Consider the following 57,671-nt stretch of genomic DNA (forward strand, 5'->3'; position numbering starts at 1 on the left):
GCCGTAGTGGTCGGGGTGCAGGACGCCGCGCGCGGTGCGGGTCTTCTCCCAGGCGGGGAGCGGACCGCTGCGCTCGGCGAGGTCGGCGGACGCCTCGTACGCGGCGAGCATGATGCGCTCGGCGATACGGGTGGAGAGGGCACGCGCCTCGGGGGAGTCGAACGGCAGCTTCAGCTGGAAGAAGACGTCCTGGAGGCCCATCGCGCCGAGGCCCACCGGACGCCACTTGGCGTTGGAGCGCCCGGCCTGCTCGGTCGGGTAGAAGTTGATGTCGACGACGCGGTCGAGGAAGGTGACGGCGGTACGGACGGTCTCGTCGAGCCGCTCCCAGTCGATGTCGCCGTTGTCGACGAACGCGCCGAGGTTCACCGAGCCGAGGTTGCAGACGGCCGTCTCCCCGTCGTCCGTCACCTCCAGGATCTCCGTGCACAGGTTGGAGGAGTGGACGGTGTGGCCGGGCTCGGCCGTCTGGTTGGCGGTGCGGTTGGCGGCGTCCTTGAAGGTCATCCAGCCGTTGCCGGTCTGCGCGAGGGTGCGCATCATGCGGCCGTACAGGTCCCGGGCCGACATGCTCTTCTTCGCGAGCCCGGCGGCCTCCGCCTTGCGGTAGGCGGCGTCGAACGCGTCGCCCCACAGGTCGACGAGCTCGGGCACGTCGGACGGCGAGAACAGCGACCACTGCTGGTCGGCGGCGACCCGGCGCATGAACTCGTCGGGGATCCAGTGCGCCAGGTTGAGGTTGTGCGTGCGGCGCGCGTCCTCACCGGTGTTGTCGCGCAGCTCCAGGAACTCCTCGATGTCGGAGTGCCAGGTCTCCAGGTAGACCGCGGCCGCGCCCTTGCGCCGCCCGCCCTGGTTCACGGCGGCGACCGAGGCGTCGAGCGTCTTGAGGAACGGCACGATGCCGTTGGAGTGGCCGTTCGTGCCGCGGATCAGCGAACCGCGGGAGCGGATGCGGGAGTACGAGAGGCCGATGCCGCCCGCGTGCTTGGAGAGCCGCGCGACCTGGTGGTAGCGGTCGTAGATGGAGTCGAGCTCGTCCTGCGGGGAGTCGAGGAGGTAGCAGGACGACATCTGCGGGTGACGCGTGCCGGAGTTGAAGAGCGTCGGCGAGGACGGCAGGTAGTCGAGGCGGCTCATCAGGCCGTACAGCGCGGCGACCTCGTCGACGGCGCGGGCGCTCTCGTCCTCCGCGAGGCCGCTCGCGACGCGCAGCATGAAGTGCTGCGGGGTCTCGATGACCTGGCGGGTGATCGGGTGGCGCAGCAGGTAGCGGCTGTGCAGGGTGCGCAGGCCGAAGTAGCCGAAGCGGAAGTCGGCGCCGTCGCCGAGCGCGGCGTCCACGAGCGCGTCGAGGCGGGCCGCGTGGGCGTCCACGAAGTCGGCGGTGCGGTCGGCGATCAGGCCTTCGCGGTGGCCGACGGCGATCGACTCGGTGAAGGAGCGCACGCCCTGGGATGCGGCCTCGTCGGCGATGGAGAGCGTGAGCAGCCTGGCGGCGAGCTTCGAGTACGCGGGGTCCTCGGAGATGAGCCCCGCGGCCGCCTCGGTGGCGAGGGTCCGCAGCTCCGCCTCGTCCGCCCGCGCCGAGCGGCCGCGCAGCGCGGCGGCGGCGACCCGGCCGGGGTCGGCGTCGGGGAGGTCGGCGGTGAGGTCGGTCAGGGTGCGCAGCAGCGCGGTCCCCGGCGCGTCGGTGCCCTCGGCGATCGGCAGTGATGACGGCGCTGACGCAGGTTCGGCAGGCGCGATGGTCACGTGGAGCTCTCCCTCGCTCGGCTCTGGGCCTGAGGAGGGGATGGCACACACGGGCGCACCCGGGCAGGGCCAGGGCGGCGTACCGCGTCCACCGGCCCATTCCACGAGGCCCGGACGGTCGGCACCCGGGCCGGACGACACGGGTGCACTGCCGGCAGGTCTTCGGACTCCGCGCACGACAAATGCGTACACGTCTACCGTTGCGGGACAGTTCCGGACTTGCACCGGATTCCCCTGCGGCGACAGCGAGCACGAGCATACATCTTGTGCTGGCTCTGGGTGGCAGCCCCACATCTTGTGTCGGAGAGCACGAGAACGGGCCGCCGGATTCCTCCGGCGGCCCGCACGTCGTACGCCGCGTCGTACGCGGGGGAGGGTCAGTGCCCGCCCGGCGCCCCCGCCGTGGCCGGCGGCAGTTCCTCGATGACGCCGGGGTCGCCGGCGTCCGCCGTGTAGTCCCCGGGCGACGTCTCGTCGATGCCCTCGGGGGCGTTCAGCGCCTTCAGGACGAAGGTCATGACCACGGTCACGACGACGTTCAGGACGAACGCGGTGAGACCGATGTAGCCGATCTCGCCGATGCCGGGGATCTCGTCGGACGAGCCGCCGAAGTGCTTCTGCGTCGGCGACGCGACGCCGTACGCGGCGACGGTTCCGTAGACCATGCCGACCGCCCAGCCCGCGAGCAGCGCCCAGCGGTGGAACCACCGCGTGAACAGGCCGCCGACCAGCGCCGGCATCGTCTGCAGGATCCAGATGCCGCCGAGGAGCTGGAAGTTGATCGCGACCGTCTTGTCCATGGTGAGGACGAAGGCGAGCGCGCCGACCTTCACCAGGAGCGAGACCAGCTTGGAGATCTTCGTCTCCTGCTCGGGCGTCGCGTCCGGCTTGATGAAGTCCTTGTAGATGTTCCTCGTGAAGAGGTTCGCGGCCGCGATCGACATGATCGCCGCGGGCACGAGCGCGCCGATGCCGATGGCGGCGAAGGCGACGCCGGTGAACCAGTCGGGGAACATGTCCTCGAACAGCTGCGGGATGGCCAGCTGGCCGTTCTCGACCTTGACCCCGGCCGCGATCGCCATGAAGCCGAGCAGCGCGAGCAGGCCCAGCATCAGTGAGTAGAGCGGCAGGATCGTGGTGTTGCGGCGGATCACGTCACGGCTCTTGGAGGAGAGCGTCGCCGTGATCGAGTGCGGGTACATGAACAGGGCGAGCGCGGAGCCGAGCGCGAGCGTGGCGTAGGTCCACTGCCCGGCCTCGCCGGGGGCGAGACCCGCGACGGGCTTGCCCGCCGCGTCGTTCGCCGCGGAGAACTTCTCGTTCGCCGCGTGGAAGATCTCGTCGAAACCGCCGAGCTTGATCGGGATGTAGATGATCGCGACGGCGATGACGAGGTAGATCAGACCGTCCTTCACGAACGCGATCAGCGCGGGCGCGCGCAGCCCCGACGAGTAGGTGTACGCGGCGAGCACCGCGAACGCGATCAGCAGCGGCAGGTCCTTGATGAACCAGTTGGTGTCGGGTCCGCCGCCGATCCCCATGACGTCGAGGACCGCCTGGATGCCGACCAGTTGGAGCGCGATGTACGGCATCGTGGCGAGGATGCCGGTGACGGCTACCGCCAGCGAGAGCCCCTTGGAGCCGAACCGGCCGCGCACGAAGTCCGAGGTGGTGACGTAGCCGTGCTTGTGCGAGACCGACCACAGGCGCGGCAGGAAGGTGAAGATCAGCGGGTAGACGAGGATCGTGTACGGCACGGCGAAGAAGCCGGCCGCGCCCGCCGCGTAGATCGCCGCCGGGACGGCCACGAACGTGTAGGCGGTGTACAGGTCGCCGCCGAGCAGGAACCAGGTGACCCAGGTGCCGAACGAGCGGCCGCCGAGGCCCCATTCATCGAGGCTCTGCTCGTTCTCCGCCTTGCGCCAGCGGGCCGCCATGAAGCCCATGACGGTGACGGCGAGGAAGAAGAAGATGAAGACGCCGAGCGCGACGCCGTTGACGCCGCCCGATGCGAGTGTGGTCACTTTCCGGCACCCCCGTGGGCCTGCTCGGCCTTGCGGGCGCGCTGGTCACGCTGCCACAGCTGGTACGCGATCATCGTGAGCGCCGTCGAGATGAGCACCCAGAGCATCTGGTACCAGTAGAAGAACGGGATGCCGATGAAGGTCGGGTCGATCTTCGCGTACGACCCCACCCAGAGCATTGCCACGAAGGGCGCGACAAGGCAGGCTGCGATGACCACACGGACCGGCGTCACCACCGGTCTGTTCACTTCAGGCGCATCTGACATATCGCGGCTCCGTTCCCTCACTTATCCCATGCTTAACGTGCGGGAAATCTAAGCCACAGTCTCGCTGTATGGAACCCCTGTCCGGATAACGGACAGGGCAAGTTACCTGCTCAGCAGCAGCGGAAGCCCTGGCGCGGGTCCGACTCCGCCCGCTCCGTCCGCATACGTTCAAATGCGCGGCGGCTGGGGACGGTTGCTGCCGGATGCTCCTTGCGCACGTGCGCCACGTACCGTTCGTACGCCGACTCGTCGGTCAGCTCGCGGACGTACCACCGCATCCAGCGCACGCCGCGCAGCAGCCACGTCACGGCGCCACCTCCCGCCGCTCTTCCCGCTTCTCCCGCCGCTCCTCCTGCTTCTCCTCCCGGGTCGCGATGAGCCCCGCCGGAGCGGTCAACTTCGACTCCACGTACGGCGCTTCGCTCAGCCGCGAGGCCGCGGGGTCGCGGACGTGCTTGACGCAGATCCGGGCCGCGTCCAGGATGACGACGACGATCAGCAGCGCGAGCGCCGCCGAAAGGACGCCGTCCACCGTGGAGTTGGTGACGACGGTGTGCATGTCGTCCATGGTCTTGGCGGGCGGCAGGATCTTGCCCTCGTCGATGGCGTCCTGGTAGTTGGCGCGCTGCTGGAAGAAGCCGACGCGCGGATCGCTGGAGAACACCTTCTGCCAGCTCGCGGTGAGCGTCACCGTGGCGTCCCAGACGAGCGGGATCCCGGTGATCCAGGCCCACTTGAGCCGCCCGGACTTCACGAGCAGCGTGGTGCAGACGGCGAGGGCGACGGCGGCGAGGAGCTGGTTGGCGATGCCGAAGATCGGGAAGAGCTGGTTGATCCCGCCGAGCGGCTCGTGCACGCCGACCCACAGGAAGTAGCCCCAGAGGCCGGTGACGACGGCGCTGGTGAACACGAGCCCCGGCTTCCAGCTCATCCGCCGGAACGGCTTGTAGACGTTCCCGAGCATGTCCTGCAGCATGAAGCGGCCCACGCGCGTGCCCGCGTCGAGCGCCGTCAGGATGAACAGCGCCTCGAACATGATCGCGAAGTGGTACCAGAAGGCGCGCAGCGAGCCGCCGGTGACCTTGGAGAAGATCTCGGAGACGCCGACCGCGAGCGTGGGCGCGCCGCCGGTGCGCGAGAGCAGCGAGGACTCCTCGACGTTCTTCGCGGCCTGCGCCAGGTCGGCCGGTGAGATGGAGTAGCCGAAACCGGCGACGGCCTTCGACGCCTCCTGGACGGTGTCGCCGACGACTCCCGCCGGCGCGTTCATCGCGAAGTACAGACCGGGGTCGATGATCGACGCCGCGACGAGCGCCATCACCGCGACCGACGACTCCATGAGCATGGAGCCGTAGCCGATCATCCGGACCTGCGTCTCCTTCTGGATCATCTTCGGCGTCGTGCCCGAGGAGATCAGCGCGTGGAAGCCGGACAGCGCGCCGCAGGCGATCGTGATGAAGACGAAGGGGAAGAGCGAGCCCGCGAAGACCGGACCGTCGCCGCGCGAGGCGAAGTCGGTCACCGGGTCCATCTTCAGCGTCGGCAGGGCGACGACGACGCCGAGCGCGAGCAGCACGATCGTGCCGATCTTCATGAAGGTGGAGAGGTAGTCGCGGGGCGCGAGCAGCATCCACACCGGCAGGATCGAGGCGATGAACCCGTACGCCACCAGCCAGATCACCAGCGTCGACGGCGCCAGTGTGAACGTGTCCGCGAGGGACGACTCGGCGACCCAGCGCCCGCCGACGAGCGCGAGGAGCAGCAGCGCGACGCCGATCAGCGAGACCTCGCTGACCCGTCCAGGCCGCAGCACCCGCAGGTAGAAGCCCATGAGCAGGGCGATCGGGATGGTCATCGCGATGGAGAAGGTGCCCCACGGCGACTCGGCGAGCGCGTTGACGACGACGAGCGCGAGCACCCCGAGCAGGATGATCATGATGGCGAAGGTGGCGAGCAGCGCGGCGGCCCCGCCGACCGGGCCGATCTCCTCGCGCGCCATCTGGCCGAGCGACTTGCCGTCGCGCCGTGTCGAGAAGAACAGCACGACCATGTCCTGCACGGCGCCCGCGAAGATCACGCCCGCGATGATCCAGATCGTGCCGGGCAGGTACCCCATCTGGGCCGCGAGCACCGGCCCCACCAGCGGTCCCGCGCCCGCGATCGCCGCGAAGTGGTGGCCGAGCAGCACCCGGCGGTCGGTCGGATGGAAGTCGATGCCGTTGTCGAGCCGCTCGGCCGGGGTGGCCCGCTTCTTGTCGACCTTCAGAACCTTGTACGCGATGAACTTGGAGTAGAAGCGGTACGCGACGGCGTACGAGCCGAGTGCCGCCGCCACCATCCAGGCCGCCGACACCTCCTCGTCGCGCGCGAGGGCCAGGACGGTCCAGCCCGCGGCGCCGACCAGCGCGACGAGGGACCAGATGACGATGGATCGGGGGTTCGCTCTGCGCACCGGGTCGTCCTCCCGTTCATCAGGCGATGACGGGAGGAACGTAGAGCAGCACGGGGGACCCGCGCCAGACCTCGGGCGGCTGTCAGTCCGTGGGCCGCTTGAGGCGGGCCACGAACTTGTAGCGGTCGCCGCGGTAGACCGAGCGCACCCACTCCACCGGCTGGCCGTCGCCGTCCAGCGAGTGGCGGGACAGGAGCAGCATCGGCAGGCCCACATCCGTGCCGAGCAGGCCGGCCTCGCGCGGGGTGGCCAGGGAGGTCTCGATGGTCTCCTCGGCCTCCGCGAGGTGCACGTCGTACACCTCGGCGAGCGCCGTGTACAGCGAGGTGTACTTCACCAGGGAGCGGCGCAGCGCGGGGAAGCGCTTGGCCGAGAGGTGCGTGGTCTCGATGGCCATCGCCTCGCCGTTGGCGAGCCGGAGCCGCTCGATGCGGAGCACCCGGCCGCCCGCGGTGATGTCGAGCAGGTCGGCGAGCCGGTCGTCGGCGGTGATGTACCCGATGTCCAGGAGCTGCGAGGTGGGCTCCAGTCCCTGGGCCCGCATGTCCTCCGTGTACGAGGTGAGCTGCAGGGCCTGCGACACCTTCGGCTTCGCGACGAACGTGCCCTTGCCCTGGATGCGCTCAAGACGGCCCTCGACGACGAGCTCCTGGAGGGCCTGGCGCACCGTCGTGCGGGAGGTGTCGAACTCGGCGGCGAGGGTGCGCTCCGGGGGCACCGGAGTGCCCGGCGGCAGCGTCTCGGTGATGTCCAGCAAGTGCCGCTTCAGGCGGTAGTACTTGGGCACGCGCGCCGTACGACCGACGCTCGGGGCCTCCGGGGACACGTCGATCTCGCCCGCCGTACTGCCCGCCTCGCTGCCCATGATCGACCTTCCCGGCTCCTGTGCTGCTGCCGTCACCGGCTCCTCCGTCTGTCGCGGCTCACATCGTGGCACGGTACGGGCAGAGCAGACTGCGCCTGCTCAGGTGTCGGTCCGATAACGGACGCGACAGCCCTTCTTATACACCCTTGACACCCCTAAAGGTCTAGGCCAAGCTCCCCGTACTGGTCTACACCATTAAAGACCAGGTTCCAGTCCCACGGGCAGATCTCGGTCCATTTGGTCGCTGCGGGTGGGGGGTTGACTGGCATCCCTTGAGGAGGGTGAACGTGAAGCGCAAGCTCATTGCGGCCATCGGTGTCGCGGGCATGTTGGTCTCGGTCGCGGCCTGCGGCAGTGACGACGACGACAAGAAGGCCGGGGGAGCCGACAGCTTCAAGGGCGAGACCCTGACGCTCTGGGCGATGGATGGTTCGACGCCGGACCAGTGGCAGAAGGATGTCACCGCGGCCTTCGAGAAGAAGACCGGCGCGAAGCTGAAGTTCGAAGTCCAGCAGTGGAACGGTATCCAGCAGAAGCTGACCACCGCCCTCTCCGAGGAGAACCCGCCGGACGTCTTCGAGATCGGCAACACCCAGACCGCCGCGTACGCCAAGACCGGCGGCCTCGCCGAGCTCGGCGACCTCAAGGAGTCCATCGGCGCGGACTGGACCGAGTCGATGAACAAGGCCTCGGTCATCGACGGCAAGCAGTACGCCGCCCCGTGGTTCGTCCTGAACCGCGTCGTGGTCTACAACAAGAAGGTCTGGGCCGACGCCGGCATCAAGGAGCTCCCCAAGACCCGCGCCGAGTTCCTCAAGGACCTCAAGCAGATCGGTTCCAAGACCGACGCCGAGCCGATCTACCTGCCCGGCCAGAACTGGTACCACTTCGTCGGCCTGACCATCGGTGAGGGCGCCGAGCTGGTCAAGAAGGACGGCGACAAGTACGTCTCCAACCTGGGTGACCCCAAGGTCAGCAAGGCCATGAAGACGTACAAGGAGTTCGCGGACCTCTCCAAGGCCCCCAAGAACAAGGACGAGGCCACCCCGCAGCAGGCCGAGGTCTTCGCCAAGGGCAAGACCGGCGCCTTCATCGGCATGAGCTGGGAGGCCGCGACCGCGATCAAGGCCAACAAGAAGATCGAGAAGGACATCGGCTTCTTCACGATCCCCGGTGAGACGGCCGACAAGCCCGAGGGCGTCTTCCTCGGCGGCTCCAACCTCGCCATCGCCGCGACCAGCAAGAAGCAGGAGCTCGCCAAGGAGTTCCTCAAGATCGCGCTGTCCGACAAGTTCGAGGGCCAGTTCGCCAAGGAAGGCGGCACGATCCCGAACAAGAAGGCCCTGGAGTCCAACCTCAAGGGCAACGCGGCCGCCGAGGCCGCCGCTCCCGCCACCTCCGGCGGCGGCACCACCCCGCTGATCCCGGAGTGGGGCGCGGTCGAGAACCCGCCGAACCCGATCAAGAACTACATGACCGCGGTGCTCAACGGTAAGTCTCCCGAGGCGGCCGCGAAGCAGGTCGAGGGCGAGCTCAACAAGCGCCTGGCGCAGAAGCAGTAAGAACGCCCCTCTTGCCGGGGGCGGCGGGTGAACCGTCCTCGCCGCCCCCGGCATTCCTCTGCGTACCGCGATGCCCACGAAAGAGATGGCGAGCATGACCGTGCAGAAGACCGAACGGCCGCCCTCCGGCCCGACGGAGGTGCAGACACCGGAAGGCGGGCCACGGCCGAGTGACCCGCGCAAGGAGCCCCGGCGGCTCGCCGGCCTGACGCCCTATCTGCTCCTTGCCCCCGCGATCGTCGCCACCCTGCTGCTGCTCGGCTGGCCACTGGTCAACAACGGGATCCTGTCGTTCCAGAACCTCAACATGCGGCAGTTCATTCTGCACTTGACCGAGTGGAACGGATTCGACAACTACAAGGACGTCCTCACCGGCGAGGACTTCTGGCGGGTCACAGGACGCTCGGTCGTCTTCACCGCCGTCAACGTCGTGCTGATCATGGCACTCGGCACGCTGGTCGGACTCCTTCTCGCGCGCCTCGGCCGGAAGATGCGCACGTTCCTCCTGCTCGGCCTCGTGCTCGCCTGGGCCATGCCCGTCGTCGCGGCCAGCACGGTCTACCAGTGGCTGTTCGCGCAGCGCTTCGGCGTCGTCAACTGGATCCTCGCCAAGATCGGCTTCGAGTCGATGGCCGACCACGACTGGCTGGCCACGCAGTACTCGACCTTCTTCGTCGTGCTGCTGCTGATCGTCTGGATGTCCATCCCCTTCGTGGCGATCAACCTGTACGCCGCCACGACCACCATCCCCAAGGAGCTGTACGAGGCCGCGGCGCTGGACGGCGCGGGGGCCATCAAGCAGTTCACCCAGGTGACGCTGCCGTACCTGAAGCCCTTCCTCTACGCCACGACGTTCCTGGAGATCATCTGGGTCTTCAAGGCGTTCGTGCAGGTCTTCACCATCAACGAGGGCGGCCCCGACCGGCTCACCGAGATCCTGCCCGTCTACGCCTACATCGAGGGCATGGGCAACCAGCACTTCGGCATGGGCGCCGCGATCGCGCTGCTCACCATCATCATCCTGCTGGCCATCACCTCGTTCTACCTGCGGATCGTGCTCAAGCAAGAGGAGGACGAGCTGTGAAGCGCTCGCTGATGGGCCGCCTCTGGCCCAACCTGGTCGCGGTCGTCATCTTCGTCTTCTGCGTCTTCCCCGTGTACTGGATGTTCGCCACGGCCTTCAAGCCGACCGGCGACATCATCGCCGAGGACCCGGTCTGGTTCCCGACCAATGCCACGCTCGAACACTTCAAGACGGCGATCGACGCCGACCACTTCTGGACCATGGTCGGCAACTCCGTCATCGTGACGGTCCTCGCCGTCGTCTTCTCGCTCATCATCGGCGTGACCGCGGCGTTCGCCCTCGCCCGCATGCGGTTCAAGGGCCGGCGCGGCTTCATCATCGGCTTCATGCTCGCGCAGATGGCGCCGTGGGAAGTCATGGTCATCGCGATCTACATCATCGTGCGCGACGCGGACATGCTGAACAGCCTGATCCCGCTGACCCTCTTCTACATGGTGATGATCCTGCCCTTCACCCTCCTCACGCTCCGCGGCTTCGTCGCCGCCGTGCCCAAGGAGCTGGAGGAGTCCGCCATGGTCGACGGCTGCACCCGCATGCAGGCCTTCCGCCGGGTGATCCTGCCGCTGCTCGCGCCGGGCCTGATGTCGACCTCGCTCTTCGGCTTCATCACCGCATGGAACGAGTTCCCGCTGGCGCTCGTGCTCAACAAGGAAGCCGAGGCCAAGACCCTCCCGATCTGGCTGTCCAGCTTCCAGACCGCCTTCGGCGACGACTGGGGCGCCACCATGGCCGCCGCCTCCCTCTTCGCCGTCCCGATCCTCGTCCTCTTCGTCTTCCTGCAGCGCAGGGCCGTGGCCGGCCTCACCGACGGCGCAGTGAAGGGATAACTCCGCACATGACGACACTCACGCACGCCGGTGACACCCTCACCCGCAACGCCCTCGCCGTCCTCCAGCCCGGCTTCGACGGCACCACCGCGGTGCCGGACTGGGTGCGCCACCGGATCGACGAAGGCCTCGCCTCCGTCAGTCTCTTCGGCCGCAACGTACAGACCGCGGAGCAGGTGGCCCGGCTCACCGCGCAACTGCGCGCCGAACGCGACGACCTCCTGATCGCCATCGACGAGGAGAGCGGCGACGTCACCCGCCTGGAGGTCCGCACCGGCTCCTCCTACCCGGGCAACCACGCGCTCGGCGCCGTCGACGACACCACGCTGACCCGCGAGGTCGCCGCCGACCTCGGCCGCCGCCTCGCCGCCTGCGGCATCAACTTCAACTGGGCGCCGTCGGCCGACGTCAACGCCAACCCCGACAACCCGGTCATCGGCGTACGCTCCTTCGGCTCGGACCCCGACCTGGTGGCCCGGCACACCGCCGCCTACGTCGAGGGCATGCAGTCGTCCGGCGTCGCCACCTCAGCCAAGCACTTCCCGGGGCACGGCGACACGGCGATCGACTCGCACCACTCCGTGCCGGTCATCGACGTCGACCGGGACGTCCTGAACTCCCGCGACCTCGCCCCGTTCCGCGCGGCCCTCGCCGCCGGCACCCGGGCCGTGATGAGTGCCCACGTCCTGGCCCCGGCCCTGGACCCGGACAACCCCGGCACGCTCTCCCGGCGCATCCTGACCGGACTGCTGCGCGAGGAGTTCGGCTACGAGGGCCTCATCGTCACCGACGGCATGGACATGCAGGCCATCGCGGGCACCTACGGCTTCGAGCGCGGCTGCGTCCTCGCCATCGCCGCCGGAGCCGACGCGATCTGCACGGGCGGCGGCCCCTCGGACGAGGGGACCGTGCTGCGGCTGCGGGACGCCTTCGTCGCGGCCGTGCGCTCGGGCGAGCTGCCCGAGGAGCGGCTCGCCGACGCGGCGGACCGCGTGCGGGCGCTGGCCGGCTGGGCGTCGATGTCGGGCGCGGCCGAGCGTTCGGGGGGCGCGCCCGACACCGGCATCGGCCTCATCGGGGCCCGCCGCGCGCTGACGGTTACCCGCGGCGAGACCTACGCCGCCCCGGTCACCGAGGCCCCCTTCGTCGCCACGTTCTCCCCGCTCCCCAACATCGCCGTCGGCGACGAGACCCCCTGGGGCGTCACCGCCGAACTGGAGCGCCGCCTCCCCGGCACCGAGTCCGCCACCTACTCCGGCGAGGGCTCGGGCAGCCAGGCCCTCGCGGCGGCGGGCACGCGCCGCATCGTGGCCGTCGTCCGCGACGCGCACCGCCACGCCTGGATGGCCGACGCCCTCCAGACCCTCGTCGCCGCCCGGCCCGACACGGTCGTCGTCGAGATGGGCGTCCCGCAGTCCGCTCCCATCGGCGCCCTCCACATCGCGACGCGCGGCGCGGCCCGCGTGTGCGGCGAGGCGGCGGCGGAGGTCATCGTCGCGGGCTGACCACCCGCTGCACGAACGCGCGGCACACGGAAGGGGCGCCCCCGCCGGGGGCGCCCCTTCCGGCGTATCCGTTTCCGCTGCTCCTACAGGCCCTGCCACTCCGGCTTGTTCGCGTACGTGTGCCGGAAGTAGTCCGCCAGCTTCAGCTTCGACGCGGCGGCCTCGTCCACCACGACCGTGGCGTGCGGGTGCAGCTGCAGCGCGGAGGCGGGCACGACCGAGGCGACAGGGCCCTCCACGGTCGCGGCCACCGCGTCGGCCTTGCCCTCACCCGTGGCGAGCAGCACCAGGTGCCGCGCCTCCAGGATCGTCCCGATCCCCTGGGTGATGACGTGGTGCGGGACCTGCTCGATGTCCCCGTCGAAGAAGCGTGCGTTGTCCACCCGCGTCTGCTCCGTCAGCGTCTTGATGCGCGTACGGGACGCGAGCGACGAGCAGGGCTCGTTGAACCCGATGTGCCCGTCCGTGCCGATGCCGAGCAGCTGCAGGTCGACACCGCCGGCCTCGGCGAGCGCCTTGTCGTACGCCACGCACGCCGCCTGCACGTCCTCGGCGCTGCCGTCGGGCCCCATGAAGGAGCTCTCGCTGAGCCCGAGCGGCTCGACGACCTCCCGCAGGACCACGGAACGGTACGACTCCGGGTGCCCTGCGGGCAGCCCCACGTACTCGTCGAGCTGGCAGATGCGGGCCCGCGAGGCATCCACGGAACCGGCCGCGACCTTGGCCGCCAGGGCTTCGTAGATGGGCAGGGGAGTGGAGCCGGTGGCGACACCGAGCAGGGCGTCAGGCTTACGACGCACCAGGGCGGCCATGGCCTCCGCGATGAGCTCGCCGCCTGCCGTGGCGTCCGGGACGATGACAACTTCCACGCTGGGCCTGCCGATCTGGAGAGGGGCTCGAAAGTACTGGGGGAGTACTGGTGGTATAGACCAATCTAGCAGAGCTGCGCCGCTGGAACAGCAGTGCCGCAAAGCCAGGACAGCCGATTCCGCCGCTCTTCGATCCATGCTCGACTCTCCGCCCCGCCTCCGCCCGTCGAACCGTGCGCGAGGGCCCGGAACGCCCGGTCACACCCCCAGCACCGAACCCCCCGTCGCGTCGATGTACTGACCGGTGATCCACCGCGCGTCCTCCGAGGCCACGAAGGAGACGATGTCCGCCACGTCGGCGGGCTGGCCTATCCGGTCGAAGGTCGAATACCCCGCCATCTCGGCGCGCTGGGCCTCGGGGATCCCGTCCATCATCTCGGTCTGGATGATTCCGGGCGCGACCGCGTTCACCGTGATCCCGCGGGGGCCGAGCTCCTGCGCCAGCGTGTGCGTCAGGACGTTCACCGCGCCCTTCGTCATCGAATACGCCACGGTGACCGGGAACGCGATGCGTGTGACGCCCGACGAGATGTTGATGATCCGGCCGCCGTCGCGCAGCCGGTCGAGGCCCTTCTGGACCACGAAGAACAGCGCCTTCGTGTTGACCGCGAACACGCGGTCGTAATCCTCTTCCTCGACCTCTCCCACATGGCTGTACAGCCCGATGCCGGCGTTGTTCACCAGGATGTCCAGGCCGTCCGCGTGCCGGTCGAACTCGGCCCAGAGCGCGTCGGCGTCGCCGGGCACCCCCAGCTCGGCGCCGAACGCGAAGGCGGACCCGCCCGCCGCCTCGATCGCCGCCACCGTCTCCTTCGCGGCCACCTCATTGCTGCCGTAGTGCACGCCGACCCGCGCCCCGTCCCGGCCGAGCCGCTCGGCGATGCCCCGCCCGATGCCCCGGCTGCCGCCCGTGACCAGCGCGGTCTTCCCGGCAAGCCTGCTCGTGCCCGTGTGCGCTCCCATGACGGAGGCCCCCTCTTTCGCTCTCGATGATTTCTCTAGCGGTCGTTACAGAAAGAACGCTACCCCACACCCGCTCCCTTTTTCTAGTGCCCGCTATACAATTCACTCCATGGCGACGAAACAGCGCGGGCGCCCCCGCTCCTTCGACCGCGAGACGGCCCTGGAACAGGCGATCCGCACATTCTGGGAGAACGGGTACGAGGGGACGTCCGTCTCCGACCTCACCCGGGTCATGGGCATCGGCGCCCCGAGTCTCTACGCGGCCTTCGGCGACAAGCGCACCCTCTTCGACGAGGTCGTGGTGCGGTACGGCGCGACGCACGGAGCCTTCGGCGTGCGCGCCTTCGAGGAGGAGCCCACCGCGCGCGCCGCGGTGTCGCGGCTGCTGCACGAGGCGGCGGTCGAGTTCACCGACCCCGGTCACCCCCGCGGCTGCCTCGTCATCACCGCGGCCACGAACTGCACGACGCCGGAGGTGGAGGAGGCCCTGAGAAATCGCCGGAACGCGAACGTGGCGGACATCGAGTCCCGCATCCGCGCCTCCGTCGCGGCCGGGGAACTGCCCGACCGCACCGACCCCGCCGCCCTCGCCCGATATACGGCAGCGGTCTTCCAGGGGATGTCGCAACAGGCCAGGGACGGCGCCACCAGGGAGGATCTGGAGGCGGTGGCCGATCTCGCCATGGCGGCGTGGCCGATGTGAGAAAGTCGGCTCCGATTGTCGGAGAAAGAGACAACAACAAACATCTGCCGACGCATGGACAGAGGAGAATGGTCTAGTCCACAATGCGTGGGTAAAGCCTCCGCTCTCCCCGCACAGGAGAGCGGATCGAGGAACCGGCACTCTCTGCCCTGACCGTGTCGGATCCTCAAGATCGGCTGTTCAGTACCGCACATTCTGGCGGCCGATGCACCTGAAGGGCTGCGGTGCCGTGGGCGGGCTGAGGGTCCCGCCCTGGCGCCGCGGCTCGACGGGGGCCGCCGGACGCGAAAGGTACGCTCCACACGTGCCCTCCATGAACGATCTCGTCCGCCAGCACACCGCCCTCGGTGACTCCGATCTCGAGTGGCTGCATCTGCTGGTCTCGGAGTGGCAGCTGCTCTCCGACCTCTCCTTCGCCGATCTGGTCCTCTGGGTCCCCACGCTCGACGGCACCCGCTATGTGTCCGTGGCGCAGATGCGGCCCAACACCGGGCCCACCTCCTACCAGGACGACATGGTCGGGCACCTCGTCCCGCGCGGTCGCCGCCCCCTCCTGGACGCCGCCCTGGACGAGGGGCGCATCGTGCGCGAGGGCGACCCGGAGTGGCGCGAGGAGGTGCCGGTCCGCGTCGAGTCCATCCCCGTACGCAGGGAGGGGCGCGTCCTCGGCGTCATCGCCCGCAACACCAATCTCCTGACGGTCCGCACGCCGTCCCGCCTCGAGCTGACCTACCTCCAGTCGGCGTCCGACCTCGCGCAGATGATCGCGGCGGGGTCGTTCCCGTTCCCCGGGCAGCAGGTCGACATGGATGCCTCCCCGCGCGTGGGGGACGGTCTGCTGCGGCTCGACGCCGACGGCATCGTCCAGTACGCGTCGCCGAACGCCCTCTCCGCGTACCACCGCCTCGGTCTCGCATCCGATCTCGTCGGCCACCACCTGGGCACGGCGACCGCCGAACTCGCCCCGTCCCGCGGCCCGGTGGACGAGGCCCTCGCCAAGGTCGCGAGCGGCTGGGCGCCGCGCGAGTTCGAGATCGAGGGCGGCGACGGAGTGATCCAGCTGCGCGCGATCCCGCTCAAGCCCAAGGGCCCGCGCATCGGTTCGCTGGTACTCCTCCGCGACGTGACCGAACTCCGTCGCCGCGAGCGGGAGTTGATCACAAAGGACGCCACCATCCGGGAGATCCACCACCGGGTGAAGAACAACCTCCAGACGGTCGCCGCGCTGCTGCGGCTGCAGGCGCGCCGCATCGACTCCGCCAAGGGCCGCGAGGCGCTCGAAGAGGCCGTGCGGCGCGTGGGCTCCATCGCCATCGTCCACGAGACGCTCTCCCAGAACCTCGACGAGCGCGTGGAGTTCGACGAGATCGCCGACCGGGTGCTCGCGATGGTCGCCGAGATCTCACCCGGCAAGGTCACGGGCCGGCGTACCGGCCGCTTCGGGATCCTCGACGCGGAGGTCGCGACGCCGCTGTCGATGGTGCTCACGGAGATCCTGCAGAACGCGCTGGAGCACGGTTTCCGCGAGGGCGACACCGGCACGGTCGAGGTGTCGGCGGTGCGCGGCGGCACGACCAAGGACGCGCGGCTGCTGATCACCGTCCACGACGACGGGGTCGGTCTCCCCGAGGGCTTCGACCCGCACCGCTCGGGGAACCTCGGTCTGCAGATCGTCCGCACCCTGGTCGAGGGGGAGCTGAGCGGCACCTTCGACATGGTCCGGGCGCCGGAGCGCGGCACGCAGGTGCTCCTGGACATCCCGGTCCGCGCCGACAAGTAACGAACGCCTACAGGCAGCGCGCAAAGCAGTGAGCCCCGGACCGTAGGGTCCGGGGCTCACTGCTCACGTTGCGTTGCGCATCGGGGGTACTGCGCGGCTGCGGCTCGGGGGCGGGAGTTGCGTACGCGCTGTACGCGCCGCCAAGCTCAGGCTCGTGGGGGGTGTGGGCGTCAGGCGCTGGCCTGGCGTGCACGGTTGCGAGCGGCGCGGCGCTTCATTGCGCGGCGCTCGTCCTCGCTGAGGCCACCCCAGACGCCGGAGTCCTGGCCGGACTCGAGCGCCCACTGCAGGCACTGCTCCATGACGGGGCAGCGGCGGCAGACGGCCTTGGCTTCCTCGATCTGCAGCAGCGCAGGACCGGTGTTGCCGATGGGGAAGAAGAGCTCGGGGTCTTCCTCGCGGCAAACGGCGTTGTGACGCCAGTCCATGGCTGCTACCTCTCCTTGGTATTACATGCAGGTTGCTTGTGAATGTGAACGCTTTCACGAATCCCCCCGCACGGGAAGGGTCGACGCCCAGTTGCCTGGTGTGGACCTGTGGTGGAGGAGGGGTTCTGGCTCTCTGTGGGGCCGATGTTGCGGGCCGTCCCGATCGCCATGTAGAGATTCGCAAACCTCGGCGGCGGATACAACCCCTTCAGGAAAGTTTTTTTTGATTCCTCAGTGTCGGCTGGGTCACAGCCGTACTTCCATGGGGTGGACCCTGGTTTAAACGTTCGAGTGAAAGGACTTTAGGCCCTTCTACTCACACAATCACACGCAGTGCACGGCGTACGCCTGTGAACGTCACGCTCGTGCGGAGTCCCAAGTGGTCACCGTCCATCTGAAGGGGCAGAGGAACCTTTGAATGCAAGGTGAAGTCTGTGAGGTCGTGGAGCGTGACCGCGTGCTTACCGTGTGGTCCCCGCTCCGGCGTCGACGTCAGGAGCTGAGTGCCGTACCGGGCCACCGCGGCCGTGGAGAGCTTCTTCAGACCCAGCACGTCCAAGGCCGTGTCGAAGGACGCCCGCGGTGACGCGTACAGAGGGCGATTGCCCAGGTAGGAGTACGGAGAGGTGTTGCAGACTATCGACATCACCAGATCCGTCACCGGGTCCTCGCCGGGCCGCTCCAGCGTGATCATTCCGTGCCTGCGGTGGGGCTCGTCGATGAACTGACGCAGCACCTGACGCACGTAGAGCGCATGCGTCGAGCGTCGGCCGAGCTCGCGCTGCTGTTCGACCCTGCCCACCACGCCGCCGTCGAAGCCGAGCCCCGCGCAGAACGTGAACCAGCGCGACGGCACCGCCTCGTCCTCCGTGCCCGGTGTGCCGCCCGCGATCCCCAGGCCCACCGTGCGCTCACTTCCCTCGCGCAAGGCGTCCAGAAGGGCACCGGTGGCCTCCACGGCGTCATTGGGCAGCCCGAGGGCGCGCGCGAAGACGTTGGTGGAGCCGCCGGGCACGACGGCGAGGCGGGGGAGGCGGTCCGGGTCGGGGCCGTGGTGCAGCAGACCGTTGACGACCTCGTTGACGGTGCCGTCGCCGCCCAGGGCGACGACCAGCTCGATGTCCTTGCTCTCCGCGGCCTGCCGGCCGAGGTCCCTGGCGTGCCCGCGGTACTCGGTGGTGACCGCGTCGAGCTTCATCTCGCTCGCCAGTGCGTGGACCAGCACGTCACGCGTACGCGCACTGGTGGTGGTTGCCGCCGGGTTGACCACGAGAAGTGCACGCATGCGAAGCAGACTACCTAGCGCTCTTTACACGGCCTAGACCGAGGTGCCGGGGCCGACGCACCCGGGGCTACCCTGCAGGGGTGAGTAATCAGCGGAAAACCACCCCCGAAGCCCCGGAGTCGCCCGAGCCGGGCCAGCGACCCGCGCGGGTGACCGCCGCCGCGGCGCTGGTCGCTCTGGAGGGCCTCGCCCTCGTCGCCGGGGGCGTCTACATGCTCGCGCTGGGCGTCACCGGATCGTCCGACGACGCGCAGCAGGCATGGACGGGCGGCGTCACGCTGATCGTCCTCGCGCTGCTTCCGCTGCTCGCCGCGCGGGGGCTGCTGAAACTGCGCCGGTGGAGCCGCGGGCCCGCGATCATCACGCAGATCATGGCGCTTCCGGTGGCCTGGCAGATGCTGCAGGCCGACAGCCTGGCGATCCCGGCCGGCATCGTGCTCGCGCTCTGCGCCGTCGCGTCGCTCGTCTTCCTGATCAACCCGGCGACGACCGAGGCCCTCGGCATCCAGGGCCCCGGCAACGTCCAGGATCAGAAGTAGCGGCCCAGGAGCAGAAGCCGCGACTACGTAGAGTGATCACTCCTCGACGAGGAGCTTCTCCCGGAGCTGCGCCAGCGTGCGCGCCAGCAGTCGGGAGACGTGCATCTGGGAGATGCCGACCTCCTGCGCGATCTGCGACTGGGTCATGTTGCCGAAGAAGCGCAGCAGCAGGATGCGCTTCTCGCGCGGGGGCAGGTCCTCCAGGAGCGGCTTGAGGGACTCGCGGTACTCGACGCCCTCCAGAGCCTCGTCCTCGGCGCCCAGGGTGTCCGCGACGGCCGGGGACTCGTCGTCCGTGTCGGGGACGTCCAGGGACAGTGTCGAGTACGCGTTCGCGGACTCCAGGCCCTCCAGGACCTCCTCTTCGGAGATGGCCAGTTTCTCCGCCAGCTCGTGCACCGTGGGGGAGCGGCCGTGCAGCTGGGACAGCTCCGCCGTCGCCGTCGTCAGCGCGAGACGCAGCTCCTGAAGGCGCCGCGGGACGCGGACGGCCCACCCCTTGTCGCGGAAGTGCCGCTTGATCTCACCGACGACGGTCGGGGTCGCGTACGTGGAGAACTCCACGCCGCGCTCCGGGTCGAAGCGGTCCACGGACTTGATCAGGCCGATCGTCGCGACCTGGGTCAGGTCGTCCAGCGGCTCGCCGCGGTTGCGGAAGCGGCGGGCCAGGTGCTCGACGAGCGGCAGGTGCATGCGGACCAGCTGGTTGCGCAGCTCCGCGTACTCCCGACTGCCGCCGTCCAGGGTGCGCAGCTCGATGAACATCGCGCGTGCGCCGCTGCGGTCCTGCGGATCGTGCCGAACGTGCTCGCTCATGTTTCCCGCCCGTCGCCCGCCGCCCCGGCCGGAGAGCTGCTCGAGCTCGTCCCTGGCGGTCGGCTCTGCCTGCTCCGACACATCGGCCACCCTCAGCGGACCCGACTGGTCCGGCTCCTCCGGGTGCGGTTTGGCCTGCTGTTCGGGGATTCCGGTGGTCATGCGGCGCAACCCCTCCCTGCCGACGGCGGGCGTGCCTCGTGTGCCGCGCTCTTCGTCCCGCACCGGCCCGTCCCCGTCCCTCACGCCGGCCCGGGTCCCGCGCCGCGCTTCTTGTAGAGGCTGATCGAGACGGTGTTGTCCTCGGCGACGGTCGAGTCCACCTGGCCCGCGAGGGCCGACAGCACCGTCCAGGCGAAGGTGTCCCGCTCCGGGGCCCGGCCGTCGGTCGTGGGCGCCGAAACCGTCACCTCCAACGAGTCGTCGACGAGTCGGAAGACGCAGCTGAGCACCGAGCCGGGCACGGCCTGCTGGAGCAGGATCGCGCAGGCCTCGTCGACCGCGATGCGGAGGTCCTCGATCTCGTCGAGCGTGAAGTCCAAGCGCGCTGCCAGACCGGCCGTGGCCGTCCGCAGCACCGACAGGTAGGCACCCGCAGCCGGAAGGCGGACCTCCACGAAGTCCTGATTCCCGGGCTCGCCTGCGATCTGGGACACCCTCACCTCCAAGGTGGTACAAGCACTTTCGGGGTTCCGGGACCGCCGTCGAGCGGTGGTCCGGACTGCGTCACACGGGTAACGCCCCACGTCGTTCTGCGGTGACGCTACCGCGCTCCCCAGCTCCGTGTCCCGGGGACCCCGGCCTGATGCTGTCACTCATAGTAAGCCTATGAGTACGGACAGTGGCTAGGGGTCGCGCAGGCCCAATTGGAAAGAACGGGCGCCGGGTTGACGTACCCAAACGTCAGACGATCGAACCGTCCACGAAGCACCAGCGCCAGCTCTCGCCCGGCTCGAAGGTCCTCATCACAGGGTGTGAGGTCTCCTTGAAGTGCGCCGTCGCGTGCTGGAAGGGCGAGGAGTCGCAACAGCCCACATGCCCGCACTCCAGGCACAGCCGCAACTGGACGGGGTGGCTGCCGGCCGCCAGGCACTCGAGACACGTTTCGCTCAGCGGCGCGGGCTCGGGGTGCGGCAGCGCTGCGACGTGCGGGCACTCGTTCATGATTGCCAGGTTACGACGGGAACACGGAGGGCGGAGGGGTCTGCCGATGGATGCATTGCCACTGGTGGCGCTGATCGCGGCGAGCGCGGTGGTGGCGGGGGCGGCGCGCAGGACACCGGTGCCCGCGCCGCTGCTCCTGGTCGCCGTGGGGCTCGCCGCCTCGTACCTGCCGGGCGTGCCCGACTACCACCTCGACCCGCACATCGTGCTGCCGCTGATCCTGCCCCCGCTGCTGCACACCGCCGCGCTGGAGAGCTCCTACCTCGACCTGCGGGCCAACATCAGGCCCGTCGCGCTCCTGTCGGTCGGTTACGTTCTGTTCGCCACGGTCGCCGTCGGCTGGCTCGCGTATCTGCTCATCCCCGACCTGCCGCTGACCGCCGCGCTCGTCCTCGGCGCCGTGATCGCGCCGCCCGACGCGGTCGCCGCGACCGCCATCGCGCGCAGGGTGGGCCTCCCGTCGCGGATCACCACGATCCTCCAGGGCGAGTCCCTGGTGAACGACGCGACCGCGATCACCGCCTACAAAGTGGCCATCGCGGCCGCCGTCGGCGAGGGCGCGAGCTGGTCGGGCGGCGTCCGGGAGTTCCTGGTGGCCGCGGTCGGCGGCGTCGGCGTCGGGCTGCTCCTCATGGTGCCGATCCACTGGCTGCGCACCCACCTGAAGGAGGCGATGCTGCAGAACACGCTGTCGCTGCTCATCCCCTTCGTGGCGTACGCCGCCGCCGAGCAGGTCGGCGCCTCCGGGGTGCTCGCCGTGGTCGTCGTCGCGCTCTACCTGGGGCACCGCTCCTGGCAGGTCGACTTCGAGACGCGGCTCCAGGAGGCCGCGGTGTGGAAGGTCGTCGCGTTCATCCTGGAGTCGGCGGTCTTCGCGCTGATCGGGCTGCAGCTGCCCGTCGTGCTCAAGGGGCTCGGCGAGTACAGCGTGGGGCAGGCCGTCTGGTACGCGTTCGGGGTCTTCGTCTTCGTCGTGGTGGCGCGCTTCGTGTGGTCGTATCCGGCGACGTACCTGCCGCGCGGGCTCTCGGCGCGGATCAAGGAGCGCGAGGACGACATGGACTGGCGCAGGCCGCTCATCGTCAGCTGGGCCGGCATGCGGGGCGTGGTCTCGCTCGCCATCGCGTTCTCGATCCCGCTCGTCACGGACGACGGCGAGCCGTTCCCCGCGCGCAATCTTGTCCTGTTTCTGACGTTCACCACAGTGATCGGAACGCTCGTCGTGCAGGGACTCTCGCTGCCGTGGCTGATCCGCGTCCTGAAACTGCCGGGCCGGGACGCGCAGGCGCAGACGCTCGCGGAGGCGCAGGCGCAGAACGCCGCCTCACAGGCCGCGGAGGCCCGGGTGGAGGAACTCATGCGGGATGAGCGCAACAGCCTTCCACAGCCCCTCCAGGACCGCCTGCGCACCGTCCTGGAGCGCCGCCGCAACTCCGTGTGGGAGCGGCTCGGCCAGGCGAACCCGGTGACGGGGGAGTCGGCGGACGACACCTACCGGCGCCTCGCGCGCGAGGCGATCGCCGCGGAGCGCGAGGTGTTCGTGAGGATGCGGGACGAGCGGCGCATCGACGACGAGATGATGCGGACGCTGCTCCGCAAGCTCGACCTGGAGGAGGCGGCCGCCCACCGCGAGATCGAGGACTGAGTGGCCTACGCGACGGTGTCGCGCGTGCCCGTGATGACCGCGGTGAGGCGGGTGCCGGGCGGAAAAGCGCCCTCTTCGGAGAGGACGGTCAGGGCGTACAGCAGCTTCGCGACGTAGAGGCGCTCCACGGAGAGACCGGTCGACTCCCCGTGGCGGTCCTCGAAGTCCTCGGCGAAGGCGAGGAGTTCCGGCGGGGTGCGGGCGTAGCCACCCCAGTGGAAACGCTCGTCCAGGCGCCAGTTGGCGGTCGGTTCACCGAACGTGCGCCGTTGCAGGGCGGCTATGTCCTCGCCCAGGAAGCCGCCCTTGAGGACCGGTATGCCGAGGGCCCGCCGGCCGGGGCCGAGTCCCGCGGCGAGACCCGCCAGGGTGCCGCCGGTGCCGCACGCCACGGCCGCCACCTCGGTGTGCTCGCGCAGCTCCTCGCCGAGAGCCGTGCAGCCCCGCACGGCCAGGGGGTTGCTGCCGCCTTCCGGGATCACGTACGCGTCCTGGCAGCCCGTCTCGCGCAGCAGCGCGGCCAGCGTCCCGGCCTCGGTCTTCCTCCGGTACGTCGAGCGGTCCACGAAGTGCAGTCGCATGCCGTCGGCCGCGCAGCGGGCCAGGGACGGGTTCAGGGGGCGCCCCGCGAGCTCGTCGCCGCGTACGACGCCGACCGTGGCGAGGCCCAGGAGGCGGCCCGCCGCGGCGGTGGCGCGCAGGTGGTTGGAGTAGGCGCCGCCGAACGTGAGCAGGGTGTCGTGGCCCGCGTCGGCGGCCGACCGCAGGTTCAGGACGAGCTTGCGGTACTTGTTGCCCGGCAGGTCCGGGTGGATCAGGTCGTCCCGCTTGAGCGAGAGCTCCACGCCGTGGCGCCCGAAGCGGTCGTCCTCCACGCGCTGCAGAGGCGACGGCAGCAGCGGGCGCGGGGCGGGCGGGGTGTGGTGCACCCCGCCATTGTCACTTGAGGCGTTCCTCGATGCGCTCCCGCATCGAGTCCATCGTGAAGCCGCGCGGGTCGATCTTGCCCGGCTGCCACTCCAGGTGACCGATGACCGAACGCTCCGTCCAGCCGTGGTGGCGGCAGATCGCGGCCGAGACCTTCTCGATGGCCTCCAGCTGCTCGTCGGGCCACGGGTCCTCGCCGTCGCCCATGTTCTCGCACTCGAAGCCGTAGAAGTGGCGGTTGCCGTCGGTGTTCGCCTCGTTGTCCGGGGGCAGGCGCTTCTCGGCGATGACCGCGCGGAGCACGTCGTCGTCGCCGAGGCCCGCGTGGTTGGCGCGGCCGTACCCGACGAGGTGGACGCGGCCGTCCTTGGTGATGACGCCATGGCAGAGCGGGCCGGGGAGGGAGGCGAAACCGTCGCGGCAGATCTCCACCGTGTGGTCGCTGCCCCGCGTGACGGTGTGGTGGATCACCACGCCGTGAACGGGCCCCCAGGGGCCCTTGTGGTTGCGGTTGTGATGCTCCCAGTCGCCGACTTCGACGACGGTCACGCCTTCGTCCCGCAGGATGTCGAGGAACCGTCCCGCGGACATGGGTGGGGCCATGGCCGCCTCCTTTGCAAGGCGCGACGGCCGCCTGTCGCGGCCGCCTCGTATGCCCTGCTTGTACCGGAGTTCCGGTGCCCGGACCAGCTGTTCGGAAGCGATCCGGGGCCTGTTCGGGCACCGTGCGAGCCGATCCGGTCAGTTGGCGCGCAGGAAGCCGTCTCCGTGCGTCGCGACGTGGGACTCCAGGGCCTGCAGCGCCTGCTGGGTGTCCTGCGAGGAGCCGGTGCCCCGGCGCTCCGCGTAGTACGCCGCGCCGAGCTTCTTCAGGAGCGCGTCGCCCGCACGCTTCTCCTGGACCTCGTCGACTTTCTGCTTGCCCTGGTTGAGGGCCTGCTGGGCCTGCTCTTTGGCGCGGTCCAAGAAGCCTGCCATCGCTGTCTCCTGCCGTTCGGTGCGGGTGGTGCGGTACGGGGTTCAACGGTCGCGCGGATCTTGGGGTTCCCGCCGAACGAGTGGAATGCCCCCTAGTGCCCCGCCGCAGGGTGATCCATTCCCGCTCTTTTGTGTAATGGCGCGAGCACACTCCGTGCTGGAAGGGTGGGGCGCGCAGATGACCGCAGGTATCCGGGAGGGCATAGCCAATGTCGGTAGGCGAAGAGATCCGTTCCGAGTCGGAGCAGCCGCAGCAGAGTCTCGGCACCTCCGCCGCACGGAATCTGGCCACCACCACCAAGTCCGCGCCACAGATGCAGGAGATCAGCTCGCGCTGGCTGCTGCGCATGCTGCCCTGGGTCCAGGTGCAGGGTGGCACGTACCGGGTGAACCGCAGGCTGAGCTACTCGGTCGGGGACGGTCGGGTGACCTTCGTGAAGACGGGTGACCGCGTGCAGGTCATCCCCGCGGAGCTCGGCGAGCTGCCCGCGCTGCGGGACTTCGACGACCAGGACGTCCTCGGCGAGCTCGCGCAGCGCTGCCAGCAGCGGGAGTTCGCCCCGGGCGAGGTCCTGACCTCCTTCGGCAGCCCGGCGAACGAGGTGTTCCTGCTCGCGCACGGCCGCGTCGAGAAGATCGGCACCGGTCCCTACGGGGACGACACCGTCCTCGAAACCCTCGCCGACGGCGCCCACTTCGGCGACCAGGCCCTCGTCGACTCCGAGACGATCTGGGAGTACACCGCGCGTGCCGTGACCGCGTGCACCGTCCTCGCCCTGCCCCGCCAGGACGTCGAGCAGATCGCGGAGCGCAGCGAATCCCTCCGCGGCCACCTGGAGCGCCTGCGCTCCCTGCCGGCGCAGCGCACCAACACGTTCGGCGAGTCGCCCATCGACCTGTCGGCGGGCCACGTCGGCGAGGCCGTGCTCCCCGGCACCTTCGTGGACTACGAATCGTCGCCGCGCGAGTACGAACTGAGCGTCGCCCAGACCGTCCTGCGCGTCCACACGCGCGTGGCCGACCTCTACAACCAGCCGATGAACCAGACCGAGCAGCAGCTGCGGCTGACGGTCGAGGCGCTCAAGGAGCGCCAGGAGCACGAGCTCATCAACAACCGGGAGTTCGGCCTCCTCAACAACTGCGAGTACGACCAGCGGCTGCAGCCGCACGCGGGCGTGCCCAGTCCGGACGACCTGGACGAGCTCCTCAGCCGCAGGCGCGGCTCCAAGCTGTTCCTCGCGCACCCGCGCGCGATCGCCGCGTTCGGCCGCGAGCTCAACAAGCGCGGACTCGTCCCCGAGACCATCGACGTGAGCGGCACCAGGATCCCCACCTGGCGCGGCGTGCCGATCTTCCCGTGCAACAAGATCCCGGTCACCGACGCCAGCACGACCTCCATCATCTGCATGCGTACGGGCGAGGAGGAGCAGGGCGTCGTCGGCCTGCACCAGACCGGCATCCCGGACGAGATCGAGCCGAGCCTGTCCGTCCGGTTCATGGGCATCAGCGAGCAGGCGATCATCTCGTACCTCGTGTCGACCTACTACTCCGCCGCGGTGCTCGTGCCCGACGCGCTCGGCGTCCTGGAGAACGTGGAGATCGGCCGCTGGAGCTGACCCCGGGGCCGTGTCCCCGGCCGCGGCACGGGGTACACCCCCTCCGTACGCGCCCACACGCCGAGGAACGGCCACCGTCCGCATCCTTCCCGGGGTGAGTCCATGACGGACACGACGACGGACACGGCAGGCACGGTGCACGTGGAGGGGCACATCCTGGAACCCGGTCGGCCGGGTGAGCCCGGTGAGGGGCTGGAGGCCGCTGACATCCTGGCGGCGGCCAGGAAGCTCGTCGACCCGGAGCTGCGCAGGGCGATCGAGACGCTGCCCGGATCCCTGCGCAGGGTCGCGCTCTACCACTTCGGGTGGGAGCACGCCGACGGCACACCGGCCGCGGGGAGTGCGGGCAAGGCCATCAGGCCCGCGCTCGTGCTCACGGCGGCGCGGGCCCTCGGCGGGGACCCCGTGGGCGCGGTGCGGGCCGCCGCCGCCGTGGAGCTGGTCCACAACTTCACGCTCCTGCACGACGACGTGATGGACCGCGACACCACGCGCAGGCACCGGCCCACCGCATGGACCGTGTTCGGCGACGCCGACGCGATCCTCACCGGTGACGCCCTGCAGGCGCTGGCGCAGCGGCTGCTCGCCGAGGACCCCCACCCGGGGGCCCCGGCCGCCGCCGCCCGCCTCGCCACCTGTGTCATGGAGCTCTGCGCGGGCCAGCACGCGGACTGCGCGCTGGAACGCCGCGGCCCGGACGAGGTCACGCTCGACGAGTGCCTCGCCATGGCCGAGGCCAAGACGGGGGCGCTGCTCGGCTGCGCCTGCGCGCTCGGGGCGGTGTACGCGGGCGCGGACCACGAGGAGGTCGACTCGCTCGACGGCTTCGGCCGGGAGGCGGGTCTCGCCTTCCAGCTGATCGACGACGTCATCGGCATCTGGGGCGACCCCCACCGCACCGGCAAACCGGCGGGCGCCGACCTCGCCGCCCGCAAGAAGTCCCTGCCCGTCGTCGCCGCCCTGGCGTCGGGCACACCGGCCGCGGCCGAACTCGCCGAGCTGTACGACAGGCCGCCCGGCGGCGCGGAGAGCGCGCCCGAGCAGGCGGCGCGCGCGGCCCGTGCCGTGGAGCGGGCGGGCGGCCGCGACTGGGCGCAGGTGCACGCCGCCGACCGGATGTCCCGCGCGATCGGACAGCTGGCCGCGGCGGTGCCGGACCCGGAGGCGGCCGGCGGTCTGCTGGCGCTCGCGGAGTTCGTGACGCGACGTACGTACTGAACGTGACGCCGAACGCGCGACGCCGAACGCGACGTACGCACGGAACGGGTCACCACGTACGCTGCGAGCGGCGCGCAGGCGGGCGGGCACGGCATGGTGCCGGTCGGCGCGCGGTCGTATGCGGACGAGCGGACAGGGGCGGGCTGTGGGTGTGGCGATCCGGAGAGCAGGGGCGGCCGACCGGGAGGACGTGATCCGGCTGCTCGACGCGGCGTTGGTGCACGACCCGGTGAGCAGTTGGGTCTTCCCCGAGGAGGGCCACCGTCTGCGCACGCACCGGGCCCTGATGGGCGCCTTCCTCGACATCGCGCTCGACGAGGGGTACGTCGACATCACCGAGGACGGTGCCGCCGTGGCGCTGTGGTGGTCCGTACCCGCGGGCCCGCAGGGGGACGACGGCGGTGCGGAGGACGGGCCCGCGCTGCTGCGGCAGGCCGTCGATCCCGGCAACGAACGGGTCGAGGTGATCGGCCGGCTGACCGAGGAGATCCACCCGACCGACCGCGCGCACGAATACCTGCACCTCATAGCCGTGCGCCCCGACCGCCAGGGCGAAGGACTCGGTACGGCACTCGTCACCGCCGTGCTCGACCGCTGCGACCGCGACGGCCTGCACGCCTATCTGGAGGCCAGCAACGCGCGCAGCCGTGACCTGTACGCGCGCCTCGGCTTCACCTTCATGGGGACGACGCTCGACCTGCCCGACGGGCCGCCCATGTGGCCGATGTGGCGCGCGCCGCGGGTCTGAAGAAGCGCTGGTCGCAGGGCTGCCAAGGCCGCCCGTACCGGAATAGCCTGGACGCATGGGCAGCGAAGGGCCACGGCCCGGCCCGGCACCGCGGGACGGGCAGGACGAGCCGGTCTGCGGGGCCTGCGGAGGGCCGGTGGGTACGGCGATCAAGCGGCGCAAGGTGCTCGGGGTGTTCGTCCCCGTATGGGGCCCCGGGCCGTGCCGCAACGCGGAGTGCGAGGCGTGCGTCGTCGAGACGGACGAGAAGCCGGGGGCGGGCGCGCGGCGTTCACGCTCACGGCACGGCAGGCGGCACGCTCCGCCCGGTGACGGGAGTCGGTGACGCGAGCGAGTAGGGTCCCCTCGGCGCGGTGACGAGGCCGTCCGGGAGGGGACCCGATGAAGGTGAGGTCAGGCTTACTCGCCCTGGTATGCGTGGTGTTGGCGGGGTGCGGGGGCGGGTCGGGACCGGATGCGGACGACATCTCGCCGCCCGGTTACGCGCGCGAGCCCGGCGTACCGCGCGTGAAGAGCGAAGCCGACATCCCTGAACTGCCCCTCGCGCGGTACGAGTTCGGCGTCAAGGACGTCGAGCGGCAGGAGAAGGCGCGCAAACTGCTGCAGCGGCAGTGCATGCGCGACTTCGGGTTCGAGGACTTTCCGCTCGACCCCGACACGTCCCTCCACATGGCAGACGCGTTCGAGTCGACGCTGATCCTCGTGAGCCCGTACGGGACGCTCGACCTCGACCGGGCCCGCCGCTGGGGCTACGGCCTCGACCCCGGCCTGGCCGAGAAGCAGGAAGCGGTGTTCCGGCCGAAGGGGCGAGAGGTGACCGGGCGGGAGCGCCAGGTGCTGGAGGGGCCCGAGGCGGGCGAGGGCGGCCGCCTGGTCGTGAACGGGCGGAAGGTCCCGAAGGGCGGCTGCTCCGCGAAGGCGGAGCGTCGCATGGAGGCGGCGGTGGCCGACCCGACGCGGATGGGGGAGTACGTCTCCCGGCGGACGGCGGAGATCGACAAGGCCGTCGCGAAGGACGAGCGGGTCCGCCGGGCGTTCCGTGACTGGTCGCGCTGTGTCCAGGACAGGGGCTTCAAGCGGTACGCGAGCCCTGCGCGGGCGTCCACCGACAAGGCGTGGAGCAAGGGGCTCGACGACGGCAGCTCGCACCGTACGGAACGTGAGTTGGGTACGGCCGTCGCCGACGTCGAGTGCAACCGCGGCCTCAACGTCACGGGGGTGTGGTGGGCGGTCACCGCCGAGAGGCAGCGCGCCGACCTGCGCCGCAACAGGTCTCGCTACGAAGCCGTGCGCAAGGACCAGGACCGGGTGCGCGCAGTGGTCCGTGAGGTGCTCGGCGAAGCGGGATGATGGGCGCATGAGTGAACTCAAGGGGATCGGTGAGTCGGAGCCGACGCCGGGCGCGGTTTCGGGTGAGGAGCCCGAGGGCGCGTCGAAGGCCGCTCGGACGCCGGTGCCCGGCGCCGTCGACGTCCGTGCTCTGACCGCGCTCGCCGAGACGCACCATGCCCGTGCCGTACGGCCGCTGGGCACGCGCGAGATCGCCGGGCACCTCGTGAAGGTGTACGCGATCGAGGCGCCGGGGCGGGTCGTCACGGAGCGGGAGGAGGCGTCGGCGCTCCGCGTCGCGGGACCGCACCTGGAGCTCGGCCGCGCCCGTGGCTCGCTCGGTCTCGCCGTGCTGATCCTGCACGCGGGCGGCGACGGGGACTACGTCCTCGTCCAGACCTGGATCGAGGCGTCCATGTCGGACCTCGCCGTGTTCCTCGGGCCCGCGGGCAGGCCGGACGAGATGCGGCCCGGGCGGGTCGGCCTCGCCCCGTGCGTGTGGGAGGCGGCGGTGATCGCTCACGAGCGCGACGCCTACGTACGGAATGTGCTGGACGGGACGGGGCCGACGGCGGAGCGCCTTGCGGCGTGGGGCGCGGACGTGACGCGAGGGCACCTGCGCTGACGGTGCGCGGGGAGGCCGCGGGGGAGTTCGCGGGTGCGTGATAGACACGGGGCATGACGAGCCGCGGCCGGGCGTTCGACGCCGTACTGACTGACCTCGACGGCGTGATCCGCTTCTACGAGATGGCGGAACTGGAGCAGGCGGAGCGTGCGGCCGGTCTGCCGGCGGGCAGTACCGCCGAGATCGCCTTCCGGCCCGAGACCGACATGCCGCTGATGCGCGGCGAGATCACCAGGGAGCGGTGGATCGAGTCGATCGCCGACGGGCTCGCCGACCGGGTGCCGCGGGAGCGCGGGCGCGAGCTCGGGACGACGCTCGCCGAGACCAAGTTCCGGGCCGACGACGCCGTGGTGGGTCTGCTGCGGCAGGCGCGGGCGGCCGGGCTGCCCGTCCTGCTCGTGACGAACGCGACGCCGTGGCTCGCGGACGATCTCGCCCTGCTCGGCCTCACCGGCCCCGACGGCTGTCTCGACGACGTGATCAGCAGCGCCGACCTCGGCATCACCAAGCCGGACCGGCGCATCTACGAGACGGCCGCCGAGCGCGCCGGTGCCGCTCCCGCCCGCTGTCTCTTCGTCGACGACCGGCAGGAGAACGTGGACGCCGCCGTCGCGCTCGGCATGACCGGCCTGCTGTACGGCGAACCGGCGGACCTGCGCGCTGCGTTGGCTCCGCTGGTCTGACAGCTGGTCTGACCGCGGCCGCCACCGCGGACGGGTCTCAGCAGGAGTCCTCCAGATAGGTGCGGGCGAGGGCCGCGGCGCCGGTGAGCCAGTCGGTGATCACCGCCAGCTCGTCCGCCGAGTACCGCGCGCAGAGTTCGGTGAGCAGCTTCGCGTACGGGCCGTAGACGGCCTGCACCCGCTCCGCGGCGGCCGGGACCGGGATGACGTGCACCCGGCGCCGGTCGGTGGGGTCGGGTTTGCGCTCCACGAACCCGCCGCGCTCCAGACGGTTCAGGATGCCGGTGACGGCGCCCGTCGTGACGTGGGCGCGGGCGGCCAGGTCGCCGGCGGTGACCGGGGCGTCCGACTCCAGGACGTGGGCGAAGCAGACCAGGTCCTTGACGCTCAGGTCGAGGTTGCGGGCGAGTTCCTGACGTCCGACGAGGTTCGTGGCGACGAGGTCGTCCAGCGCGCCGATGGCGTCCGCGGCGGTGGCGCCGGTGCGCGGCGTTCCCCGCTCTTCCCGCTCTCCATGCCCGCTCAGCTCTCCCTGCATTGAACTCCCTTACTGTCTAAGTTAAATTCCTCACTTGCTAAGACATCTTACGGCGTGCGTGTACAGGCGTGTACGAGAAGGAGGCAGGAACGTGAGTGGACTGCACGACGAAGGCCACACCGTCGCGGGGTGGACGGGTTCCCTCATCGCGATGCTCGGGACCGTGTCCGTGGGTGTGGGCATCGTCGGCTGGCGCCCGGGGATCTGGCTGGGGGTCGGACTCCTGGTGGTGTCGGTGCTCGCCACCTGGATGCTGCACCTGGCGGGCTGGGGCAAGCCTCCGATACCGCGCAGCCTCGACCAGCGGGTCTTCTCGACGCGGGACCTGACCGCGCGTGCCGGGCACGCGAACTGTGTCGGGTGCCGGCTGGCCGGGCGGTCCGTCCGTGGCGCCGAGGCGTCCTGACGGCACGGCGCACGACTATCTTCCGCGCACCGCGTCAAGCGCCGGTGCGATGACGGCGAAGACCCGGTCCGTCAGTGCGGCCGGGTCCTCCGCGCCGTCCCCCGCGCTCCATCTCTGCAGCACGGCTCCGAAGGCGGACAGGGCGATACGGGCCGCCAGTTGCGGATAGAGGTCCGTCCGCGGGTCGAGGCCGAGGCGGTGGGCGAGTTCCTCGGCGAGTTCGCCGCCCCACTGCGCCTGGCGCTCCAGGAAGCGGGCGTGCAGGGCCGGGCTTTCGAGGATCAACTGAGTGACGCGCAGGGCCTGTTGACTCGGACCCGCGCAGGCGTTCACGGAGACCCAGACGGTGTGGCGCAGTGCGACCGACGGCGGTTCCTCGGCCGGGCGGGACGCCAACTCCGCGCGCATGTCGGTGCCCACGTCGGCGAGCAGGTGGATCACCACGTCCTCTTTGGACGCGAAGTACCGGAAGAAGGTCCGCTTGGACACCCCCGCGACGGCCGCGATCTCGTCGGCCGTGACCGCGTCGAACCCCCTGCGGGCCAGCAGCCGCAGCGCGGCCGACGTCAGCTCGTCCGAGACGAGTTGGCGCTTGCGTTGGGCCAGGCTCACTTCCGGGTGGGTACTCACTGCCTCAGTGTACATTTCGTGCCCTGCACGTCATCAAGAGTTGCTTGAGGCATTGAGAGTACTTCTTGACACCGAGTGCCAAGTAGGGCAGCTTGTGTCGTATGAGTAATCAGCGTGGCTGGACCGCCGAGCAGATCCCTGACCAGAGCAACCGCGTCATCGTCGTCACCGGGGCCAACAGCGGCCTCGGTCTCGCGACCACCCGGGCCTTGGCGCGCAAGGGCGCGCACGTGATCCTCGCCGTGCGCGACGAGGCGAAGGGCCGCGCCACCGCCGACCGGCTCACCACCGAGATCCCGGGCGCCCGACTGGAGGTGCGGCGGGTCGACCTGGCCGACCTGGACTCCGTCCGCGCCTTCTCCGACAAGCTCCACGCGGACCACGCGCGCCTCGACGTGCTGGTCAACAACGCCGGCCTGATGGCGCCGCCGAAGCGGCTCCTCAGCCCGCAGGGCCACGAGGTGCAGTTCGCCGCCAACCACCTCGGCCACTTCGCGCTCACCGGGCTGCTGCTCGACCTCCTGGAGGCCGGGGACGACCCGCGGGTCGTGACCGTGAGCTCGCCCAACCACCGCCAGGCGAAGCTCTTCTTCGACGACATCAACGGCGAGCGCAAGTACTCGCCGATGGGCCACTACAACCAGTCGAAGCTCGCGAACGCCGTCTTCGGCTGGCAGCTCCACCAGAAGCTGACCGCGGCGGGCAGCCGGGTGCGCAGCCTGCTCGCCCACCCCGGCTACACCTCGACCAACCTCCAGACCAGTTCGCCCGCGGGCATGGTGAAGTTCCTGTTCGGGCGGCTGCTGCTGCCGCTCGCCCAGACCCCGGACCAGGGCGCGCTGCCGACGCTGTTCGCGGCGACGGACCCGAGCGTGACGGGCGGCCAGTTCATCGGCCCCGACGGCATGGCCGAACTGCGCGGCGCGCCCAAGACGGTGGAGCTCGCGCCCCGTGCCGCGGACGCGGAGAGCGGCCGCAAGCTCTGGGACCTGTCGGAGGAACTCACCTCCGTGCGCTTCGCGTTCCGTGCCGCGGCCTGACCGCGGCGGGGGCAGGGGATGACCGCGAAGACCGCCGGGGGCAGTGCCTGGATCCGCCGGTACCGGCCGGCCGACGAGGCGCGCGCGAGGCTGCTGTGTCTGCCGCACGCCGGCGGCTCCGCCTCGTTCTACCTTCCGTTCGCCCGCGCGTTCGGGCCCGACATCGACGTACTGACCGTGCAGTACCCGGGGCGCCAGGACCGCTGGCACGAGCCGTGCGTGGACTCCGTCACCGGTCTCGCCGACGCGCTGCTCGACGAGGTGCTGCCGTGGGCCGACCGGCCGCTCGCGCTCTTCGGGCACAGCATGGGCGCGATGGTCGGTTACGAACTGGCCGTACGCCTGGAGCGCGCGGGGTCGCCGCCCCTTGCCGTGTTCGCCTCCGGGCGGCGCGCCCCGTCCCGGCTGCGCGACAACCCGTCGCCCATCCATCTGCGCGACGACCGCGGCCTGATCGACGAACTGCGGGCGCTCAGCGGCACCGACGCCCGGGTCTTCGAGGACGAGGAACTGCTGCGCAGGGCGCTGCCCGCGATCCGCAGCGACTACAAGGCGGCCGAAACCTACCGGTACGTCCCGCGCCCCCCGCTCTCGGCGCCCGTCCACGTGATCGTCGGCGCCGATGATGGCCGAGTCACGCCGGACGAGGCGCAGGCGTGGGCCGGTCACACGACGGGCGGTTTCAGCCTGGAGACCCGTTCCGGCGGGCATTTCTATCTCACGGAACAGATGTCAAGTGTCGCCGATACGGTTTCAAGGCGGATTCTAGCGGGACTATTGCCGTAATCCAGCGTCGCTATTGCGGAATTACATTTATCGTGTGACCTTGATCACGGCAAAATGTATTCCGGTAAACCACCTTGTTTGCGCCAACCACCTTGTTAGGCTGAATTCCTCTTTCGGATGCGAGTCGTGCGAGGTGTTGGAAAACATGGGGGACGTGGACGTGGCCGAGACAGACATTGCCGGCCTACCGGCATACCCGTTCATAGGGCCGGACGACAATCCGTTCATCCCGGTCACCGGGGCGGATCTGGAACGGCTCGAAGGGCCCGTGGGGAAGGTGCGGCTTCCGTTCGGGGGATGGGCGTGGCTCGTCACCCGCCACGAGGACGTGCGGCAGCTGCTGCGGCACCCGGGCTTCAGCTCCGACCAGTACAAGCCCGGGTTCCCGGTGCTCAACCCGATCCCGCCCAAGCAGGACGACGCCTCGGGCCTGTTCATCTTCATGGACGGCGACGCGCACAGCCGGTTCCGCAAGATGCTGACCGCCGAATTCATGATCAAGAACATCCGGCGGATCGAGCCCCTCATCGAGGAGACGGTCGTCGAGGCGCTCGACCGCATGCGGGACCTCGGCGCGCCCGCCGACCTGATGGCGGAGTTCGCGCTCCCCGTGCCGTCGATGACGATCTGCCACCTCCTCGGCGTCCCGTACGCCGACCACGACTTCTTCCAGGACCACAGCCGCGTGATCATGGACAGGAAGTCGGGCCCCGCGGAGGTCGAGGCGGCCCTCGGCGCCCTCGCGGGACTCCTCGGCGACCTCGTCGACGCCAAGCGCGAGGATCCCGGCGAGGACCTCCTCAGCCGGCTCACCCTGGAGCGCGTGGACACCGGCGAGCTGCGCAAGGACGAACTCGTCAGCCTGGCCATGCTCCTGCTCGTGGCGGGACACGAGACCACCGCGAACATGATCGGCCTCTCGGCGCTGGTGCTCCTGCAGCACCCCGAGCACCTCGAAGCCCTGCGCGAGGACCCGTCGCTCGCGCCGGGCATGGTCGAGGAGCTCCTCCGCTACCTCACCGTCGTACGCACCGGGCTGCCGCGCCTGGCCATGGAGGACGCGGAGATCGGCGGGCAGCAGATCCGCGCCGGTGAGGGTGTCGTCGCGATGCTCGCGATGTCCAACCGCGACCAGTCCGTCTTCTCCGACCCGGACCTGTTCGACCCGCAGCGGCGCGAGGCGCACCGCCACATGGCGTTCGGCTTCGGCCTCCACCAGTGCATCGGCCAGCCGCTGGCCCGCGCCGAGCTGCGCGTGGCCCTCGTCGAACTGGCCCGCCGCTTCCCGAAGCTGCGCTCCGAACTGTCCCTCGCCGACGTCCCGCAGCGCCCCATGGCCGTGACGTTCGGCGTGGCCGAGCTGCCCGTGACGTGGTGACGTGATGACGATGCGGATCACGGTGGACAGGGAGCTGTGCGCGGGCGCCGGCAACTGCGTGGCGACGGTCTCGGAAGTGTTCGACCAGGACGAGAAGGAGGGGCTCGTGCTGCTGCAGATCGCGGAGCCGCCCCAGGACCTGTATGAACTGGTCGAGACGGCCGCGCAGATGTGCCCGGTGGGCGCGATCGAGATCGAGGAGCGTGTGCCCGCGTCGTCCTGACGGGCGGCGCCCGCGCCGTGATCCTGGTCCTTGGACCAGTACGGCGCTCGGAAAATCAAATAGGCCGGTGCGTTCTTTTTCGGTGGGTGAAATATGCGCAACGAAAAGAAGGCCCGATCAACGGGGGGTCTTCAAGTTGGACCGGGGAATTAAAGCACGAGTAACCGCACGAGTCATTATTTGCGACCCGCATCCCTATGCGCGGCTCGGAATTCGAAGATCACTGGAAAAGGACCCCGCGCTGTCCGTCGTGGCCGAGGTCGCCGAGCTCGCCGAGCTCCTTTCCGCGGCGGAATTGTACGATCCGGATGCCGTCGTGCTCGACGGGCAGCTGCACATCGGCCACGCCCAGGAACTCGCCGGACTCGGCGCCGCTCTCGTCGTCGTCGGGGACACGGATTCGGCCACCCGCTGGATCGGCCTCACGCAGGTGGACGTGGGTGCGCTGGTGCACTGCTACGACCCCGTGGAGGACCTCGTCGTGGCGGTCCGCAAGGCGGTCGACGGCACCGGGTACGTGTCGCCCGGCCTCAGCGGGGCGCTGCTCAAGCTCACCCGGGCCATGGCCCCGCGCCACCTCTCGGCGGTGCCCACGCATGCGCCGCTCACCTCCCGCGAGTCCGAGGTGCTGCAACTGGTGCGCAGGGGGCTCGCGAACAAAGAGATCGCCCGGCGACTCGGCCTGAGTGAGAAGACGATCAAATTCCATGTCTCGAATGTGCTCGCGAAGGCCCATGTGGCTTCCCGGGCGCAGCTGATCGCACTGGCGCCCGCGATGTAGGGGCGGCATGCACGTACATGAGGACGGGGGTGCCCGCACGGTTCGGCCGTGCGGGCACCCCCGTCGTCGTACGGGGCGCGGAACCTGGCCGAAAGACCAGGTTCCGCGCCCCGTACCTGCACCTAAGCCCGGCCGACGAGCACCGTCCTCTGGCCGAAGTCCGTACCCCGGTCCGAAACAGATACTCGCCGTATGAAGGCATCCAGGTCTGACGAGCAGAGGACGGGCGAGGCCCGCGGCACCGCCATCGCAGTGATCGGGGCCTCCTGCCGAGTGCCCTCGGCGTCGACTCCGGCACAGCTGTGGAGCCTCCTCATGGAGGGCACCGACGCCGTCTCGGCCTGGCCCGCGGAGCGCGGAGCGGGCAGCCCGTCCTGGCGCGGCGGATTCCTCGACGACGTCGCCTCCTTCGACGCCGCCTTCTTCGGCATCGCCCCCGACGAGGCCGCCGCGATGGACCCCCAGCAGCGCCTCGCGCTGGAACTGGTGTGGGAGGCCATGGAGGACGCCGGTGTCCGCGACGATCGGCTGCGCGGCTCCCGCACCGGCGTCTTCGTCGGTGTCTCCTCCGACGACTACGCGGGCCTCGCCGCCCGCGGCGGGACGCCGGGCCCCGGCGGACCGCACGACTTCACCGGCCGCCACCGCGCCGTCATCGCCAACCGGGTCTCCTGGCACCTGGGCCTGCGCGGCCCCAGCCTGGCCGTCGACGCCGCCCAGGCCTCGTCCCTGGTCGCCGTCCACCTCGCCTGCGAGAGCATCCGCAGCGGCGACGCCGACCTCGCCTTCGCCGCCGGCGTGAACCTGATCCTCTCGCCCGAGAGCATGCGCGCCACCGCGAACCTCGGCGCGCTCTCCGCGAAGGGGCGCTGCGCCACGTTCGACGAGAACGCCGACGGGTTCGTACGCGGGGAGGGCGGGGGAGTCGTCCTCCTCAAGCCGCTCGACCGCGCGCTCGCGGACGGCGACCGCGTCTACTGCGTCATCGAGGGCAGCGCCGTCAACAACGACGGCGGCGGCGAACGCCTCACCGACCCCGACGCCGACGGCCAGCGCGACGTGCTGCGCCGGGCCTACGCCGATGCCGGGATCAGCCCCGACACCGTCCAGTACGTCGAACTCCACGGCACCGGTACGCCGGTCGGCGACCCGGTCGAGGCGGCGGCCGTCGCCGACGTCATCGCACGCGGCGGCGCCGAGGGGGACGCGGGCCGGGAGCCCCTGCGGGTCGGCTCCGTCAAGACGAACCTCGGGCACCTGGAGGCCGCCGCGGGCATCGTCGGCCTGCTGAAGGCCGCGCTGTCCCTGCGCCACCGTCAGCTCCCGCCCACCCTGCACTTCACCGCGCCCAACCCGGCGATCCCCCTGGACGACCTGAACCTCCGGGTGCAGACCGAGCCGACCGACTGGCCCGCGCCGGACGGCCAACTCGTCGCGGGAGTCAGCTCGTTCGGGATCGGCGGCACGAACTGCCATGTGGTGCTCGCGGAGGCGCCCGAGCGCGCGGCCACGCACGACGACACACCCGCCGCTGCCCAGGACGACACACTCCGCCCCGCGGCCCGCCGGCCCCTGCCCTGGGTCCTGTCGGCCCGCACCGAGGAGGCACTCGCAGCGCAGGCCGCGCGGCTGCACACGTACGTACAGGAGCACCCGGCGTCCAGCAATGCCGACATCGCCCACTCGCTCGCCGCCGGACGCTCGACGTGGGAGCACCGCGCCGTCGTCGTCGGCAAGGACGGGGACGACCTCGCGGCAGGGCTCGCGCGCCTCCACGAGCAGGCCGTGAGCGGCGTCGCAGAGCCGGGCGGGACCGCGTTCCTGTTCTCCGGCGTCGGCTCCCACCGCGTCGGCATGGGCCGCGAACTGTACGAGACGTACCCCGTGTTCGCCGCCGCCCTCGACGACGTGCTCGACCACTTCGTCCCCGGCCTCGACCTGCGCACGGTGCTGCTCGGCGACGACGACGCCGCGGCCGCGGAGGCGCTCGACGGCATGCGGTACATGCAGCCCGCCCTGTTCGCCTTCCAGGTCGCCCTGTACCGCCTCGTCACCTCCTGGGGCGTCACCCCTGACCTGCTGGTCGGCCACTCCTTCGGCGAGATCGTCGCCGCGCACGTCTCCGGCGCCCTGCCGCTCGCCCACGCCGCCGCTCTCGTCGCCGCGCGCGGTGAACTCATGGAGCAACTGCCGCCGGGCGGCGCCATGATCGCGGTCGAGGCGACCGAGGAGGAGCTGCTCACCGCCCTCGACGGCGTCGACGACGTGTCGGTCGGCGTCATCAACGGCCCGCGCGCCGTGGTGCTCTCCGGCGCCGACGAGTCCGTCACCCGGATCGCCGACGCGCTCGCCGCCGACGGCCACCGCACGAGCCGCCTCCGCGTCAAGAATGCCGCGCACTCGCCGCTGATGGCCCCCATGCTCGACGAGTTCGCCCGCCGCATCCACGGCCTCGACGTCGACGAGCCCGCCGTCCCCATCGTCTCCACCGTCACCGGACGCACCGGTGCCGCGCTCACGGAGGAGTACTGGATCGGGCACCTCAGCGCCACCGTCCGCTTCCACGACGCGCTCGCCGAATGCCGGGCGCGGGGCGTGACCCGGTTCGTCGAACTCGGTCCGGGCAGCGTGCTCACCCCGCTCGTCGCGCCGGACGAGACGGAGACCGCGGTCGCCCTCCAGCACCGCGACCACCCGGAGGCGCAGGCGCTCCTGACCGGTCTCGCCACGGCCTGGACCGCGGGCACCCCCGTCGACTGGGCGGCGGTCGTCGGCCCGGCGCGGAGGGTGGACCTGCCCACGTACGCCTTCCAGCGCCGCCGCCACTGGCTCGACGAACGGCCCGCCCCGGAGGAGGCCGAGGAGCACATCGGTTCCGCGACGCTCGCCCTGCGCGACCGCATCCGGACCGAACCCGACGGCTTCCTCGTCCGCTGGCTCGCCGACCACATGGCGTACCTCACCGGCACCGCGGCCGTCGACCCCGCCGCGACGTTCCGCGACCTCGGCCTGGACTCGGTCCTCTCCGTCGAACTGCGCAACCGTCTCGTCTCGGCGACCGGACTGCGGATGCCCGCGAGCATCCTCTTCGACTATCCGACGCTCCGCGACCTCGCCGACCACCTGCACGAACGCATCGTCGGCGCGCTTGCGCCCGCGCCCGGCGCCCCCGCGGACACGGAGGTGGCCGCCGGTACGACGGTGGCGGCGGCGGACGACGACGATCCCGTCGCGATCGTCGGCATGGCCTGCCGGCTGCCCGGCGGCATCGACTCGCCGCAGCGGCTGTGGGAGGCGCTCGCCGCGGGCGTGGACGCCACGTCCGACTTCCCCGAGGACCGCGGCTGGGACCTGGCGAACCTCTTCGACCCGGACCCGGCCAACCCCGGCACGACGTACACGCTCCGCGGCGGATTCCTTACCGGCGCCGGGGACTTCGACGCCGAGTTCTTCGGGATCAGCCCTCGCGAGGCGGCGGCGATGGACCCGCAGCAGCGGCTGCTCCTGGAGACGGCGTGGGAGGCGCTGGAGCGGACCGGTATCGACCCGGACTCCCTGCGCCGCAGCAGGACCGGCGTCTTCGTCGGCGCCACGAACATGGAGTACGGCCCGCACTTGGACGCCCCGACCGACGGCACGGAGGGCTTCCGGCTCACCGGCAACACGAGCAGTGTGGCCTCGGGCCGCATCTCGTACCAGCTCGGCCTCGAAGGCCCGGCGATGACGGTCGACACGGCCTGCTCCTCGTCGCTCGTCGCCCTGCATCTTGCGGTGCAGGCGATCAGGAACGGTGAGTGCTCGCTGGCGCTGGCGGGCGGCGTGACCGTGCTGTCGACACCCGGCATGTTCGTCGAGTTCTCCCGTCAGCGCGGGCTCGCCGCAGACGGCCGCTGCAAGCCGTTCTCCGACGACGCGGACGGCACGGGCTGGGCCGAGGGCGTGGGTCTGCTGGTCGTGGAGCGCCTTTCGGAGGCGCGGCGGCGCGGGCACCAGGTGCTGGCCGTGGTGCGCGGCAGTGCGGTGAATCAGGACGGCGGCAGCAATGGACTGACGGCGCCGAACGGTCCTTCGCAGCAGCGGGTCATCCGTGATGCGTTGGCGAGTGCGCGGTTGACGTCGGCGGACGTGGATGTGGTGGAGGCGCACGGTACGGGTACGTCGTTGGGTGACCCGATCGAGGCGCAGGCGTTGCTGGCCACGTATGGCCAGGGGCGGGACGCGGGGCGGCCGTTGTGGCTCGGTTCGGTGAAGTCCAACATCGGGCACACGCAGGCCGCGGCCGGTGTCGCGGGCGTCATCAAGATGGTGCAGGCGATGCGCAACGGCGTCATGCCGCGCTCCCTGAACGTCTCCGCGCCGTCCCGTCACGTGGACTGGGAGTCCGGTGCGGTCAGCGTGCTGGCGGCCCAGCAGGAGTGGCCCGAGCTCGACCGTCCGCGTAGGTCGGCCGTGTCGTCGTTCGGGATCAGCGGGACGAACGCGCACGTGATCCTGGAGGCGGCGCCGGTCGATGTGGCGCCGGTCGAGGCGGGTGCGGACGCGGGTGAGGCGCCCGTGTCTGTGGTGCCGTGGGTGTTGTCGGCGCGGAGTGAGGCGGCGCTCGCGGAGCAGGCGGGGCGGTTGGCGGCTCGGCTTGGTGAGGGTGAGCTGCTGGGGCTGCGGGATGTGGCGCACACGTTGGTGAGTGGGCGTGCGGCGTTGGAGCACCGGGCGGTCGTGCTCGGCAGTGACGTTGGTGAACTGTCAGCTGCGCTGGGCGAGTTGGCTGCCGGGCGTGAGGCCTCTGGTGTCGTGTCGGGCCGTGTCGGCTCCGGTGCCGCTGACGCGGGCGCGGTGTTCGTGTTCCCGGGGCAGGGTTCGCAGTGGGTGGGGATGGCTCGGGAGCTGTTGGGGTTCTCGCCGGTGTTCGCGTCGCGGATGGCGGAGTGTGGTGCTGCGCTTGAGCCGTTTGTGGATGGCTGGTCGCTGCTTGATGTGGTGCGGGAGGGCGACGAAGAGCTGCTGCGTCGGGTTGATGTGGTGCAGCCGGTGTTGTTTGCGGTGATGGTGTCGCTGGCGGAGTTGTGGCGTTCGCTGGGGGTGCGGCCTGCTGCGGTGGTGGGGCATTCGCAGGGTGAGATCGCTGCGGCGTGTGTGGCGGGTGCGTTGTCGTTGGGTGATGCGGCGCGGGTTGTGGCGTTGCGGTCGCGGGCGATTGTGCGGCTGGCGGGTAAGGGCGGGATGGTGTCCGTTCTGGCGCCGGAGGCTCAGGTTGTGGGGCGTCTGACGGCGGGGCTGCAGGTGGCTGTGGTCAATGGGCCTGAGCAGGTCGTGGTGTCGGGTTCGCCTGATGAGCTGGATGCGTTCATGGCCGTGTGTGAGGCCGATGGGGTGCAGGTGCGGCGGATCGCCGTGGACTATGCCTCGCATTCGCCGCAGGTCGAGGAGCTGCGGGATGAGCTGTTGGACGTGCTCGCGCCTATTGAGCCGCAGGCCGGGCAGGTTCCCCTGTTCTCCACGGTCACTGGTGACGTGATCGACACGACCGGGATGGATGCGGAGTACTGGTTCACGAATCTTCGGCAGACTGTCCGGTTCGATGCCGCGCTGAAGAGCTTGTTGGGTGCTGGACACCGCGTTTTCGTCGAGTCGAGTCCGCACCCGGTGCTCGTGGGCGCCGTGACGCAGGCCGCCGAGGGCGAGGGTGTCGCGGGTGTGACCGCGGTGGGGACGCTGCGGCGGAACGAGGGTGGTTCGGCTCGGTTGTTGCAGAGTCTGGCCGAGGTCTATGTCGCGGGCCTGGCCGTGGACTGGTCGCCGTGGGTGGCGGGCGGACGGCTCGTGGAGTTGCCTACGTATGCCTTCCAGCGTCGTCGTCACTGGCTGCCGGCCGGGCGTTCTGTGGTGGACGCGGCGGGGCTGGGGCTGCGAGCCGCCGGGCACCCGCTGCTCGGCGCCGCCGTTGCTCTCGCGCCGCAGGAAGGCCTCGTCCTCACGGGTCAGCTGTCGCTGCACACGTACCCGTGGCTGGAGGACCACGCCGTCTACGGGACCGTCATCCTGCCCGGCACCGCCTTCGTCGAGCTGGCGCTGCACGCCGGTGACGAGGTCGGCTGCGGTGCCGTCGAAGAGCTGACGCTGGAGCGGCCGCTCGTGCTGGCGCCGGGCGTGTCGACGTCCGTGCAGGTGTCGGTGGGGGCTCCGGACGAGGCGGGCCGCCGGACGATCTCCGTGCACTCGCGCGTGCAGGACGCCGAGGTCCACGCCGATCAGGGCGCGGAGTGGGTCCGGCACGCCGTGGGCGTACTGGCCGACGGGGCGGCGGCAGAGGCGGGGACGGAGCGGCTGGAGGGGCAGTGGCCGCCGGCCGGTGCCGAGCGCGTGGACGTCGCCGACGCCTACGAGACCCTTGCCGACCTCGGCTACGGCTACGGTCCCGTCTTCCAGGGCCTGCGCGCGGTGTGGCGTGCGGGGGATGACCTCTTCGCCGACGTGCGGCTCCCGACGGAGCCCGACGAGTTCGGCGTGCACCCCGCGCTGCTGGACGCCGCTCTGCATCCGCTGCTCGCCGGGGAGATCGTCGTTCCGTTCTCGTGGAGCGGGGTGCGGCTGCACTCCGTGGGCGCCTCGGCGTTGCGGGTGCGGTTGTCGCGGGATGCCGACGGTGCCGTGCGGTTGGCGGCGTTCGATGGTGCCGGTCTGCCGGTGGTCTCGGTGGACGAGCTGCGGCTGCAGAAGATGTCGCGGGAGCAGTTGGGTGCGGCGGTGGCGGGCGGTGACCCGCTGTACGAGGTGCGTTGGGTCGACGTGCCCGTACCGGCCGCGCCCGGTCGTGAGCTTCCGGCCGATGTCGTCGTCGCCCACGTCGAGCCCGGCGGCGACGCGGGTGCGCGGGTCGCGGAGGTTCTTGAGACGGTTCAGCGTTTCCTCGCCGAGTCGGCTGAGGAGGCCAGGCTCGTCGTGGTCACGCGCGGCGGGATGACGGACACGCCGGACCCGGCGACGGCCGCGGTGTGGGGCCTGCTGCGTTCGGCGCAGACCGAGCAGCCCGGACGCATCGTGGTCGTCGACGTGCCCGAGGGTTCCGACACGGACACGGACACGGAGGCAGTCGTCGCGTCGGCGCTCGCCTGCGGGGAGCCGCAACTCGCTCTCGACGGCGACAGGGTGGTCGCGGCGCGCGTGATGACCGTCCCCGCCGAGGCGGGTGCCGCGGTGGCGTGGGACCCGGACGGCACGGTCCTGATCACGGGGGCGAGCGGCGCGCTGGGGCAGCTCTTCGCGCGGCACCTCGTGGCCGAGTACGGGGTACGTCACCTGCTGCTCGTCAGCCGTCGCGGCGGCGAGGGCTCGGAGGAGCTGGCCGCCGCGCTGACCGGAGCCGGTGCGACCGTGACCTTCGCGGCCTGCGACGTCGCCGACCGGGAAGGCCTCGCGGCGGTGCTGGCGGGGATCCCGGAGGACCGTCCGCTGACCGCCGTGATCCATGCGGCGGGTGTACTGGACGACGGCATCGTCACCGCGCTGACCGCCGAGCGGGTCGACACGGTGTGGCGTCCGAAGGCGGAGGGGGCCAGGCTCCTGGACGAGCTGACGCGCGACGCCGACCTCGCCGCGTTCGTGCTGTTCTCGTCCGCCGCGAACGTGATGGGCACGGCCGGACAGGGCAACTACGCCGCCGCCAACGCCTACCTGGACGCCCTCGCCCTCGCCCGCCGTGCCGAAGGGCTCGCGGCGACCTCGCTGGCGTGGGGCCTGTGGGCCGGCGACAGCGCGATGACCGCGCACCTCGACGCGGCCGACATCGCGCGGCTCTCCCGCGGCGGCCTCGGAGCCATGTCGACGTCCCAGGGCCTCGCCCTGTTCGACGCCGCCCTGGCGGCCGACCGGACGACCGTCGTCCCCGCCCGCTTCGACCTGCCCGCGCTGCGCAACCAGGCGGCCCAGGACCGGCTGCCGGCCGTGTTCAAGTCGCTGGTGCGTGCGCCCGTACGCCGGGCCGTGGCGCCCACCGCGGAGGAGGCCTCGTCGTGGGCCGCCGGGATGGCGGCGCTGGACGAGGGGGAGCGGCGGGACGCGCTGCTCGAACTCGTCCGCGGCCAGGTTTCGTTGGTGCTCGGCCTCGGCACGGGCGCCTCGGTGGAGGCGGACCGCGCCTTCCGCGATCTGGGCTTCGACTCGCTGACGGGGCTTGAGCTGCGGCAGCGGTTGCAGACGGTGACGGGGCTGCGGCTGCCGTCGACGCTCGTCTTCGACTACCCGACGCCGACCGTACTCGTCGGCTACCTCCTGGAGGAGATCGGCGGGACGGACGCGGTCTCGGCGCTGCAGGCCCCGGCGGCGGCCGGGGGTGTTGTCCCGGATGACGACGATCCGATCGTGATCGTGGGGATGGCGTGCCGTTTCCCGGGCGGGATCCGGTCCCCGCAGGAGCTGTGGCAGGCGACCCTCGACGGGGTCGACGCGATCACGGACTTCCCCGAGGACCGCGACTGGGATCTGGCGAACCTCTTCGACCCGGACCCGGGCCACATCGGTACCAGCTACTCCCGTCGGGGCGGGTTCCTGGCAGGTGCCGGGGACTTCGACGCGGAGTTCTTCGGGATCAGTCCGCGTGAGGCGGCGGCGATGGACCCGCAGCAGCGGCTGCTCCTGGAGACGGCGTGGGAGGCGCTGGAGCGGACCGGCATCGACCCGGACTCCCTGCGCGGCAGCAGGACCGGCGTGTTCACCGGGCTCATGTACCACGACTACGGCACGTGGCTCGGTGAGGCGACCGAGGACGTCGAAGGCCTGATGATCACCGGCAACAGCGGTGGCGTGGCGTCGGGACGTATCTCGTACCAGCTGGGCCTCGAAGGCCCGGCGATGACGGTCGACACGGCCTGCTCCTCGTCGCTGGTGGCCTTGCATCTCGCGGTGCAGGCGATCAGGAACGGTGAGTGCTCGCTGGCGCTGGCGGGCGGCGTGACGGTGATGTCGACGCCGACGACGTTCGTGGAGTTCTCGCGGCAGCGGGCGATGTCGGTGGACGGGCGCTGCAAGGCGTTCTCGGACGACGCGGACGGTGCGGGCTGGGCCGAGGGCGTGGGCCTGCTCGTCGTCGAGCGTCTTTCGGAGGCGCGGCGGCGTGGGCACCAGGTGCTTGCGGTGGTGCGGGGCAGTGCGGTGAATCAGGACGGCGGCAGCAATGGACTGACGGCGCCGAACGGTCCTTCGCAGCAGCGGGTCATCCGTGACGCATTGGCGAGTGCGCGCTTGACGTCGGCGGATGTGGATGTGGTGGAGGCGCATGGTACGGGCACGTCGTTGGGTGACCCGATCGAGGCGCAGGCGTTGTTGGCCACGTATGGGCAAGGGCGGGACGCGGAGCGGCCGTTGTGGCTCGGTTCGGTCAAGTCCAACATCGGGCACACGCAGGCGGCAGCGGGTGTCGCGGGCATCATCAAGATGGTCCAGGCGATGCGCAACGGCGTCATGCCGCGCACGCTCCACGCCGACACGCCCTCCCACCATGTCGACTGGGAGTCGGGCCAGGTCAGGCTCCTCACCGAGAACCAGGAGTGGGCGGAACTCGACCGCCCGCGCCGTTCCGGTGTCTCGTCGTTCGGCATCGGCGGGACGAATGCGCACGTGATCCTGGAGGCGGCGCCGGTCGATGTGGCACCGGACGCGGTGGGTGCGGACGCGGGTGAGGCGCCCGTGTCTGTGGTGCCGTGGGTGTTGTCGGCGCGGAGTGAGGCGGCGCTCGCGGAGCAGGCGGGGCGGTTGGCGGCTCGGCTTGGTGAAGGTGAGCAGCTGGGGCTGCGGGATGTGGCGCACACGTTGGTGAGTGGGCGTGCGGGGTTGGAGCACCGGGCGGTCGTGCTCGGCAGTGACGTGCATGAATTGGCTTCGGCACTGGGTGAGTTGGCGGCCGGGCGTGCGGCTTCGGGGGTCGTCTCCGGTCGTGCGGGGTCGTCCGGTGGGGGCGCGGTGTTCGTGTTCCCGGGGCAGGGTTCGCAGTGGGTCGGGATGGCCCGGGAGCTGCTGGGGTTCTCGCCGGTGTTCGCGTCGCGGATGGCGGAGTGTGGTGCTGCGCTTGAGCCGTTTGTGGATGGCTGGTCGCTGCTTGATGTGGTCCGTGAGGGCGACGAAGAGCTGCTGCGTCGGGTTGATGTGGTGCAGCCGGTGTTGTTTGCGGTGATGGTGTCGCTGGCGGAGTTGTGGCGTTCGCTGGGGGTGCGGCCTGCTGCGGTGGTGGGGCATTCGCAGGGTGAGATTGCTGCGGCGTGTGTTGCTGGTGCGTTGTCGTTGGGTGATGCGGCGCGGGTTGTGGCGTTGCGGTCGCGGGCGATTGTGCGGCTGGCGGGTAAGGGCGGGATGGTGTCTGTCCTGGCGCCGGAGGCTCAGGTTGTGGGGCGTCTGACGGCGGGGCTGCAGGTGGCTGTGGTGAACGGGCCTGAGCAGGTCGTGGTGTCGGGTTCGCCTGGTGAGCTGGATGCGTTCATGGACGCGTGTGAAGGCGATGGGGTGCAGGTGCGGCGGATCGCCGTGGATTATGCCTCGCATTCGCCGCAGGTCGAGGAGCTGCGGGATGAGCTGCTGGACGTGCTCGCGGAGATCCAGCCTCGGGCCGGGCAGGTTCCGTTGTTCTCCACGGTCACTGGTGACGTGATCGACACGGCGGTGATGGATGCGGAGTACTGGTTCACCAATCTTCGGCAGACCGTCCGGTTCGACGCCGCGCTGAAGAGCTTGTTGGGTGCTGGGCATCGCGTTTTCGTCGAGTCGAGTCCGCACCCGGTGCTCGTGGGCGCGGTGTCCCAGGCCGCCGAGGGCGAGGGTGTCGCGGGTGTGACCGCGGTCGGGTCGCTGCGGCGGAACGAGGGTGGTTCGGCTCGGTTGTTGCAGAGTCTGGCCGAGGTCTATGTCGCGGGCCTGGCCGTGGACTGGTCGCCGTGGGTGGCGGGCGGACGGCTCGTGGAGTTGCCTACGTATGCCTTCCAGCGTCGTCGTCACTGGCTGCCGGCCGGGCGTTCCGTGGTGGACGCGGCCGGGCTCGGGCTGCGGCCCGCCGGGCACCCGCTGCTCGGCGCCGCCGTCCGGATCGCCGGTGGTGACGAGGTCGTCCTCACCGGACGGCTGTCCCGTGCCACTCATCCGTGGCTCGACGACCACGGGGTCTTCGGCACCGTTCTGCTTCCGGGTACCGCGTTCATCGAGATGACGCTCCGCGCCGCCGACGAGGTCGGCTGCGGTGCCATCGAGGAGCTGACGCTTGAGCGGCCGCTCGTGCTGGCGGAGGACGCCCAGGTGTCGGTGCAGGTGTCCGTGGGGGCGCCGGACGACACCGGGCGACGGACCGTCACCGTCCACTCCCAGGTCCAGGACGGCGACGCCGCCGTGGATGTCACCGGGGGAGCGGACTGGGTGCGGCACGCCGTCGGAGTACTCGCCGACATCGGCGCCGACGCCGGTTCCCGTTCCGGTTCCGTCGCGTCGGACGAGCGGCTGGTGGGGCAGTGGCCGCCGGCCGGTGCCGAGCGCGTGGACGTCACCGACGCCTACGAGACGCTCGCCGACCTCGGCTACGGCTACGGTCCCGTCTTCCAGGGCCTGCGCGCGGTATGGCGCGACGGCGACGAACTGTTCGCCGAGGTCCAGTTGCCGGTGGACGCCGACGAGTTCGGCATCCACCCGGCGCTCCTCGACGCCGCTCTGCATCCGCTGCCCTCGGGCGACCTGTGGGTGCCGTTCTCGTGGAGCGGGGTGCGGCTGCACTCCGTCGGTGCCTCGGCGTTGCGGGTGCGGTTGTCGCGGGATGCCGACGGTGCCGTGCGGCTGGTGGCGTTCGACGGTGCCGGTCTGCCGGTGGTCTCGGTGGACGAGCTGCGGCTGCAGAAGATGTCGCGGGAGCAGTTGGGTGCGGCGGTGGCGGGCGGTGACCCGCTGTACGAGGTGCGTTGGGTCGATGTGCCTGTACCGGCTGTGCCCGGTGCTGAGCTTCCGGCCGATGTCGTGGTCGCGTACGTCGAGCCCGGCGGCGACGTCCGTACGAGCGTCGCGGGCGTACTGGAGACGGTCCAGGGCTTCCTCACCGCGTCGGCGGACGACGAGAGCTCCCGGCTCGCCGTCGTCACCCGTGGCGGCATCGCGGGCACGCTGCCCGACCCCGCCACCGCGGCCGTGTGGGGCCTGCTGCGCTCGGCTCAGACCGAGCACCCCGGCCGCATCCTGGTCGTCGACGTATCCACGGAGGACGCCTCCGCGAGCGGCGAGACGCAGTCGGCGCTGCTCACCGCGCTCGCGTCGGGAGAGCCGCAACTCGCCCAGCGCGGCGCCAAGTTGACCGCTCCGCGGCTGGCGCCGGTCAGTGCCGACACCGACACCGCCACCGACACCGACGCCGCCACCCCAGTCCCCGCCTGGAACCCCGACGGCACCGTCCTCATCACCGGCGCCGGTGGCTCCCTCGGCGGGCTCGTCGCCCGGCATGTCGTGGCCGAGTACGGCGTACGTCACCTGCTCCTCGTCAGCCGTCGCGGCGCCGAAGGCTCCGAGGTGCTGGCCGCCGAGCTGACCGGCGCCGGTGCGACCGTGACCTTCGCGGCCTGCGACGTCGCCGACCGGGAAGGCCTCGCGGCCGCCCTGGCGGAGATCCCGGACGATCACCCGCTCACCGCCGTGATCCACGCGGCCGGTGTCCTCGACGACGGCATCGTCACCGCCCTGACCCCCGACCGCATCGACACCGTCATGCGCCCGAAGGTCGACGGGGCCCGCCACCTGCACGAGCTGACGCGCGACGCCGGCCTCGCCGCGTTCGTGCTGTTCTCCTCCGCAGCCGGCGTGATGGGTACGGCCGGGCAGGGCAACTACGCGGCCGCCAACACCTACCTGGACGCCCTCGCCCACGCCCGCCGAGCCGAAGGGCTCGCGGCGACCTCGCTGGCCTGGGGCCTGTGGGCCGGTGGTGACAGCGCCATGACCGCGCACCTCGACGAGACCGACATCGCCCGGCTGACCCGGGGCGGGCTCGCCCCGATGACCCCGGCGCAGGGCCTCGCCCTGTTCGACGCGGCTCTGGCCGCCGACCGCGCCACGCTCTTCCCGGCCCGCCTGGACCTGCCCGCGCTGCGCAACCAGGCGGCCCAGGACCGGCTGCCGGCCGTCTTCAAGTCGCTCGTCCGCGCTCCCGCCCGTCGCGCGGCGGCCGCCACGGGAGCCGGACAGGCCTCGTCGTGGGTCGCCGAGATGGCGGCGCTGGAGGCGGGCGAACGGCAGGAGGCGCTGCTCGAACTCGTCCGCGGCCAGGTCGCGTTGGTGCTCGGGATCGGATCGGGTGCTTCCGTCGAGGCCGACCGGGCCTTCCGTGAGCTGGGCCTCGACTCGCTGACGGGCCTGGAGCTGAGGCAGCGGCTGCAGACGGTGACGGGGCTGCGGCTGCCGTCGACGCTCGTCTTCGACTACCCGACGCCGACCGCGCTGGCCGACTTCCTTCGGGAAGAGATCGGCGGGACGGACGCGGTCTCGGCGGCGCCGGTCCCGGCGGCGGCCGGGGGCGGCACCTCGGATGATGACGACGATCCGATCGTCATCGTCGGGATGGCGTGCCGTTTCCCGGGCGGGATCCGGTCCCCGCAGGAGCTGTGGCAGGCGACCCTCGACGGGGTCGACGCGATCACCGACTTCCCCGACGACCGCGGCTGGGACATCGCCGACCTCTACGACCCCGACCCCGACCGGCCCGGCAAGACGTACACGCGGCGCGGCGGCTTCCTGCACGACGCCGCCGTGTTCGAGCCCGAGTTCTTCGGGATCAGTCCGCGTGAGGCGGCGGCGATGGACCCGCAGCAGCGGCTGCTCCTGGAGACGGCGTGGGAGGCGCTGGAGCGGACCGGTATCGCCCCGGACTCGCTGCGCGGCAGCAGGACGGGTGTCTTCACCGGGCTCATGCCGATGGAGTACGGTCCGCCGCTGCACGAGCCCGTCGAGGGCATGGACGGCTTCCGCATGCTCGGCAGCGCGTCGAGCGTGGCGTCGGGACGTATCTCGTACCAGCTGGGCCTCGAAGGCCCGGCGATGACGATCGACACGGCCTGCTCCTCGTCGCTCGTCGCCCTGCATCTCGCGGTGCAGGCGATCAGGAACGGTGAGTGCTCGCTGGCGCTGGCGGGCGGCGTGACGGTGATGTCGACGCCGACGACGTTCGTGGAGTTCTCGCGGCAGCGGGCGATGTCCGTGGACGGACGCTGCAAGGCGTTCTCGGACGATGCGGACGGCGCGGGCTGGGCCGAGGGCGTGGGCCTGCTCGTCGTCGAGCGGCTGTCCGAGGCGCGGCGGCTCGGCCATCGCGTCCACGCGGTCGTACGGGGTTCCGCGGTGAACCAGGACGGCGGCAGCAACGGCATGACCGCCCCCAACGGTCCCTCGCAGCAGCGCGTCATCCGTGACGCGCTGGCGAGTGCGCGGTTGACGTCGGCGGACGTGGATGTGGTGGAGGCGCACGGTACGGGTACGTCGTTGGGCGACCCGATCGAGGCGCAGGCGCTGCTGGCCACGTACGGTCAAGGGCGGGACGCGGGGCGGCCGTTGTGGCTCGGTTCGGTCAAGTCCAACATCGGGCACACGCAGGCCGCGGCCGGTGTCGCGGGCATCATCAAGATGGTGCAGGCGATGCGCAACGGCGTCATGCCGCGCACGCTCCACGCCGACACGCCCTCCCGTCACGTGGACTGGGAGTCCGGTGCGGTCAGCGTGCTGGCGGCCCAGCAGGAGTGGCCCGAGCTCGACCGGCCGCGCCGCTCGGCCGTGTCGTCCTTCGGCATCAGCGGGACGAACGCGCACGTGATCCTGGAGGCGGCGCCCGAGGACACGAGTACGCCCGAGAACGAGCCCGCGCCCACCAGCGCGCCCGCGCCCGCCGGGGCCCCGGCCCCCGTGGACACCCCGGCCCCCACCCTCCCCTGGACCCTGTCGGCCAGGACGGCCGACGGGCTGCGTCGGCAGGCGGCGCGGCTGCTCGACCACCTCGCGGAGCACGAGCACGAGCACGAGCACGCCGAGAACACCGCCCCCGACCCCCGCGACATCGGCCACACCCTGGCCACCGGCCGGGCGCTGATGGACCACCGGGCCGTCGTCCTCGGCACCGGGCTCGACGGCCTCACCGAGGCGCTCGCCGCCGTCGCCCGGGGCGAGGACACGCCCGCCGCCGTCACCGGCACCGTCCCGGCCGTCGGGGCGGGCGGTCTCGCCCTGGTCTTCTCCGGGCAGGGCTCGCAGCGCGCCGGCATGGGACAGGAGCTGTACGAGCGGTACCCCGTCTTCGCCGCGGCCTTCGACGCCGTGTGCGCCGCCGTCGACGCGCACCTCGACGGGTACGCCGAACACCCCCTGCGTGACGTCGTGTTCGCGCCCGAGGGCTCGGCCCTCGCGCCGCTGCTGCAGCAGAGCATGTACACCCAGACGGGCCTGTTCGCCCTCGAAGTCGCCCTCCTCGAACTGCTCAGGGAATGGGGAGTGACCCCCGGGCACGTCATGGGCCACTCGCTCGGCGAGATCACCGCGGCCTACGCGGCGGACGTCCTCTCGCTGTCCGACGCGTGCGCCCTCGTCGCGGCCCGCGGACGCCTCATGCAGGCCCTGCCGGAGGGCGGCGCGATGGTGGCCGTCGCGGCGGGCGAGGAGGAGACCCGCGCGTACATCGCGGAGGCGGGCCTTGCCGACGCCGTCGGGATCGCCGCCGTCAACGGCCCGCAGGCCGTCGTCGTCTCCGGCGACGAGGCCGCCGCGCTCGACGTCGCCGACCACTTCCGGGCCGCGGGCCACCGCGTGCACCGCCTCGCGGTGTCGCACGCGTTCCACTCGCACCGCATGGACGCCATGCTCGACGAGTTCGCCGACGCGCTCGCCGACCTGTCCTTCAACCCGCCCCGCATACCCGTCATCTCGAACCTGACCGGCGGTCCTGTCGACGCCGAACGCCTGTGCACCGTTCAGTACTGGGTGGAGCATGTCCGCGGCGCCGTCCGCTTCGCCGACGGTGTGCGCGCCCTCGCCGAGCACGGCGTCCGCGCCTTCCTGGAGGTCGGCGCCGACGCCGCCGTGACCCCCATGGCGCACGCCACGCTCGACGAGTGCCTCGGGGACGACGGATACGTCGCCGTGGCCACCCTCAAGTCCGGGCAGGACGAGGCCCTCGCCCTGACGCGGGCCCTCGCAGAGACATACGTGACCGGCACCCCGGTGCGCTGGCACCGGCTGCTGCCGGGCGGCCGCCCCACCGAACTGCCGGGCTACCCCTTCGCGGGCCGGCGCTACTGGCAGGACGCGGCCGCCTCCACGGTCGGCATCCGCGCCGCGGGCCTCACCGGCACCCGGCACCCGCTGCTCGGCGCCGCCGTCCACCTGCCCGACGGACAGACGGTGCTCACCGGGCGCATCCTGCCCGGCGCCCACCCGTGGCTCGCCGACCACGCGATCGGCGGCACGGTGCTGCTGCCCGGCACCGCCTTCCTCGACCTGGCGCTGCACGCGGGCGCCGAGACGGGCTGCCCGGCAGTCGAGGAACTGACGCTGCAGGCACCGCTGTTGCTCCCCGCCGACTCCGCCGTCTACCTGCAGGTGGTCGTCGGCGCCCCGGACGCGACAGGCCGCCGTACGGTCGCCGTCCACTCGTCGTCCGCCCCGGCCTCCGGCACCGAACCGCAGGTCCAGCACGCGACGGGCACCCTGACCGCCACGCCCGCGCACCCCGGCGACGCGGCGGAGCCGGTGCCCGCCGACGCCGAGCGCATCCCGGTCGACGGCCTCTACGCCGACCTGGCCGCCCGCGGCTACGGCTACGGTCCCGCCTTCCAGGGCCTGCGCGCCGCCTGGCGTACGCCCGACGCGCTCCACGCGGAGGCCGAACTCCCCGCGCAGCCCGGCACGTTCGGCATCCACCCGGCGCTCCTCGACGCCGCGCTGCACGCCATCACCCTCGGCGTGCCGTCACTGCCCGGCACGGACGGGCCGCGACCGCTGCTCCCGTTCTCCTGGACGGGCGTCACCCTGCACGCGTCGGGGGCCGCGGCGGTACGGGTCAGGCTCACCGCCACCGCCGACGGCGCCGTCTCCCTGACGGCCGTCGACACCGCGGGGCAGCCCGTCGTCACCGTGGACGCGCTGCTGCTGCGGCCGATGGCCGCGGCCGCGGTCACGACGCCCGGCGGGGACGGCGGACTCCACCTGCGCTGGCGCCCGGTGGCCGTCCCGGAAACCTCCGGGGCGCCCGTTCACGGCGTCACGGTGACCGAGGTCGGGCCCGGGTCCGAAGGCCACGGTGACGGCGACGGTGAGGTGCAGGCCCGGCTCTCCGAAGTGCTCGTGCGCGTGCAGCGCTTCCTGGCGGAAACGGCGGGCGAGGATTCCGGCGACGCCGACGAACGGCTCGTCGTCGTCACCCGCGGCGACATGATGGACCGCCCCGACCCGGCGACCGCCGCCGTATGGGGTCTGATCCGGGCCGCCCGTGCGGAGCACCCCGGTCGTCTGCTGCTCGTCGACGTCGACGCCCGCACCGCCCGCTCCGCGGACGCCGTCGCGGCGGCCGTCGCCACCGGCGAACCCGAGCTCGCCTGGCGCGACGGGCAGGCGTACGTGCCGCGGCTGAGCCGCACCGCTCCCGACCTGCTCGTCCTGCCGGACGACGCGTCCGAGTGGCGCCTTGAGACGACCGGCGAGGGCACGGACTCCGCAGATCCCGCGGACGTCGGCGACCTCGCGCTCGTACCCGTCGTCTCCGAGACGCCCCTCGCCCCTCAGGAGATCCGGGTCGCGATCCGCGCCGCGGGCGTCGGCGCCGACGACCTGGCCGACAGCGGCCGGGCCATCGGGATCGAAGGCGCCGGAGTCGTGACCGAAGTCGGCGCGGAGGTCACGGCACCCGCCGTGGGCGACCGTGTCTGGGGCGTCTTCCCCGAGGGCGGCGCCGCCGCCAGGACCGCCGTCACCGACCACCGTTCCGTCGCCCGCCTGCCGAAGGCCCTGACCTTCGCGGAGGCAGCGGCGGCGGCGACCCCGTACCTCGCCGCCTGGCACGCACTCGTGGACGAGGGCGGCCTCCGGGCGGGGCGGGGGCAGCGGGTGCTGATCCACGCGGCCACCGACCGCGTGAGTTCTGCCGATGCCGCCGACCCCGTCGGCCTCGCCGCGGTGCACATCGCCCGGCACCTGGGCGCCGAGGTCTACGCTTCCGCGCCGCCCGCCGCCCACGACGCCCTGCGCGACGCGGGGCTCGACGGCACGCACCTCACCGGGCCCGAACCCGCCGACATCGCCCAGCGCGTACCGGCCGGCCTCGACCTCGTCGTCGGCCCGCACCGCAGCACCGGCGCCGAGGTGGCAGCGGCCCTGCTGCTCACCGCCGACGGCCGGTACGTCGCCGTCGACGCGCGGGCCGCGGTCACCGCCCTCGACGCGGGACGGCGGCAGGAGATCCTCACCGAACTCTCCGGCCTGCTCGACTCCGGGGCGCTGCGCGCGCTGCCGTTCACGGCGTACGACATCCGGTCCGCCACGGAAGTGCTCCACGGCTCCCACAGCTCCCACGACTCCCAGCGCTCCCGCGCGGCAACCACGCCCCACGGCCGCTCCGTCCTCACCGTCCCCCGCCCCATCGACCCCGACGGCACCGTCGTCCTCACCGGTGCGAGCGGCACCCTCGGCCGGCTGGTCCTGCGCCGCCTGGTCGCCGAGCACGGCGTGCGCAACGTCCTGCTGCTCAGCCGCAGCGGTACGGAGGCCCCCGGTGACCTCCTCGACGTCCTCGACACCCTGGACGTACGCGACGACGGCCTCCGGATCCGCTCCGTGGCCTGCGACGTGGCCGACCGCGAGCAACTGGCCGCGGCCCTCGCGGGCATCCCCGCCGAACATCCACTGACCGCGGTCGTGCACACCGCGGGCGTCCTGGACGACGGGATTCTCGCGTCCCTCACCCCGGAGCGCCTCGCCACCGTGCTGCGCCCGAAGGCGGACGCCGTACGGGCCCTGCACGACGTGACGGCGGGCGCCGATCTCGCCGCCTTCGTGGTGTTCTCCTCGGTCGCCGGGGTCCTCGGCTCGGCGGGGCAGGCCAACTACGCCGCCGCCAACGCCTACCTGGACGCGTACGCGGCCCGCAGGCACGCGGCCGGTGCCCCCGCGGTGTCCGTGGCCTGGGGCCTGTGGCAGGAGACCAGTTCGATGACGGCCGGGCTCGGCGCCGCCGACCTCGGCCGGATCGCCCGCACCGGACTGCTGCCCACCACCACCGAGGAGGGCCTCGCCGCGTTCGACCTGGCGCTCACGGCGGCCATGCCGCACCTCGTCCCGGTACACGTCGACACCGCGGCTCTGCGGACGGCCGACACCGTGCCGCCGCTGCTGCGGGACCTGGCGCCCGCGCCGCGACGCCGGACCGCGTCGAGCGCGCCGACGGCACCCGCCGAGTCGCTGGAGAGCAAGCTGCGCGGGCTCCCGGCCGAGCAGCGCACCGCGCTCCTGCTCGACCTCGTCCTCGCGGACGTCGCCCAGGTGCTCGGGCACGGTGATCCGCGCGGCGTCTCCGCCGACGGGGCGTTCCGCGACCTCGGGTTCGACTCGCTGACCGCGGTGGAGCTCCGCAACAGGATCAGCGGCCGGATCGGCGTGAAGCTCAGCGCGACCGCGGTGTTCGACCACCCGAGCCCGCGCGCCCTGGTCGACCATCTGGCGACGAAGCTCACGCCGGCACCGGCTCCCACACCGGTACCGACACCGGCCGCCGAGGAGCAGCCCGGCTACGAGGGGATCATGGCCGACCTCGCCCGGATCGGCGCCCGGCTGAACGGGCTGCGGCTCACCGGCGGCCAGCGCGCCGCCCTCGCCGAGACCGTCCGCTGCCTGACCGAACCGCCGGCGCACGGACACCCCGTCCAGACCGAGGACGAACCGGCGCTCGCGGAGCCGCCCGCGGACCTGGAGGCCGCCACGGCGGCGGAGGTCCTGGACTTCGTCACCAACAACCTCGGCATCTCCCTCCCGAGCGATGTCACGCCCGACACGTACGCCACGCCCGCCACCGACCAGAGTTGAGAGTGAGTTCATGCCCACCGAGAACGAACTGCTCCAATACCTCAAGGCGGTCTCGCAGGAACTGCACGCCACCCGAGGGCGGTTGCAGAGCCTGGAGGACCGTCGCAGCGAGCCCGTGGCGATCGTCGGGATGAGCTGCCGGCTGCCCGGCGGCGTGTCCTCGCCGGACCACCTGTGGGACGTCGTCCTCAAGGGCGAGGACATGATCGGCAACTTCCCCGCCGACCGCGGCTGGGACGTCGACGCCCTCTACGACCCGGAGCCCGGCAACCCCGGCAAGACCTACACCCGCTCCGGCGGCTTCCTGCACGACGCGGCGGACTTCGACCCGGCCTTCTTCGGCATCACGCCCCGCGAGGCCCACGGCATGGACCCGCAGCACCGCCTCATGCTGGAGGCGTCGTGGCAGGCCCTGGAGAGCGCGGGCATCAACCCGCAGACCCTCAAGGACACCGCCACCGGTGTCTTCGCCGGGTCCTTCCACCACGACTACGACCCCGGCGGCGGCAGCGTCGGCAGCCTCGTGTCCGGCCGCGTCTCCTACGCACTCGGCCTCCAGGGCCCGGCCGTCACCGTCGACACGGCCTGCTCCTCCTCGCTGGTGGCCCTGCACCAGGCCGTGCAGTCGCTGCGCGACGGCGAGTGCACGCTCGCCCTGGCGGGCGGCGTGACCGTGCTGTCCACGCCCGGCGTCTTCATCGAGTTCTCCCGCCAGCGCGGCCTCGCCGCCGACGGCCGCTGCAAGTCGTACGCCACCGCCGCCGACGGCACCGGCTGGGGCGAGGGCGTGGCCGTACTGGCCCTGGAGCGCCTGTCCGACGCGGAACGCAACGGCCACCGGGTCCTCGCCGTCGTGCGGGGCAGCGCGGTGAACCAGGACGGCGCGTCGAACGGCCAGACCGCGCCCAACGGACCCGCCCAGCAGCGCGTCATTCAGGACGCCCTCGCCTCGGCCGGGCTGACGACCGCGGACGTCGACGTCGTCGAGGGCCACGGCACCGGCACGACCCTCGGCGACCCGATCGAGGCGCAGGCGCTGCTCGCCACGTACGGCCAAGGCCGGGACCCGGAACGCCCGTTGTGGCTCGGTTCGGTCAAGTCCAACATCGGGCACACCCAGGCGGCGGCCGGTGTCGCGGGCATCATCAAGATGGTCCAGGCGATGCGGCACG

41 protein-coding genes and 1 riboswitch (2 of these 42 cut by a window edge) are annotated in these 57,671 nt (G+C 71.3%); of the genes, 23 read left to right on the forward strand and 18 right to left on the reverse strand.

The features are described 5' to 3' along the window. From DEJ49_RS24540 to DEJ49_RS24565, 6 genes are all read right to left on the reverse strand, one after another. Positions 1–1,755, reverse strand: the 5' portion of a protein-coding gene (locus tag DEJ49_RS24540; protein ID WP_150186129.1) for a ribonucleoside-diphosphate reductase subunit alpha. The gene continues 642 nt to the left of window position 1, outside the view; 1,755 of the gene's 2,397 nt are visible here — the first part of the coding sequence; it begins with the start codon at positions 1,753–1,755; its stop codon lies beyond the left edge, outside the window. 135 nt (positions 1,756–1,890) lie between these two features. Then, a riboswitch (cobalamin riboswitch) is annotated at positions 1,891–2,027 on the reverse strand. 105 nt (positions 2,028–2,132) lie between these two features. After that, complete coding sequence (mctP, locus tag DEJ49_RS24545; RefSeq protein ID WP_150186130.1) at positions 2,133–3,779, reverse strand: monocarboxylate uptake permease MctP; 1,647 nt, start codon at positions 3,777–3,779, stop codon at positions 2,133–2,135. After that, a complete protein-coding gene (locus DEJ49_RS24550; RefSeq protein ID WP_150186131.1) occupies positions 3,776–4,045 on the reverse strand; it encodes a DUF3311 domain-containing protein in 270 nt (89 codons plus the stop codon). The genes mctP and DEJ49_RS24550 overlap by 4 nt, the downstream gene beginning before the upstream one ends. Positions 4,046–4,155: 110 nt before the next feature. After that, positions 4,156–4,353, reverse strand: coding sequence for a YbdD/YjiX family protein (locus DEJ49_RS24555; RefSeq protein ID WP_150186132.1), 198 nt, complete (start codon positions 4,351–4,353; stop codon positions 4,156–4,158). Continuing rightward, positions 4,350–6,497 (reverse strand): carbon starvation CstA family protein, encoded by a 2,148-nt coding sequence (locus tag DEJ49_RS24560; RefSeq protein WP_150186133.1) that lies wholly within the window; start codon positions 6,495–6,497, stop codon positions 4,350–4,352. The genes DEJ49_RS24555 and DEJ49_RS24560 overlap by 4 nt, the downstream gene beginning before the upstream one ends. A gap of 82 nt (positions 6,498–6,579) precedes the next feature. Further along, positions 6,580–7,362, reverse strand: coding sequence for a GntR family transcriptional regulator (locus tag DEJ49_RS24565; RefSeq protein ID WP_223833223.1), 783 nt, complete (start codon positions 7,360–7,362; stop codon positions 6,580–6,582). Positions 7,363–7,649: 287 nt separating this feature from the next. Here DEJ49_RS24565 and DEJ49_RS24570 point away from each other — a divergent pair, with 287 nt between their 5' ends. The 4 genes from DEJ49_RS24570 to DEJ49_RS24585 all read left to right on the forward strand — a co-directional run bounded on the left by DEJ49_RS24570 (position 7,650) and on the right by DEJ49_RS24585 (position 12,340). Continuing rightward, positions 7,650–8,924: an extracellular solute-binding protein gene (locus DEJ49_RS24570; RefSeq protein ID WP_150186134.1), complete on the forward strand. Its 1,275-nt coding sequence runs from the start codon at positions 7,650–7,652 to the stop codon at positions 8,922–8,924. 94 nt (positions 8,925–9,018) lie between these two features. Then, the gene (locus DEJ49_RS24575; RefSeq protein WP_150186135.1) at positions 9,019–10,008 is read left to right on the forward strand and encodes a carbohydrate ABC transporter permease; all 990 of its coding nucleotides are present in this window, start codon (positions 9,019–9,021) and stop codon (positions 10,006–10,008) included. Continuing rightward, positions 10,005–10,835, forward strand: coding sequence for a carbohydrate ABC transporter permease (locus DEJ49_RS24580; protein WP_150186136.1), 831 nt, complete (start codon positions 10,005–10,007; stop codon positions 10,833–10,835). Before DEJ49_RS24575 ends, DEJ49_RS24580 begins: the two co-directional genes overlap by 4 nt. Positions 10,836–10,843: 8 nt before the next feature. Then, complete coding sequence (locus DEJ49_RS24585; protein ID WP_150186137.1) at positions 10,844–12,340, forward strand: glycoside hydrolase family 3 protein; 1,497 nt, start codon at positions 10,844–10,846, stop codon at positions 12,338–12,340. Between the two features lie 83 nt (positions 12,341–12,423). On the opposite strand, the gene nagB is transcribed toward DEJ49_RS24585, so the two are convergent. After that, positions 12,424–13,209, reverse strand: coding sequence for a glucosamine-6-phosphate deaminase (gene nagB, locus DEJ49_RS24590; RefSeq protein WP_150186138.1), 786 nt, complete (start codon positions 13,207–13,209; stop codon positions 12,424–12,426). A gap of 198 nt (positions 13,210–13,407) precedes the next feature. After that, a complete protein-coding gene (locus DEJ49_RS24595; RefSeq protein WP_150186139.1) occupies positions 13,408–14,172 on the reverse strand; it encodes an SDR family oxidoreductase in 765 nt (254 codons plus the stop codon). A 109-nt stretch (positions 14,173–14,281) separates the two neighbouring features. Between DEJ49_RS24595 and DEJ49_RS24600 the strand changes: the two genes are divergently transcribed. Next, the gene (locus DEJ49_RS24600; protein WP_150186140.1) at positions 14,282–14,875 is read left to right on the forward strand and encodes a TetR/AcrR family transcriptional regulator; all 594 of its coding nucleotides are present in this window, start codon (positions 14,282–14,284) and stop codon (positions 14,873–14,875) included. A 313-nt stretch (positions 14,876–15,188) separates the two neighbouring features. Then, positions 15,189–16,655, forward strand: coding sequence for a sensor histidine kinase (locus DEJ49_RS24605; protein ID WP_150188444.1), 1,467 nt, complete (start codon positions 15,189–15,191; stop codon positions 16,653–16,655). A gap of 170 nt (positions 16,656–16,825) precedes the next feature. On the opposite strand, the gene DEJ49_RS24610 is transcribed toward DEJ49_RS24605, so the two are convergent. Together DEJ49_RS24610 and DEJ49_RS24615 are read right to left on the reverse strand one after the other, a co-directional pair. Next, positions 16,826–17,083: a WhiB family transcriptional regulator gene (locus DEJ49_RS24610; protein WP_016639615.1), complete on the reverse strand. Its 258-nt coding sequence runs from the start codon at positions 17,081–17,083 to the stop codon at positions 16,826–16,828. Between the two features lie 316 nt (positions 17,084–17,399). Continuing rightward, positions 17,400–18,368: a diacylglycerol/lipid kinase family protein gene (locus DEJ49_RS24615; protein ID WP_150172100.1), complete on the reverse strand. Its 969-nt coding sequence runs from the start codon at positions 18,366–18,368 to the stop codon at positions 17,400–17,402. A gap of 80 nt (positions 18,369–18,448) precedes the next feature. On the opposite strand from DEJ49_RS24615, the gene DEJ49_RS24620 reads away from it, so the two are divergent. Next, positions 18,449–18,907: a hypothetical protein gene (locus tag DEJ49_RS24620; RefSeq protein WP_150186141.1), complete on the forward strand. Its 459-nt coding sequence runs from the start codon at positions 18,449–18,451 to the stop codon at positions 18,905–18,907. A 36-nt stretch (positions 18,908–18,943) separates the two neighbouring features. Here DEJ49_RS24620 and DEJ49_RS24625 read toward each other — a convergent pair whose 3' ends face one another. The 3 genes from DEJ49_RS24625 to DEJ49_RS24635 all read right to left on the reverse strand — a co-directional run bounded on the left by DEJ49_RS24625 (position 18,944) and on the right by DEJ49_RS24635 (position 20,887). Then, positions 18,944–19,969: an RNA polymerase sigma factor SigF gene (locus DEJ49_RS24625; protein WP_150186142.1), complete on the reverse strand. Its 1,026-nt coding sequence runs from the start codon at positions 19,967–19,969 to the stop codon at positions 18,944–18,946. Beyond that, positions 19,966–20,379 carry an anti-sigma regulatory factor gene (locus DEJ49_RS24630; RefSeq protein ID WP_030780840.1) on the reverse strand — a complete coding sequence of 138 codons (414 nt, stop codon included), beginning with the start codon at positions 20,377–20,379 and terminating at the stop codon, positions 19,966–19,968. Before DEJ49_RS24630 ends, DEJ49_RS24625 begins: the two co-directional genes overlap by 4 nt. Positions 20,380–20,626: 247 nt before the next feature. Beyond that, positions 20,627–20,887: a UBP-type zinc finger domain-containing protein gene (locus tag DEJ49_RS24635; protein WP_150186143.1), complete on the reverse strand. Its 261-nt coding sequence runs from the start codon at positions 20,885–20,887 to the stop codon at positions 20,627–20,629. 46 nt (positions 20,888–20,933) lie between these two features. On the opposite strand from DEJ49_RS24635, the gene DEJ49_RS24640 reads away from it, so the two are divergent. After that, positions 20,934–22,532 (forward strand): Na+/H+ antiporter, encoded by a 1,599-nt coding sequence (locus DEJ49_RS24640; RefSeq protein WP_150186144.1) that lies wholly within the window; start codon positions 20,934–20,936, stop codon positions 22,530–22,532. Between the two features lie 5 nt (positions 22,533–22,537). Here the strand turns inward: DEJ49_RS24640 and DEJ49_RS24645 are convergent, their stop codons facing one another. The 3 genes from DEJ49_RS24645 to DEJ49_RS24655 all read right to left on the reverse strand — a co-directional run bounded on the left by DEJ49_RS24645 (position 22,538) and on the right by DEJ49_RS24655 (position 24,437). After that, the gene (locus DEJ49_RS24645; protein ID WP_150186145.1) at positions 22,538–23,461 is read right to left on the reverse strand and encodes a 1-aminocyclopropane-1-carboxylate deaminase/D-cysteine desulfhydrase; all 924 of its coding nucleotides are present in this window, start codon (positions 23,459–23,461) and stop codon (positions 22,538–22,540) included. Between the two features lie 10 nt (positions 23,462–23,471). Next, positions 23,472–24,062 carry an N-acetylmuramoyl-L-alanine amidase gene (locus DEJ49_RS24650; RefSeq protein WP_150186146.1) on the reverse strand — a complete coding sequence of 197 codons (591 nt, stop codon included), beginning with the start codon at positions 24,060–24,062 and terminating at the stop codon, positions 23,472–23,474. Between the two features lie 138 nt (positions 24,063–24,200). Beyond that, a complete protein-coding gene (locus DEJ49_RS24655; protein WP_150186147.1) occupies positions 24,201–24,437 on the reverse strand; it encodes a hypothetical protein in 237 nt (78 codons plus the stop codon). Positions 24,438–24,646: 209 nt separating this feature from the next. On the opposite strand from DEJ49_RS24655, the gene DEJ49_RS24660 reads away from it, so the two are divergent. The 7 genes from DEJ49_RS24660 (at position 24,647) to DEJ49_RS24690 (ending at position 30,656) form a co-directional block, all read left to right on the forward strand. After that, positions 24,647–26,053, forward strand: a complete 1,407-nt coding sequence (locus DEJ49_RS24660; protein ID WP_150186148.1) for a family 2B encapsulin nanocompartment shell protein — start codon at positions 24,647–24,649, stop codon at positions 26,051–26,053. 102 nt (positions 26,054–26,155) lie between these two features. Then, on the forward strand, positions 26,156–27,271 hold the full coding sequence (locus DEJ49_RS24665; RefSeq protein ID WP_150186149.1) for a family 2 encapsulin nanocompartment cargo protein polyprenyl transferase: 1,116 nt from the start codon (positions 26,156–26,158) through the stop codon (positions 27,269–27,271). A 145-nt stretch (positions 27,272–27,416) separates the two neighbouring features. Next, the gene (locus DEJ49_RS24670; RefSeq protein ID WP_150186150.1) at positions 27,417–28,019 is read left to right on the forward strand and encodes a GNAT family N-acetyltransferase; all 603 of its coding nucleotides are present in this window, start codon (positions 27,417–27,419) and stop codon (positions 28,017–28,019) included. Positions 28,020–28,074: 55 nt separating this feature from the next. Then, complete coding sequence (locus DEJ49_RS24675; RefSeq protein ID WP_223832976.1) at positions 28,075–28,344, forward strand: hypothetical protein; 270 nt, start codon at positions 28,075–28,077, stop codon at positions 28,342–28,344. A 182-nt stretch (positions 28,345–28,526) separates the two neighbouring features. Further along, positions 28,527–29,369: a hypothetical protein gene (locus DEJ49_RS24680; RefSeq protein WP_150186151.1), complete on the forward strand. Its 843-nt coding sequence runs from the start codon at positions 28,527–28,529 to the stop codon at positions 29,367–29,369. A 7-nt stretch (positions 29,370–29,376) separates the two neighbouring features. Further along, complete coding sequence (locus DEJ49_RS24685) at positions 29,377–29,973, forward strand: hypothetical protein (RefSeq protein ID WP_223832977.1); 597 nt, start codon at positions 29,377–29,379, stop codon at positions 29,971–29,973. A 53-nt stretch (positions 29,974–30,026) separates the two neighbouring features. Then, on the forward strand, positions 30,027–30,656 hold the full coding sequence (locus tag DEJ49_RS24690) for an HAD-IA family hydrolase (protein WP_150186152.1): 630 nt from the start codon (positions 30,027–30,029) through the stop codon (positions 30,654–30,656). A 37-nt stretch (positions 30,657–30,693) separates the two neighbouring features. On the opposite strand, the gene DEJ49_RS24695 is transcribed toward DEJ49_RS24690, so the two are convergent. Next, positions 30,694–31,194: a MarR family winged helix-turn-helix transcriptional regulator gene (locus tag DEJ49_RS24695; RefSeq protein ID WP_150186153.1), complete on the reverse strand. Its 501-nt coding sequence runs from the start codon at positions 31,192–31,194 to the stop codon at positions 30,694–30,696. Positions 31,195–31,285: 91 nt separating this feature from the next. Here DEJ49_RS24695 and DEJ49_RS24700 point away from each other — a divergent pair, with 91 nt between their 5' ends. Beyond that, positions 31,286–31,600, forward strand: a complete 315-nt coding sequence (locus DEJ49_RS24700; RefSeq protein ID WP_223832978.1) for an HGxxPAAW family protein — start codon at positions 31,286–31,288, stop codon at positions 31,598–31,600. A gap of 15 nt (positions 31,601–31,615) precedes the next feature. Here the strand turns inward: DEJ49_RS24700 and DEJ49_RS24705 are convergent, their stop codons facing one another. Next, entirely contained in the window at positions 31,616–32,245 is a 630-nt protein-coding gene (locus tag DEJ49_RS24705) for a TetR family transcriptional regulator (RefSeq protein ID WP_150186154.1), read from the reverse strand. Between the two features lie 86 nt (positions 32,246–32,331). Here DEJ49_RS24705 and DEJ49_RS24710 point away from each other — a divergent pair, with 86 nt between their 5' ends. From DEJ49_RS24710 to DEJ49_RS24740, 7 genes are all read left to right on the forward strand, one after another. Then, complete coding sequence (locus DEJ49_RS24710) at positions 32,332–33,270, forward strand: oxidoreductase (RefSeq protein ID WP_150186155.1); 939 nt, start codon at positions 32,332–32,334, stop codon at positions 33,268–33,270. Between the two features lie 18 nt (positions 33,271–33,288). Further along, the gene (locus DEJ49_RS24715) at positions 33,289–34,056 is read left to right on the forward strand and encodes a thioesterase II family protein (RefSeq protein ID WP_150186156.1); all 768 of its coding nucleotides are present in this window, start codon (positions 33,289–33,291) and stop codon (positions 34,054–34,056) included. 160 nt (positions 34,057–34,216) lie between these two features. Then, complete coding sequence (locus DEJ49_RS24720; RefSeq protein ID WP_223832980.1) at positions 34,217–35,434, forward strand: cytochrome P450; 1,218 nt, start codon at positions 34,217–34,219, stop codon at positions 35,432–35,434. A 4-nt stretch (positions 35,435–35,438) separates the two neighbouring features. After that, the gene (locus DEJ49_RS24725; RefSeq protein WP_223828508.1) at positions 35,439–35,657 is read left to right on the forward strand and encodes a ferredoxin; all 219 of its coding nucleotides are present in this window, start codon (positions 35,439–35,441) and stop codon (positions 35,655–35,657) included. Positions 35,658–35,907: 250 nt separating this feature from the next. Next, entirely contained in the window at positions 35,908–36,438 is a 531-nt protein-coding gene (locus DEJ49_RS36035) for a response regulator transcription factor (RefSeq protein WP_190329438.1), read from the forward strand. Positions 36,439–36,630: 192 nt separating this feature from the next. Beyond that, complete coding sequence (locus DEJ49_RS24735; protein ID WP_150186159.1) at positions 36,631–56,499, forward strand: type I polyketide synthase; 19,869 nt, start codon at positions 36,631–36,633, stop codon at positions 56,497–56,499. A gap of 61 nt (positions 56,500–56,560) precedes the next feature. Continuing rightward, positions 56,561–57,671, forward strand: the 5' end (the start) of a protein-coding gene (locus DEJ49_RS24740; RefSeq protein WP_411757250.1) for an HAD-IIIC family phosphatase. It continues 7,118 nt past the right edge of the window; 1,111 of the gene's 8,229 nt are visible here — the first part of the coding sequence; it begins with the start codon at positions 56,561–56,563; its stop codon lies off the right edge, out of view.

Source organism: Streptomyces venezuelae, from assembly GCF_008642335.1.
In the GTDB taxonomy this organism is placed as follows: Bacteria; Actinomycetota; Actinomycetes; order Streptomycetales; family Streptomycetaceae; genus Streptomyces; species Streptomyces venezuelae_F.

What these genes read in the sequence shown, in the direction of transcription:
- DEJ49_RS24685 (WP_223832977.1), top strand. Translation starts at nt 29,377, where the DNA reads ATGAGTGAACTCAAGGGGATCGGTGAGTCGGAGCCGACGCCGGGCGCG.
- DEJ49_RS24690 (WP_150186152.1), top strand. Translation starts at nt 30,027, where the DNA reads ATGACGAGCCGCGGCCGGGCGTTCGACGCCGTACTGACTGACCTCGAC.
- DEJ49_RS24735 (WP_150186159.1), top strand. Translation starts at nt 36,631, where the DNA reads ATGAAGGCATCCAGGTCTGACGAGCAGAGGACGGGCGAGGCCCGCGGC.
- DEJ49_RS24675 (WP_223832976.1), top strand. Translation starts at nt 28,075, where the DNA reads ATGGGCAGCGAAGGGCCACGGCCCGGCCCGGCACCGCGGGACGGGCAG.
- DEJ49_RS24725 (WP_223828508.1), top strand. Translation starts at nt 35,439, where the DNA reads ATGACGATGCGGATCACGGTGGACAGGGAGCTGTGCGCGGGCGCCGGC.
- DEJ49_RS24600 (WP_150186140.1), top strand. Translation starts at nt 14,282, where the DNA reads ATGGCGACGAAACAGCGCGGGCGCCCCCGCTCCTTCGACCGCGAGACG.
- DEJ49_RS24705 (WP_150186154.1), bottom strand. Translation starts at nt 32,245, where the DNA reads ATGTACACTGAGGCAGTGAGTACCCACCCGGAAGTGAGCCTGGCCCAA.
- DEJ49_RS24655 (WP_150186147.1), bottom strand. Translation starts at nt 24,437, where the DNA reads ATGGCAGGCTTCTTGGACCGCGCCAAAGAGCAGGCCCAGCAGGCCCTC.
- DEJ49_RS24575 (WP_150186135.1), top strand. Translation starts at nt 9,019, where the DNA reads ATGACCGTGCAGAAGACCGAACGGCCGCCCTCCGGCCCGACGGAGGTG.
- DEJ49_RS24715 (WP_150186156.1), top strand. Translation starts at nt 33,289, where the DNA reads ATGACCGCGAAGACCGCCGGGGGCAGTGCCTGGATCCGCCGGTACCGG.
- DEJ49_RS24660 (WP_150186148.1), top strand. Translation starts at nt 24,647, where the DNA reads ATGTCGGTAGGCGAAGAGATCCGTTCCGAGTCGGAGCAGCCGCAGCAG.
- DEJ49_RS24665 (WP_150186149.1), top strand. Translation starts at nt 26,156, where the DNA reads ATGACGGACACGACGACGGACACGGCAGGCACGGTGCACGTGGAGGGG.
- DEJ49_RS24610 (WP_016639615.1), bottom strand. Translation starts at nt 17,083, where the DNA reads ATGGACTGGCGTCACAACGCCGTTTGCCGCGAGGAAGACCCCGAGCTC.
- DEJ49_RS24585 (WP_150186137.1), top strand. Translation starts at nt 10,844, where the DNA reads ATGACGACACTCACGCACGCCGGTGACACCCTCACCCGCAACGCCCTC.
- DEJ49_RS24550 (WP_150186131.1), bottom strand. Translation starts at nt 4,045, where the DNA reads ATGTCAGATGCGCCTGAAGTGAACAGACCGGTGGTGACGCCGGTCCGT.
- DEJ49_RS24695 (WP_150186153.1), bottom strand. Translation starts at nt 31,194, where the DNA reads ATGCAGGGAGAGCTGAGCGGGCATGGAGAGCGGGAAGAGCGGGGAACG.
- DEJ49_RS24640 (WP_150186144.1), top strand. Translation starts at nt 20,934, where the DNA reads ATGGATGCATTGCCACTGGTGGCGCTGATCGCGGCGAGCGCGGTGGTG.
- DEJ49_RS24650 (WP_150186146.1), bottom strand. Translation starts at nt 24,062, where the DNA reads ATGGCCCCACCCATGTCCGCGGGACGGTTCCTCGACATCCTGCGGGAC.
- DEJ49_RS24565 (WP_223833223.1), bottom strand. Translation starts at nt 7,362, where the DNA reads ATGGGCAGCGAGGCGGGCAGTACGGCGGGCGAGATCGACGTGTCCCCG.
- DEJ49_RS24605 (WP_150188444.1), top strand. Translation starts at nt 15,189, where the DNA reads ATGAACGATCTCGTCCGCCAGCACACCGCCCTCGGTGACTCCGATCTC.
- DEJ49_RS24710 (WP_150186155.1), top strand. Translation starts at nt 32,332, where the DNA reads ATGAGTAATCAGCGTGGCTGGACCGCCGAGCAGATCCCTGACCAGAGC.
- DEJ49_RS24615 (WP_150172100.1), bottom strand. Translation starts at nt 18,368, where the DNA reads ATGCGTGCACTTCTCGTGGTCAACCCGGCGGCAACCACCACCAGTGCG.
- DEJ49_RS24635 (WP_150186143.1), bottom strand. Translation starts at nt 20,887, where the DNA reads ATGAACGAGTGCCCGCACGTCGCAGCGCTGCCGCACCCCGAGCCCGCG.
- DEJ49_RS24595 (WP_150186139.1), bottom strand. Translation starts at nt 14,172, where the DNA reads ATGGGAGCGCACACGGGCACGAGCAGGCTTGCCGGGAAGACCGCGCTG.